This window comes from Marinobacter flavimaris (assembly GCF_045057155.1).
GTDB lineage: Bacteria > Pseudomonadota > Gammaproteobacteria > Pseudomonadales > Oleiphilaceae > Marinobacter > Marinobacter manganoxydans.
The window spans coordinates 168,312-224,043 of record NZ_CP171359.1 but is presented as its reverse complement, the minus strand read 5'-3'; the positions used below and the strand labels follow the sequence as shown (position 1 = coordinate 224,043).

The 55,732-nt window shown below is 56.3% G+C and carries 61 protein-coding genes and 1 pseudogene (1 of these 62 running past the window's edge); 24 read left to right on the top strand and 38 right to left on the bottom strand.

The window, feature by feature from the left end:
* The 6 genes from ACGK9W_RS01225 to rpoE form a co-directional block, all read right to left on the bottom strand.
* Positions 1–1,416, bottom strand: partial view of an EAL domain-containing protein gene (locus ACGK9W_RS01225; RefSeq protein WP_405418812.1) — the 5' portion only. Its footprint begins 1,311 nt before the window's first position; only the first 1,416 of its 2,727 coding nucleotides appear in the window; it begins with the start codon at positions 1,414–1,416; the stop codon falls past the left edge of the window.
* 126 nt (positions 1,417–1,542) lie between these two features.
* Positions 1,543–2,967 carry a DegQ family serine endoprotease gene (locus tag ACGK9W_RS01220; protein ID WP_014576283.1) on the bottom strand — a complete coding sequence of 475 codons (1,425 nt, stop codon included), beginning with the start codon at positions 2,965–2,967 and terminating at the stop codon, positions 1,543–1,545.
* Positions 2,968–3,101: 134 nt separating this feature from the next.
* Entirely contained in the window at positions 3,102–3,551 is a 450-nt protein-coding gene (locus ACGK9W_RS01215) for a SoxR reducing system RseC family protein (protein ID WP_092030279.1), read from the bottom strand.
* Positions 3,548–4,522 (bottom strand): MucB/RseB C-terminal domain-containing protein, encoded by a 975-nt coding sequence (locus ACGK9W_RS01210; RefSeq protein WP_273045818.1) that lies wholly within the window; start codon positions 4,520–4,522, stop codon positions 3,548–3,550. The genes ACGK9W_RS01215 and ACGK9W_RS01210 overlap by 4 nt, the downstream gene beginning before the upstream one ends.
* 67 nt (positions 4,523–4,589) lie before the next feature.
* On the bottom strand, positions 4,590–5,150 hold the full coding sequence (locus ACGK9W_RS01205; protein WP_008176205.1) for a sigma-E factor negative regulatory protein: 561 nt from the start codon (positions 5,148–5,150) through the stop codon (positions 4,590–4,592).
* A 15-nt stretch (positions 5,151–5,165) separates the two neighbouring features.
* Positions 5,166–5,852: an RNA polymerase sigma factor RpoE gene (gene rpoE, locus ACGK9W_RS01200; RefSeq protein ID WP_008176207.1), complete on the bottom strand. Its 687-nt coding sequence runs from the start codon at positions 5,850–5,852 to the stop codon at positions 5,166–5,168.
* Between the two features lie 134 nt (positions 5,853–5,986).
* Between rpoE and nadB the strand changes: the two genes are divergently transcribed.
* From nadB to ACGK9W_RS01175, 5 genes are all read left to right on the top strand, one after another.
* Complete coding sequence (nadB, locus tag ACGK9W_RS01195) at positions 5,987–7,591, top strand: L-aspartate oxidase (RefSeq protein WP_008176209.1); 1,605 nt, start codon at positions 5,987–5,989, stop codon at positions 7,589–7,591.
* Between the two features lie 39 nt (positions 7,592–7,630).
* Complete coding sequence (locus ACGK9W_RS01190; RefSeq protein ID WP_014576278.1) at positions 7,631–7,903, top strand: succinate dehydrogenase assembly factor 2; 273 nt, start codon at positions 7,631–7,633, stop codon at positions 7,901–7,903.
* The gene (locus tag ACGK9W_RS01185) at positions 7,887–8,351 is read left to right on the top strand and encodes a hypothetical protein (protein ID WP_008176215.1); all 465 of its coding nucleotides are present in this window, start codon (positions 7,887–7,889) and stop codon (positions 8,349–8,351) included. Before ACGK9W_RS01190 ends, ACGK9W_RS01185 begins: the two co-directional genes overlap by 17 nt.
* A gap of 21 nt (positions 8,352–8,372) precedes the next feature.
* Positions 8,373–9,368 (top strand): YgfZ/GcvT domain-containing protein, encoded by a 996-nt coding sequence (locus ACGK9W_RS01180; RefSeq protein WP_405418809.1) that lies wholly within the window; start codon positions 8,373–8,375, stop codon positions 9,366–9,368.
* 125 nt (positions 9,369–9,493) lie between these two features.
* A complete protein-coding gene (locus ACGK9W_RS01175) occupies positions 9,494–10,327 on the top strand; it encodes an HDOD domain-containing protein (RefSeq protein WP_014576275.1) in 834 nt (277 codons plus the stop codon).
* A gap of 158 nt (positions 10,328–10,485) precedes the next feature.
* Here ACGK9W_RS01175 and ung read toward each other — a convergent pair whose 3' ends face one another.
* From ung to ACGK9W_RS01110, 13 genes are all read right to left on the bottom strand, one after another.
* Complete coding sequence (gene ung, locus ACGK9W_RS01170; protein WP_405418807.1) at positions 10,486–11,220, bottom strand: uracil-DNA glycosylase; 735 nt, start codon at positions 11,218–11,220, stop codon at positions 10,486–10,488.
* 3 nt (positions 11,221–11,223) lie between these two features.
* On the bottom strand, positions 11,224–12,759 hold the full coding sequence (gene lysS / locus ACGK9W_RS01165) for a lysine--tRNA ligase (RefSeq protein ID WP_405418805.1): 1,536 nt from the start codon (positions 12,757–12,759) through the stop codon (positions 11,224–11,226).
* Positions 12,760–12,810: 51 nt separating this feature from the next.
* A protein-coding gene (gene prfB, locus ACGK9W_RS01160; protein WP_405418803.1) for a peptide chain release factor 2 occupies positions 12,811–13,906 on the bottom strand; the annotation gives its coding sequence in 2 pieces (ribosomal slippage) (positions 12,811–13,833 and positions 13,835–13,906; 1,095 coding nt in all).
* Positions 13,907–14,198: 292 nt separating this feature from the next.
* A complete protein-coding gene (gene recJ / locus ACGK9W_RS01155) occupies positions 14,199–15,932 on the bottom strand; it encodes a single-stranded-DNA-specific exonuclease RecJ (protein ID WP_405418801.1) in 1,734 nt (577 codons plus the stop codon).
* A gap of 6 nt (positions 15,933–15,938) precedes the next feature.
* Complete coding sequence (thrC, locus tag ACGK9W_RS01150) at positions 15,939–17,339, bottom strand: threonine synthase (protein WP_405418799.1); 1,401 nt, start codon at positions 17,337–17,339, stop codon at positions 15,939–15,941.
* A gap of 11 nt (positions 17,340–17,350) precedes the next feature.
* Complete coding sequence (locus ACGK9W_RS01145) at positions 17,351–18,652, bottom strand: homoserine dehydrogenase (RefSeq protein ID WP_405418797.1); 1,302 nt, start codon at positions 18,650–18,652, stop codon at positions 17,351–17,353.
* 145 nt (positions 18,653–18,797) lie between these two features.
* The gene (locus ACGK9W_RS01140) at positions 18,798–19,529 is read right to left on the bottom strand and encodes a DsbC family protein (RefSeq protein ID WP_405418795.1); all 732 of its coding nucleotides are present in this window, start codon (positions 19,527–19,529) and stop codon (positions 18,798–18,800) included.
* A gap of 128 nt (positions 19,530–19,657) precedes the next feature.
* Positions 19,658–20,560 (bottom strand): site-specific tyrosine recombinase XerD, encoded by a 903-nt coding sequence (gene xerD / locus ACGK9W_RS01135; protein WP_288366333.1) that lies wholly within the window; start codon positions 20,558–20,560, stop codon positions 19,658–19,660.
* Between the two features lie 114 nt (positions 20,561–20,674).
* Positions 20,675–21,031, bottom strand: coding sequence for a 50S ribosomal protein L19 (rplS, locus tag ACGK9W_RS01130; protein ID WP_008176237.1), 357 nt, complete (start codon positions 21,029–21,031; stop codon positions 20,675–20,677).
* Between the two features lie 37 nt (positions 21,032–21,068).
* Positions 21,069–21,815, bottom strand: a complete 747-nt coding sequence (gene trmD / locus ACGK9W_RS01125; protein ID WP_008176240.1) for a tRNA (guanosine(37)-N1)-methyltransferase TrmD — start codon at positions 21,813–21,815, stop codon at positions 21,069–21,071.
* A gap of 3 nt (positions 21,816–21,818) precedes the next feature.
* Positions 21,819–22,346: a ribosome maturation factor RimM gene (gene rimM / locus ACGK9W_RS01120; protein ID WP_008176242.1), complete on the bottom strand. Its 528-nt coding sequence runs from the start codon at positions 22,344–22,346 to the stop codon at positions 21,819–21,821.
* 27 nt (positions 22,347–22,373) lie between these two features.
* Positions 22,374–22,613 (bottom strand): 30S ribosomal protein S16, encoded by a 240-nt coding sequence (rpsP, locus tag ACGK9W_RS01115; protein ID WP_008176245.1) that lies wholly within the window; start codon positions 22,611–22,613, stop codon positions 22,374–22,376.
* A 531-nt stretch (positions 22,614–23,144) separates the two neighbouring features.
* Positions 23,145–23,369, bottom strand: coding sequence for a helix-turn-helix domain-containing protein (locus tag ACGK9W_RS01110; protein ID WP_011785746.1), 225 nt, complete (start codon positions 23,367–23,369; stop codon positions 23,145–23,147).
* Between the two features lie 117 nt (positions 23,370–23,486).
* Here ACGK9W_RS01110 and ACGK9W_RS01105 point away from each other — a divergent pair, with 117 nt between their 5' ends.
* From ACGK9W_RS01105 to ACGK9W_RS01085, 5 genes are all read left to right on the top strand, one after another.
* Positions 23,487–24,038 (top strand): hypothetical protein, encoded by a 552-nt coding sequence (locus tag ACGK9W_RS01105; protein ID WP_011785747.1) that lies wholly within the window; start codon positions 23,487–23,489, stop codon positions 24,036–24,038.
* A complete protein-coding gene (locus ACGK9W_RS01100; protein WP_405418791.1) occupies positions 24,035–25,432 on the top strand; it encodes a DEAD/DEAH box helicase in 1,398 nt (465 codons plus the stop codon). The genes ACGK9W_RS01105 and ACGK9W_RS01100 overlap by 4 nt, the downstream gene beginning before the upstream one ends.
* Before the next feature lie 556 nt (positions 25,433–25,988).
* Entirely contained in the window at positions 25,989–26,360 is a 372-nt protein-coding gene (locus tag ACGK9W_RS01095) for a HipA N-terminal domain-containing protein (protein ID WP_049756882.1), read from the top strand.
* 59 nt (positions 26,361–26,419) lie between these two features.
* Positions 26,420–26,638 carry an MbcA/ParS/Xre antitoxin family protein gene (locus ACGK9W_RS01090; protein ID WP_081432081.1) on the top strand — a complete coding sequence of 73 codons (219 nt, stop codon included), beginning with the start codon at positions 26,420–26,422 and terminating at the stop codon, positions 26,636–26,638.
* A gap of 393 nt (positions 26,639–27,031) precedes the next feature.
* Entirely contained in the window at positions 27,032–27,409 is a 378-nt protein-coding gene (locus ACGK9W_RS01085; RefSeq protein ID WP_069184690.1) for a multicopper oxidase domain-containing protein, read from the top strand.
* A 55-nt stretch (positions 27,410–27,464) separates the two neighbouring features.
* On the opposite strand, the gene ACGK9W_RS01080 is transcribed toward ACGK9W_RS01085, so the two are convergent.
* The 6 genes from ACGK9W_RS01080 to ACGK9W_RS01055 all read right to left on the bottom strand — a co-directional run bounded on the left by ACGK9W_RS01080 (position 27,465) and on the right by ACGK9W_RS01055 (position 33,891).
* On the bottom strand, positions 27,465–27,779 hold the full coding sequence (locus ACGK9W_RS01080) for a cytochrome c (protein WP_069184689.1): 315 nt from the start codon (positions 27,777–27,779) through the stop codon (positions 27,465–27,467).
* A gap of 66 nt (positions 27,780–27,845) precedes the next feature.
* Complete coding sequence (locus tag ACGK9W_RS01075) at positions 27,846–29,075, bottom strand: sulfite oxidase (RefSeq protein WP_083231865.1); 1,230 nt, start codon at positions 29,073–29,075, stop codon at positions 27,846–27,848.
* 114 nt (positions 29,076–29,189) lie between these two features.
* Positions 29,190–30,035 (bottom strand): anti-sigma factor family protein, encoded by an 846-nt coding sequence (locus tag ACGK9W_RS01070; RefSeq protein WP_405418787.1) that lies wholly within the window; start codon positions 30,033–30,035, stop codon positions 29,190–29,192.
* Positions 30,028–30,612 (bottom strand): RNA polymerase sigma factor, encoded by a 585-nt coding sequence (locus ACGK9W_RS01065; RefSeq protein WP_141697240.1) that lies wholly within the window; start codon positions 30,610–30,612, stop codon positions 30,028–30,030. Before ACGK9W_RS01065 ends, ACGK9W_RS01070 begins: the two co-directional genes overlap by 8 nt.
* Positions 30,613–30,694: 82 nt before the next feature.
* Positions 30,695–32,152, bottom strand: a complete 1,458-nt coding sequence (locus tag ACGK9W_RS01060) for a cytochrome D1 domain-containing protein (protein ID WP_205632675.1) — start codon at positions 32,150–32,152, stop codon at positions 30,695–30,697.
* Positions 32,153–32,898: 746 nt separating this feature from the next.
* A complete protein-coding gene (locus tag ACGK9W_RS01055; RefSeq protein ID WP_069184684.1) occupies positions 32,899–33,891 on the bottom strand; it encodes a YeiH family protein in 993 nt (330 codons plus the stop codon).
* 745 nt (positions 33,892–34,636) lie between these two features.
* On the opposite strand from ACGK9W_RS01055, the gene ACGK9W_RS01050 reads away from it, so the two are divergent.
* On the top strand, positions 34,637–34,888 hold the full coding sequence (locus ACGK9W_RS01050) for a methyl-accepting chemotaxis protein (RefSeq protein ID WP_069184683.1): 252 nt from the start codon (positions 34,637–34,639) through the stop codon (positions 34,886–34,888).
* 291 nt (positions 34,889–35,179) lie between these two features.
* Here ACGK9W_RS01050 and ACGK9W_RS01045 read toward each other — a convergent pair whose 3' ends face one another.
* Positions 35,180–35,605, bottom strand: coding sequence for a MerR family DNA-binding protein (locus ACGK9W_RS01045; RefSeq protein ID WP_008175593.1), 426 nt, complete (start codon positions 35,603–35,605; stop codon positions 35,180–35,182).
* A 74-nt stretch (positions 35,606–35,679) separates the two neighbouring features.
* Between ACGK9W_RS01045 and merT the strand changes: the two genes are divergently transcribed.
* From merT to merB, 5 genes are read left to right on the top strand one after another with little or no spacing between them, the layout of a single operon-like run.
* On the top strand, positions 35,680–36,030 hold the full coding sequence (gene merT / locus ACGK9W_RS01040; protein WP_008175596.1) for a mercuric ion transporter MerT: 351 nt from the start codon (positions 35,680–35,682) through the stop codon (positions 36,028–36,030).
* Positions 36,031–36,043: 13 nt separating this feature from the next.
* Positions 36,044–36,340, top strand: coding sequence for a mercury resistance system periplasmic binding protein MerP (gene merP / locus ACGK9W_RS01035; protein WP_008175598.1), 297 nt, complete (start codon positions 36,044–36,046; stop codon positions 36,338–36,340).
* Between the two features lie 2 nt (positions 36,341–36,342).
* Positions 36,343–36,582: a mercury resistance system transport protein MerF gene (merF, locus tag ACGK9W_RS01030; RefSeq protein ID WP_008175600.1), complete on the top strand. Its 240-nt coding sequence runs from the start codon at positions 36,343–36,345 to the stop codon at positions 36,580–36,582.
* Positions 36,583–36,587: 5 nt separating this feature from the next.
* The gene (gene merA / locus ACGK9W_RS01025; protein ID WP_008175602.1) at positions 36,588–37,991 is read left to right on the top strand and encodes a mercury(II) reductase; all 1,404 of its coding nucleotides are present in this window, start codon (positions 36,588–36,590) and stop codon (positions 37,989–37,991) included.
* A gap of 13 nt (positions 37,992–38,004) precedes the next feature.
* A complete protein-coding gene (gene merB, locus ACGK9W_RS01020) occupies positions 38,005–38,640 on the top strand; it encodes an organomercurial lyase MerB (protein WP_008175605.1) in 636 nt (211 codons plus the stop codon).
* Between the two features lie 409 nt (positions 38,641–39,049).
* On the opposite strand, the gene ACGK9W_RS01015 is transcribed toward merB, so the two are convergent.
* On the bottom strand, positions 39,050–39,745 hold the full coding sequence (locus ACGK9W_RS01015; RefSeq protein ID WP_153740613.1) for a hypothetical protein: 696 nt from the start codon (positions 39,743–39,745) through the stop codon (positions 39,050–39,052).
* 15 nt (positions 39,746–39,760) lie between these two features.
* Entirely contained in the window at positions 39,761–40,495 is a 735-nt protein-coding gene (locus tag ACGK9W_RS01010) for a HupE/UreJ family protein (protein ID WP_248237236.1), read from the bottom strand.
* A gap of 512 nt (positions 40,496–41,007) precedes the next feature.
* Here ACGK9W_RS01010 and ACGK9W_RS01005 point away from each other — a divergent pair.
* Positions 41,008–41,286 (top strand): metal-sensing transcriptional repressor, encoded by a 279-nt coding sequence (locus ACGK9W_RS01005; RefSeq protein ID WP_153740610.1) that lies wholly within the window; start codon positions 41,008–41,010, stop codon positions 41,284–41,286.
* A 31-nt stretch (positions 41,287–41,317) separates the two neighbouring features.
* Here ACGK9W_RS01005 and dmeF read toward each other — a convergent pair whose 3' ends face one another.
* Complete coding sequence (dmeF, locus tag ACGK9W_RS01000) at positions 41,318–42,247, bottom strand: CDF family Co(II)/Ni(II) efflux transporter DmeF (RefSeq protein ID WP_153740609.1); 930 nt, start codon at positions 42,245–42,247, stop codon at positions 41,318–41,320.
* Between the two features lie 150 nt (positions 42,248–42,397).
* Here dmeF and ACGK9W_RS00995 point away from each other — a divergent pair.
* A pseudogene (locus tag ACGK9W_RS00995) lies at positions 42,398–43,339 on the top strand (MFS transporter); the annotation flags it as partial.
* Between the two features lie 189 nt (positions 43,340–43,528).
* On the opposite strand, the gene ACGK9W_RS00990 reads toward ACGK9W_RS00995, so the two are convergent.
* Positions 43,529–44,854: an IS1182 family transposase gene (locus ACGK9W_RS00990; protein WP_053112091.1), complete on the bottom strand. Its 1,326-nt coding sequence runs from the start codon at positions 44,852–44,854 to the stop codon at positions 43,529–43,531.
* A gap of 51 nt (positions 44,855–44,905) precedes the next feature.
* On the opposite strand from ACGK9W_RS00990, the gene ACGK9W_RS00985 reads away from it, so the two are divergent.
* From ACGK9W_RS00985 to ACGK9W_RS00960, 6 genes are all read left to right on the top strand, one after another.
* Positions 44,906–45,295 (top strand): MFS transporter, encoded by a 390-nt coding sequence (locus ACGK9W_RS00985; protein WP_405421137.1) that lies wholly within the window; start codon positions 44,906–44,908, stop codon positions 45,293–45,295.
* Positions 45,296–45,856: 561 nt separating this feature from the next.
* Positions 45,857–46,459, top strand: a complete 603-nt coding sequence (locus ACGK9W_RS00980; protein ID WP_405418781.1) for a TerB family tellurite resistance protein — start codon at positions 45,857–45,859, stop codon at positions 46,457–46,459.
* 130 nt (positions 46,460–46,589) lie between these two features.
* Entirely contained in the window at positions 46,590–48,095 is a 1,506-nt protein-coding gene (gene istA, locus ACGK9W_RS00975; protein ID WP_082640780.1) for an IS21 family transposase, read from the top strand.
* Positions 48,082–48,822: an IS21-like element helper ATPase IstB gene (istB, locus tag ACGK9W_RS00970; protein ID WP_053112996.1), complete on the top strand. Its 741-nt coding sequence runs from the start codon at positions 48,082–48,084 to the stop codon at positions 48,820–48,822. The genes istA and istB overlap by 14 nt, the downstream gene beginning before the upstream one ends.
* A 48-nt stretch (positions 48,823–48,870) precedes the next feature.
* On the top strand, positions 48,871–49,014 hold the full coding sequence (locus ACGK9W_RS00965; protein WP_405418779.1) for a hypothetical protein: 144 nt from the start codon (positions 48,871–48,873) through the stop codon (positions 49,012–49,014).
* Entirely contained in the window at positions 49,007–49,939 is a 933-nt protein-coding gene (locus ACGK9W_RS00960; protein ID WP_011785763.1) for a hypothetical protein, read from the top strand. The genes ACGK9W_RS00965 and ACGK9W_RS00960 overlap by 8 nt, the downstream gene beginning before the upstream one ends.
* Before the next feature lie 147 nt (positions 49,940–50,086).
* Here ACGK9W_RS00960 and ACGK9W_RS00955 read toward each other — a convergent pair whose 3' ends face one another.
* From ACGK9W_RS00955 to ACGK9W_RS00920, 8 genes are all read right to left on the bottom strand, one after another.
* A complete protein-coding gene (locus tag ACGK9W_RS00955; protein ID WP_236078912.1) occupies positions 50,087–50,434 on the bottom strand; it encodes a hypothetical protein in 348 nt (115 codons plus the stop codon).
* Between the two features lie 179 nt (positions 50,435–50,613).
* On the bottom strand, positions 50,614–51,183 hold the full coding sequence (locus ACGK9W_RS00950) for a hypothetical protein (RefSeq protein WP_405418777.1): 570 nt from the start codon (positions 51,181–51,183) through the stop codon (positions 50,614–50,616).
* Positions 51,184–51,439: 256 nt separating this feature from the next.
* A complete protein-coding gene (locus tag ACGK9W_RS00945) occupies positions 51,440–51,634 on the bottom strand; it encodes a hypothetical protein (protein WP_081432082.1) in 195 nt (64 codons plus the stop codon).
* Positions 51,635–52,032: 398 nt separating this feature from the next.
* Positions 52,033–53,676 (bottom strand): IS66 family transposase, encoded by a 1,644-nt coding sequence (gene tnpC / locus ACGK9W_RS00940; RefSeq protein ID WP_008169627.1) that lies wholly within the window; start codon positions 53,674–53,676, stop codon positions 52,033–52,035.
* Positions 53,677–53,733: 57 nt separating this feature from the next.
* Complete coding sequence (gene tnpB / locus ACGK9W_RS00935) at positions 53,734–54,102, bottom strand: IS66 family insertion sequence element accessory protein TnpB (RefSeq protein ID WP_008169629.1); 369 nt, start codon at positions 54,100–54,102, stop codon at positions 53,734–53,736.
* Entirely contained in the window at positions 54,102–54,410 is a 309-nt protein-coding gene (tnpA, locus tag ACGK9W_RS00930; protein WP_008169631.1) for an IS66 family insertion sequence element accessory protein TnpA, read from the bottom strand. Before tnpA ends, tnpB begins: the two co-directional genes overlap by 1 nt.
* Positions 54,411–54,479: 69 nt before the next feature.
* Positions 54,480–54,656 carry a hypothetical protein gene (locus ACGK9W_RS00925; protein ID WP_405418774.1) on the bottom strand — a complete coding sequence of 59 codons (177 nt, stop codon included), beginning with the start codon at positions 54,654–54,656 and terminating at the stop codon, positions 54,480–54,482.
* 284 nt (positions 54,657–54,940) lie between these two features.
* Positions 54,941–55,471, bottom strand: a complete 531-nt coding sequence (locus ACGK9W_RS00920; RefSeq protein ID WP_041656391.1) for a hypothetical protein — start codon at positions 55,469–55,471, stop codon at positions 54,941–54,943.
* Between the last annotated feature and the right edge of the window lie 261 nt (positions 55,472–55,732).

The window sequence follows — 55,732 nt, the reverse complement described above, 5'->3', positions numbered from 1 at the left end:
CAGCTCGGATTGGGCGGCCTTGAGCTGGGTCAGATCTCGCAGGCTAAGCACAACGCCATTGACGCCTGGCACCGACAACATGGCTGTAAAGGTGCCCTCCATATCCCGCCACTGCCCCTTGGCATCACGGATACGGACCCGGATGACCGGCATCTGTTTGCCCGGCGACTGAACGGAATCGTCAAAGCCTCGCTGCAGCTGGGGCCAGTCGTCACCATGAACGAGCTCCTCAAAGTTCAGGGCCTGAACCTGATCCGGCTCGAAGCCAAGGATATCCAGGCTGGACGGGCTCGCGTACAGGGGCTGCCCGGCACGGTCCATCACCAGGGTGACATTGGCTGCGCCTTCGGTAATCGCCCGATAGCGGCCGGCACTGATCTGCGCCATCAGCCGTGAACGGATCAAGGCAAGCACGAAGAGGAACAACAGGGCACTGATCACCAGGCCACTGCCGAGGACGATCGGAGGCCGCGGATCCGAGGCCAGGAAATCAAATGCGGGCGTGGAGCGCGTCTGCAACAGCCAGTCTCGACCACCATGGCTGATGGTCTGACTCATCTGGAAACTGAATTCGTTGTCCAGGGACCCCAGATTGGAGCCATACATGAGGTTCTGCCGTTCCACGACTCCGGCATCGTAGATCCGGACATCAAGAAACGGCGAGATCAGGCCAACGATGCCGTCGATAAGATTGTTCATCCGGAAGGCACTGAACACATAGCCCGCCAGCATCATGCGACGCTCGGCCCGGATCTCGGGCACTTCTCCCCCCTGGTAGACGGGGTAATACATCAGAAAACTGGCCTGGTCTTCGCCGAGCTCTTCCTGAACCAGCACCACCTTGGCAGTCACCGTGGGGATCGCATCATCCCGGGCCTGCTCCATGGCCTGGCGATGGATGGGATCACTGAAGGCATCGTAGCCGAGGGCCCGTCGGTTCCGTTCCGTGCCAGGCTCCAGGTAGACCATGGGGTAGTAGTAGGGACCGCTACCCAGCGGGTTCACCAGGTAATTATGCACCCCTTCCGCGCGGACAGAGGCAATATGGTCGGCCATCTGGCGTACACCGATACGGCGAACATAGCCAATACCCTGAATGCCCGGGTAGTAGCGGTTGATATCAACCTTGTCCACGTATTCGCGCCATTGATCACGGGAAACGTCTCCGGCCACCGCAAACAGACCGGCACTGCCGGCCAGCACCTGCTCGTAATTCAGCAAGCGCTCTTCGATGGCGGATTTAAGCTGGAGCGATTGGGTGCGAAAACGGGCTTCCGTGCGGTCTTCCACCAGCCGGATGGACACCTGCCAAAGCGATAGGGTGACGGCAACGGCTACCGCGAAGACCAGCCAGGCGACCCAGGCATTGCGGAATTCCAGTAGCTTACGGAGAGAGAGTTCCTGTCTGTTCATCATGGGGCTGGTCCGTTCCATGGCCGCTCATTTTTATTGATCCGCCGAGTATAACAAAAGCCCCCGCAAGTGTCGTTTCCAACACCTGCGGGGGCTCCATGTCAGGTAATCCGGATCAGCAGAAGGGTATCAGGGCTTCATCACCAGATACAGCGCCCGGCCCTGGCGCACCACCCGGACCGATACCGCCTTGCCCTCGGGCAGCGACTGAACAGCCTCGCGGAATTCCTGCACCGATGTCACCTTCTGGCGATTCATTTCCGTGATCACATCGCCCGCACGGATGCCCGCTTCGGAAGCCGCACCCCGCGCAACATTATTGACCACAACGCCGCCTTCAATACCCATGGAGTCGGCCATGTCCGTAGGCAGCGGTTCGACCATCATGCCCAGGGGCGCAGAGCCGGGACCATCACTGTCACTGGCCGGTGCGGAAGCCTGCTGGCTTCCCTCCTCCGGAAGGCGACCGATTTCAACCTGAAGCTCGATTTCCTCGCCACCGCGAAGCACTCTCAGCTCGGCAGTTTCACCAACCGGCGTGCGGCCAACCATGGGCGGCAAGTCGGAGGAAAGCTGCACCTCGTCGCCGTCATAGCTGAGGACGATATCCCCTGCCTGCAGGCCGGCTGCCTGCGCCGGCGAACCGGACATCACTTCGGCAATCAGTGCACCGCGGGGCCGCTTGAGGCCAAAGGATTCGGCCAGATCACGGTTCACTTCCTGAATCAGCACCCCGAGCCAGCCACGGGAGACAGAGCCGTTGTCGCGCAACTGACGGAAGACGTTCATCGCATCGTCAATCGGAATGGCAAAGGAGACCCCCATGAAACCGCCAGAGCGAGTGTAGATCTGGGAGTTGATACCGACCACTTCGCCCTCCAGGTTAAACAGAGGGCCACCGGAGTTGCCCGGGTTGATCGCTACGTCTGTCTGAATGAAGGGCACGTAGTTTTCCGATGGCAGTGAGCGACCCAGGGCGCTGACGATTCCGGCCGTTACCGTGTAATCGAATCCAAACGGCGAGCCAATCGCAAACACCCACTCACCGACTTTCAGATCCCGGGACCGACCTACCTGAACGACAGGCAGATCATCGCCGTTTTCAATTTTCAGCACGGCCATATCGGAACGAGGGTCTGTTCCAACCAGCGTCGCGGGCAGCTCGCGCCGGTCATTCAGCCGCACGATGATCTCATCAGCTCCCTCGACCACGTGATTATTGGTCAAGACATAACCGTCCGAGGAGACAATGAACCCGGAGCCCATGGAGCGGCGTGGCTGGGAGTTGCCAGGCCCACCTCCAAACGGAGACTGGGGGCCGCGGAAGAAATCCTGGAAAAACTCGGGAAGCTGTTCGAGCTGACGCTCATCAAACGGCATCCCGGGAGCGCCGGAATTGCGGCGCGTGGGCTCGGTGGTTGTACTGATGTTCACCACCGCACCGGCGTTATCTTCAACCAGCTCGGTAAAATCAGGCAGGCTTCGGGCTGAACTCGCCTGACTCCAGCCCGCCAACACCATGGCAGACAGCAAAATCAGCAAAGCGGCCGGCATCCTTCCGGGTATGAAATTACGTGACGACTGGGCAACTGCTGTTGCACTCGACATGTTGTACCCCCTGTTGTGCTTACACCTAGGCGTAGTTTTGGGTTCGGCCCACCGATTTTCAACTTACAAAACCGTAGGGTTTACAGACAGTTTTCAGAGGCTATCCGGCTTACCCGGACCAGGCGGGGCTCATACTCCTTGCCGCCCGCGTCTTGCAGTTTGCGTCCTGCGAAAAAACCCAGAGCCAGGCCAGCGACAGCGGCCAGCATCGCAGCGCCGTCGCTACCACCGGACATCTGGTGCCCGAGGATACTTGCGACAACCATCAGGATCAGTGGGATGGCATAGACCAGAATGGAAGCACCCAGCAACGCCTGCTCATCAATTCCGATGGTTACTTCATCTCCCACCCTGGCATTGACCGAGTTGGTCACCAGAATCTGGTTGGCGCGCCCGCCCGAGGCAGCCGCCAGGACTTTCTGACCACAACCATTGCGGGCAGCACAACTCTGACAGGCGCTGGTTCGGATCGTCTGGACCCAGACCTTGTCGCCCTTGAGCGCGACCACTTTTCCAGTTTCAGTAATCACGGCTCACCCGCACCCAGGGCCACCGAGTCTTCAATACGCACCGATTCGGCAACCTGGCGCGCAGTCTGCGGAGGCAGCTCACCCACGACGGTAACCAGAAAAGCGCTATCCCCTTCCGTCACCTGATGCATATAAACGGTGGTGGCGCCAATCAGGGAGGCGCCCGTCGGCATGCTAACCGGGCCAGCCGGCTCAACGAAGACCGAAAAAGCGGCCAGGCCATCGGAGAAGGCAACGGCCTGGCCCTTGCCGGAGCGGGGCGCCGCCGCAGGGACAAACCCTTCCGGGCGCCAGCCAAGCTGCCACCCATCCATACGCTGGACCACCGATGCCGTAACAGCGGGCTCATCCAGCGTTCTGGAAATTTCCCGGCCCTCGGTGCGGATCTCGAATTCGCTATCGGGAATGTCCTCGCCGATGTGCAGGCTGGTGAACTGAAACTGCTCGAGCACTTCCCCCTCGGCATTACGAACGTGACTCTTGACCAGAAGACCGGTGGATTTCTCCAGCCAAAGCCGATGACTGTAGCGGTAGGAATCCTTGGCGCTTAGCGCCACTGAAACCACGTCATACCCTGCAACCCGGTCCTCACCTTTCATTTCCGCCCGATACCAGTGGCTGACCGGCATCAGCTGACTGGTGAACGCTTCGGCGAACGGGCCTGAAGGAATCACCTGGTCAAGCTTGACGCGGCCTGTCTCAGGGAGCACGCAGACCACATTCATGCCTTTGCGAACAATTTCTCCACTGCCGCCGTCCTGCAGAACCAGCCGCTCCTCTACAACGCCATCATTGTAACGATGGGCAATCTGCATTGAGTGTACGCTCTCGCCCCGGGCGTATACGAACACACCGCGGTAGGACGTCATGTTCAGGGCCGGACCCAGCCTTTCAAGCCAGGCGGATGCCTCGTCTTCGTCCGCGGCAGCCGGCAGCGACCCAGCAAGCGCGAGCAAAAAACCCACGAGCATGGACAACGCACGGCTTGGGACAACATTAATTAAGACTCGAGGCATGATTAAACTCTCGCTCCGGGGTTCAGTAGCCGGCACCATTGGCACTGACCAGACGGGCATAGCCGACGGCGCCCCGCCCGGCGCCAACACTGTTGTGCTGTGCGTGTTCCAGCAGGTAGCGACTCATATACTCCCACTGTTCCTCATCAAGACCCTGCAGGGCAATTTCCCTGACCGGCTGGTCCTGCACAGGCGTTTCTGGTGCAGCTGCGGTCACCGGCTGAACCGGCCCGGTCGCGGATGAATCCCAACCGGCACCCGCACCGAACCCGACCAGCAGCGCCATGGCAACCATGGCGGCAGCCGGCCAGTGCCAGCGGCCGGACCTGGTGGCCTGTACGGCAGCTTCAGGCCTGACCGCGGTGGTGCCCCGCCCGTCAAGCCGTTCACGGACGCCCACACTGACGTCCATACCGTGGGCCGGCGAGTGGCCGTCATGCATAAGGTCGCGAACATCCTGCCAACGCTGCCACTGCGCCCGAACCTCGTCCTGGCGATCGTGGGAAAGCAGGCGACGTACCGAAAGTTCGTCAGCTTCGTCGTCCATCATGGCGGACAGTGTTTCTCTGAGACGATCATCCATGGGATGCAACCTCAATTACGTCACCGAGTGATTGAGTAAAGGCCCGAGATGCCGATCAACCGCATCCCGGGCCCTGAATATTCTTGAACGGACAGTACCGATCGGGCACTCGAGGATACCCGCGATATCCTCATAGCTCAGCCCATCGTATTCCCTGAGCAGAAAGGCAGAGCGCAACTCCTCAGGAAGCTGGGCGATCGCCTTGTTCAATTCTTTCTGGAGCTGTTCCCGTTGCAGGAGCCGTTCAGGCGAAGCGGTGTCACGCAGCCGTGAACCGTCATCGAAATTCTCCGCTTCCGCCGAGTCGGCACTGCCCTGCGGCCGCCGGCCGCGGGATTCCAGGTAATTCTTCGCGGTATTGACGGCAATCCGGTACAGCCATGTATAGAAGGCGCTGTCCCCGCGGAAGCGCTCGATCGCCCTGAACGCCTTTACGAAGGTCTCCTGGGTCAGATCCATGACTTCCTGACTGTCGTAGACGTACCGACTGATAATTGATGCGACTCTGGATTGGTACTTGACCACCAGAAGATCGAAGGCGGCGCGATCACCATTACGGACCTTGCGCACCAGCTGCAGATCCGTCTGGCTGTCCGGGTGATCGCCCTGTTGTTTCTCTGTATCAGGAGTCATGGACTGGTTGCCGGGGTTCCCTGATTTGATGGCCAGCTGTCCGGCCTGTACCAAGTTTCGCTGCGTCATTGATGCTATCCGGCGTCCGTTCATGAAACGGGCTAGACCACCGGTCAGGCGGCTCACCCTGTCAGGCCAAATAGACAGCAAGCGTAAAGTTTAGTTCAATACACGTCCACATTATGGCCTGCGATAACGACCCGATGCCACAGTCCTTCGAATACGATGTTCTCATTATCGGCAGTGGTGCTGCCGGCCTCACCGTCGCGCTCAATCTGCCGGAGCACCTGAAGGTCTGCGTGGTGAGCAAGGCCCAGATCAGCAGCGGCGCCACGCTCTGGGCACAAGGCGGTATCGCCGCAGTTCTGGATGATCAGGATTCCACCGAAAACCACATCTCCGACACCCTCAATGCTGGCGCAGGCCTGTGCCATGAGGACGCCGTGCGGTTCACGGTCGAACATGGCAGGGAAAGCATCAACTGGCTGATCGATTCCGGTGTCGATTTTACGCGGGATCAGGACGCCCACTACCACCTGACCCGTGAGGGCGGCCACAGTCATCGGCGCATCATTCATGCAGCCGATGCCACGGGGCATGCGGTCTCAACCACCCTCACCTCCCAGGCAGAGGCACGACCTAACATAGAACTCATGTCTGGTAGGGTGGCTGTGGATCTGATCACCAATCGCAAACTGTCCCTGCCGGGAAACCGATGCGTCGGTGCCTACATCCTGAACCTTGAAGACAACCATGTAGAGCTGTTCCGGGCACGATTCACAGTGATTGCCACCGGCGGCGCCTCCAAGGCCTACCGCTACACAACCAATCCGGACGGCGCTTCCGGAGACGGGATTGCGATGGCCTGGCGGGCCGGCTGCAGGGTGGCAAACATGGAGTTCAACCAGTTTCACCCTACATGCCTTTATCACCCCCACGCCAAATCCTTCCTGATCACGGAAGCCGTGAGGGGCGAGGGCGGCCTGCTGAAACTGCCGGATGGTTCCCGGTTTATGGATCGCTTTGACGAGCGTGGCGAGTTGGCGCCCCGTGATATCGTTGCCCGGGCCATTGACCACGAAATGAAACGACTGGGTGCTGATCATCTCTACCTGGACATCAGCCACAAACCCGCCGACTTTATAAAGCACCACTTCCCCACCATCTACGAGAAGTGTCTGGGCTTCGGTATCGATATTACCCGGGAGCCCATTCCCGTGGTTCCAGCCGCTCACTACACCTGTGGCGGAATCATGAGCGATGAACGTGCCCGAACCGATGTTAACCAGCTCTACGTGGTCGGCGAGGCTGCCTTCACCGGGCTCCATGGGGCCAACCGAATGGCCAGCAACTCCCTGCTGGAATGCCTGGTTTATGGCCGTGCGGCTGCGGCGGATATTGCCCGCCGGGAAGCCGACATTCCACCACCGCCAGAGGCACCAGACTGGGATGAAAGCCAGGTGCGGGACTCTGACGAAGACGTGGTAATCTCCCACAACTGGGACGAGCTTCGCCATTTCATGTGGGACTACGTCGGCATTGTGCGAACCACCAAGCGGCTGCAGCGGGCCAAGCACCGGGTGGATCTTTTGTCTGCGGAAATCGGCGAGTTCTACAGCAACTACCGTGTCACCAATGACCTGCTGGAACTTCGTAACCTGGTCACCGTGTCTGATCTCATCATATGTTCGGCACTGCAGCGCAGGGAAAGCCGAGGGCTGCACTACACTCTCGATTATCCGGGACTGATCAATGAGGTGCGTGATACCGTGCTGGTTCCCACCACCTACCGTACACTCGCGCCCTGAACGAACACCGTTTTTACACAGGATTCAATGGTAAACACTATGTCAGAGACACCTGCATCGTCTGAAAAAGCAGAATTCAACCGCCTCTGGTGGCATAGCCGTAGAGGCATGCTGGAGCTGGACAACCTTTTGATTCCCTTCATGGAAGAGGCCTTCCGCGATCTGGACGCTGAAGACCAGGCCCGCTACAAGAAACTGCTCACCTGCGAAGATAACGACATGTTTGAGTGGTTCATGCAACGCAGCCGCCCGGCCGATCCCGATCTTCAACGCATGGTCGACATCATTCTCAAACGTGTCCAGCCGGATTGAACTAACGCTCACGCCCTCGCTGCTGGTTGGCCTGCTTGCGGTGCTGCCATGGGTTTTGCTGCTGGCTTTCCTGTTGATGGCGCTACTGGCAGACAAATTCTGGCTTCTCGTTGCAATCCCCATTGCACTGTGGGGCGCCGCCCTGCAGTATCGGTCAAACGGGTTACTTATGGGCTGTGGTTCCGTGAGTGGTCTCCTGATCGAACACGATAAAATGTATGCCAGAATCGGAGACAAGCAGAGGGTAGAGGTTATTCCACTTGCCTCCAGCCGGATCTGGTCAGGCCTGGCACTCTTGAAACTTCGGCCTGCCGGCACCAGATTCCGGTCATACACTTCACTCCTGCTGGCACCAGTACCCGGAAGCCCGGGCAATGTTCCGGCGGAGGATTTCCGTCGTCTCAGGGTCTGGCTCAGACTGGGCCGCCCCCGGCGATCATCTCACTGATTCAATAACCTGGAGTACGCCATGACCGACACAGACGCTTCTGTATCTGCCGTTGCAGAGTATCCCCTGCCGGACAACGGTTGGGCGGATCTCGACAACCGCGTGGTTGTATGCGTCAGCGGCCCGGGCACCGACAAGTTTCTTCAGGGCCAGTTCAGCCAGAACCTCGATGAGGTAATCCCGGAGTATTCGCCGCGCGCGGCCGCAGCAACGCCCAAGGGTCGCGCCTACTGCCTCACACGTATGGTCCGTTCAGGCGACGATATCCTGATGGACTTTCCCGCCGAACTCGCTGACGACATCATCAGCCACTTGCGCAAATATCTGATGCTGTTTCGTGGAACCACCATGGAGGTGGTTCAGGAAACGAAGATTATAGGGATTCTGGGCGACGGCCTGGCAGAAACGCTCGCCGGAAAGCCACTGGATTCTCTGAAAGAGCCCGGGGACGCCTGCACACTCCCTGACGGCATCCTCGTGAAGACGCAATCGACAGCCGAGGGCACGCCCCGCTTCGAGTTCTGGCACACTGAAGAGGGCGAAGCAGCACTTCCCGCCAGCGCCCGTATGTCGGCGGCCGACTGGCAGGCCTCCGAAATCGCAGCGGGCGTCGCCTCCCTGACTACCGCCACACAAGAGTCCTTCGTGCCTCAGATGCTGAACTGGCAGCATGTGGGCGGCGTGCATTTCAAGAAAGGCTGCTACACGGGTCAGGAAGTGATTGCCCGCATGCACTTCCTTGGGCAATTGAAAAAGAGCCTTTTCCGCTTCCGTATTGAACAGTCAGAAGACTTGCCAACCCCCGGAACCGCATTATTTGCTGGCGAGCGGTCAGTCGGAGAAGTGGTCAATGCGATCAAATACCGCGACGGCAGCGTTGAATTACTTGCGGTGGTTCGCCACGATGCCGCTGAAAACGCCTTGCATCCGGAGGGCCTGTCACAGGTGACGCTGGAGCCAGCGCCACTGCCCTACCCGGTGCCCGAAAGGGAAAAAAGCGCACAATCAGATACATAAGTTGACAGGCAAACGCGCCAGAATTTGCTATTTTGCTATGCAGCAGCTCACATATTTGATTGTTCGGACAGTGGCCCAGGCATTCTGGCCATTCTTCGAAATCTTTAAGCGGACCTTTACTGACCATGTCGAATATTGTTGAAACCATCAAAGCCGATCTCAACGCAGCCATCGAAAATGACAAGCTGGTGCTTCCCACCCTTCCGGAGGTAGCCCTTCAGGTCAGAGACATTGCGCAATCCGAGGATTCTTCAATAGCCGACCTGGTAAAGGTCATCAGCAATGACACGGCCCTGTCCGCACGCATCATCCGGGTGACCAACAGCCCGCTGTTCCGGGGCAGCCGAGCCATTGAGAACCTGAACATGGCGGTAAGTCGCCTCGGTATGGCCTACACCAGCAACCTGGCCATGGGCCTGGCCATGGAGCAGATGTTCCAGGCCACGTCCGACATGATCGACAAGCGCATGCGGGCCACCTGGCAGACCAGTACCGAAGTGGCCGGCGTCTGCCACGTTCTGGCGCAACACTACACCAAACTCAAGCCGGACCAGGCTACCCTTGCAGGCCTTGTGCATCTGATCGGCGTACTGCCCATCCTGCGCTATGTGGAAGATCAGGATATCCAGATCAGCAGTATCATGCTGGACAACGTGGTCGATGAGCTGCATCCCAAGATCGGGGCGACCATCCTCAAGAAGTGGGATTTCCCGAAAGAGCTCCAGAACGTTCCCCTGGAATACGCCAACTTCAACCGGGAAGTGCCGACGGCCGACTATGCGGATCTGGTGATGGTGGCCAATCTGCAGCTGGTTGCGGGGTCAGAGCACCCCTGGAATGAAATGGACTGGACGAAGATTTCGGCGTTTGATCGTCTTGGGTTGGATCCGAATATCGACATGAGCGAGGAAGAGGATCTGAACGCCCAGATGGAAGCGGCTATGGCGCTGCTTCAGTAATTTTTTGCCTCTGGGAGTTTGGCCGCCCGTCTTCAGGATGGGGTCAGGCTCCCAAAACACGCTGTGAATACTTCCCTGTACGCTCGGCTCCGCCATCCATGGCTCCGCACGGTTTTGGGAGCCTGACCCCATCCCGAAGACTACTTGCGGACATGCCCTCAGCTCTTCTTGTATCTCTCGATCAGCTCAGCTTTGCTTGGCAACGCCCAGTTAACGGTGGGCTTTCCCTGCTGCTCCAGCCAGTCGTTGGCCTTTGAGAAGTGCTTGCAACCGAAGAAGCCCCGGTAAGCACTCAGGGGTGACGGGTGTGGGCCGTCTAGGACCAGATGTTTGTTGCGGTCGATGTGCTGGCATTTCTTTTTGGCGTAGCTGCCCCAGAGCAGGAATACCACGCCTTCCCGCTCGCGGTTGATGGTTTCGATGACTTTGTCGGTGAAGGTTTCCCAGCCTTTGCCCTGGTGGGCGCCGGCCTGGCCCTGAACGACGGTGAGGACACTGTTGAGCAGCAATACGCCCTGCTCTGCCCAGGGCTGCAGGCAGCCGTGGTCGGGGGGAGCTATACCCAGGTCGTCCTGTATTTCCTTGAAGATGTTCACCAGTGAGGGCGGGATGGCCACGTTCGGGCGCACGGAGAAGCACAGGCCGTGGGCCTGGCCTGGACCGTGGTAGGGGTCTTGGCCGAGAATGACCACTCTCACGTTATCCAGTGGCGTGCTGTTGAGGGCGTTGAAGCAGTGTTGGCTGGCGGGGAACAGGACTTTGCCGGCCTGTTCCTCGGCGGCGAGGAACTCCGCCAGGCCCTGCATGTAGGGCCGGCGGAATTCTTCCGCGAGATGCTCTTTCCAGCCCCGGTCGGGCCTGAGCTGGCTGGCCAGTACCTCAACCGGGCTCATGGATCACTCCTCGTCTTTACGGCTGTCGGCCTTGTGCTCGGGGCGCATGGCCGGGAACAGGATAACGTCGCGGATTGATGCCGAGTTGGTCAGCAGCATGGCCAGCCGGTCGATTCCGATACCTTCACCGGCGGTGGGCGGCAGGCCGTATTCCAGGGCCATCACGTAGTCTTCATCGTAGAACATGGCTTCGTCGTCACCGGCCTCTTTCTCGGCCACCTGGGCCTGGAAGCGCTCCGCCTGATCTTCGGCGTCGTTCAGCTCCGAGAAGCCGTTGGCGATTTCGCGACCGCCCACGAAGAACTCGAAACGTTCGGTGACGAACGGGTTGCTGTCTTTGCAGCGGGCCAGGGGCGACACTTCTTTCGGGTACTCGGTGATAAATGTCGGCTGCATCAGGCGATGCTCCGCCGTCGCCTCGAAGATCTCGATCTGGACTTTGCCCAGGCCCCAACCATCCTTGAGATGAATACCAAGGTTTTTCGCCACCTGGCGGGCACTGGCGTCGTCCGCCAGCTGTTCCGGCTTGATGTCCGGGTTGTAGCGCAGGATGGCGTCGACCACGGTCAGGCGCTCGAAGGCTTTACCAAAATCGTACTCGACGGTTTCTTCGCTGCCATCCGCCAGGGTGCGGGTGTTCACGACGGTCGTCGTACCCAGCACTTTCTGCGTAATGCTGCGCAGCATGTCTTCGGTCAGATCCATCAGGTCGTTGTAGTCCGCGTAGGCCTGATAGAACTCGACCATGGTGAATTCCGGATTATGACGGGTGGAAAGACCCTCATTGCGGAAGTTCCGGTTGATCTCGAATACTCGCTCAAAGCCGCCAACCACCAGGCGCTTCAGGAACAGCTCCGGCGCAATGCGCAGGTACATGTCGATACCCAGGGCGTTGTGATGAGTCACGAAGGGACGCGCTGTGGCACCGCCGGGAATCACCTGCAACATCGGGGTTTCCACTTCCATGAAGTCCCGCTCAGTGAAGTACTGACGCATGGCGCTGATGATCTTCGAGCGCGCATAGAACACCCGACGGCTGTCCTCGTTGACCATCAGGTCGACGTAGCGGTGGCGGTAACGGGCTTCCGTGTCGGTCAGGCCCTTGTGTTTTTCAGGGAGCGGGCGCAGGGACTTGGTGAGCAGCACATACTCATCCATGGTCACGTACAGGTCGCCCTTGCCCGACTTGGACAGAGTGCCACGAACACCCACGATGTCCCCCAGATCCCAGTGTTTGGTGTCTTTCTGGACATCCTTGGACGCGTAGATCTGGATCCGGCCGGTCATGTCCTGAACCACCTTGAATGCCTTGCGATCAAGCATCATGCGGCCGGCAATGGCCACCTTGATACCGAGGGACTCCAGCTCTTCCTTGGATTTATCACCATATTTCGCCTGCAGTTCCGCGGCGGTGGCGTCACGACGGAAGTCGTTCGGGAAGGCATTGCCCTGGTCGCGCATCTCGGACAGTTTGGCGCGGCGCTCGGCAATCAGCTTGTTGTCCTCATGCTGTGCGGCATTCTGAGTTTGATCAGTCATTTTGGCTCACTAGGAATCGGGTTGTCCGGGTTAGCGTGGCAAAGGCGCTGGTTACAGCGCCATCTTCAGGCTGGCTTCGATGAACTTGTCAATGTCACCGTCCAGCACCGACTGGGTATTACTGGTTTCAACTTTGGTGCGCAGGTCCTTGATACGGCTGTCATCCAGAACATAGGAGCGGATCTGGCTGCCCCAACCGATATCGGCCTTGGCGTCCTCGGCCTTCTGTTTCTCGGCGTTACGCTCCTGCATCTCACGCTCAAACAGCTTCGCCTTGAGCTGCTTCATGGCCTGGTCCTTGTTCTGGTGCTGGCTTCGGCCAGCCTGACAGGCCACAACAATACCGGTGGGATTGTGAGTCAGACGTACCGCCGACTCGGTCCGGTTAACGTGCTGACCACCGGCGCCGGAGGCACGGTAGACATCCACTCGCAGATCCGCCGGATTGATTTCAATTTCGAAGCTGTCATCAACTTCCGGTGACACAAACACGGAAGAAAACGAAGTATGCCGACGGTTGCCGGAATCGAACGGCGATTTACGCACCAGCCGGTGCACGCCGGTTTCGGTACGCAGCCAGCCATAGGCATAGTCGCCCTGGATGTGAATGGTGGCGCTCTTGATACCCGCCACATCGCCTTCCATCAGCTCGACAATTTCGGCCTTGAAGCCCCGACGCTCTGCCCAGCGCAGGTACATGCGCAGGAGCATGTTGGCCCAGTCCTGGGCTTCGGTGCCACCGGAGCCGGCCTGAATATCCAGGTAGGCGTTGTTGGCGTCCATTTCGCCGGAGAACATGCGGCGGAATTCGAGCTTCTCGAGCTCTTTATCAAGGCCCTCAAGATCTGATTCGATCTCGGCAACGGTGCCCGCATCCTCTTCTTCTGCGGCAATGTCCAGCAGACCTTCGGCGTCTTCCAGGCCGGAGGTGAGGTTGTCGATGGTCTTGACGATCAGTTCAAGATCCGCGCGCTCTTTGCCCAGAGCCTGAGCCCGCTCGGGGTCGTCCCAGACACTCGGCTGCTCCAGTTCGCGCTCAACTTCGGTCAGTCGCTCACTACGCTGATCGTAGTCAAAGATACCCCCTGAGCGCTTCAGTGCGCTCACGAAGCTCTTTAATCTTCGTCACAATGGGATTAATTTCCATGAAACCCTTACTCGCTTTAGAAAATGGAGAGTAAAAACAGAGGGCGGATTCTACCCGAAATTGCTTTCTAAATCAGCCGTGGTTTTTCGGCCTTGAGGAGCAAACAGCCGATGTGGATTCCAGAGACCGGTGCAAGCAGGAGGCAGGCAAGGCTTTCCGGGAGACGCTGTGAATACGTCCCTGTACGCTTGACGAAAACATCCCTGTTTTCGACACTCCCGGAAAGCCTTGCCTGCCTCCTGCCCATGATTTTGGCTTCATTCTTCAGCCTGATCGGCCGGGGGCCGGGGAATTAAGAGAGCGGCTCCAGGTAATCCACCAGCAACTGCAGATTGGTCCGCCCCCGAAAGGTGTTTGCATCCGGCTTGTAAACAACCCGGGCCCCGGTGCGGGTGTAGTCGGGCACTTCCGGGCCGGTATTGAACGCTATGCCGTCGATAATTCCGCCGCCCTCGGCTGGTTGCAGCACCAGTTTCAGGTGATTCTCCCCAACGATTCGCTGGCTCACCACCCGGAATTCGCCGTCGAACAACGGCTCCGGGAAATGCTGCCCCCAGGGGCCGGCCCGCTTGAGCAGTGCCGCGGTGTCCAGTGACAGCTCGTTTTGCCCAAGCGGCCCGTCGGTGGTGATCGCGGCTTCCAGATCTTCCGCCGACAGCGTGTCGCGAACGGCGTGATCGAAGGCTTCGGAGAAAGCATCCAGATCGGCTTTGGCGAGGGTCATGCCGGCGGCCATGGCGTGACCCCCAAACTTTTTCATCATGCCGGGGTGGCGGGAGTCGACCACCGCGAGCACATCCCGGATATGCAAACCCGGGATGGACCGGGCGGATCCCTTGATGTCTTCGCCATTGTCATCCGGGGCAAAGGCAATGGTTGGTCTGTGGGTCTGCTCTCGAATTCGGGCCGCGAGGATGCCGATAACCCCCTGATGCCATTCAGGATCAAACAGGGCGAGGCCCCAGGGCAGTTCCTCAAGATCAAGAGACATGGAAGCCAGCAGATCCTGTGCCTGGGCCTTCATGTCTTTCTCGATGGTCCGGCGTTCACGGTTGAAGGTGTCCAGCTCCCGCGCCAGTCGACGCGCCTCGTCCGGACTGTCTGCCAGCAGGCAGGCAATACCGATACTCATGTCGTCAAGCCTGCCCGCCGCATTCAGACGGGGGCCAACCACAAATCCAAGGTCGGTTGAGCTGATCGCGGTATGGTCGCGGCCCGCAATTTCCAGCAGGGCAAGGATTCCCGGCCGGGCCTCGCCCTGACGTATCCGGCGCAGGCCCTGCTCCACGAAGATCCGATTGTTATGGTCCAGGGGCACGACATCAGCCACCGTACCCAGGGCCACCAGATCAAGCAGGCTCCCCAGGTTCGGCTCGGGATCAGGCAGGCGTTGGGTTTCCCGGAGCTGCTTGCGCAACGCCGTAAGGACGTAAAACATCACGCCCACACCGGCGGCGTTCTTGCTCAGGAAGGGGCAGCCCGGCTGGTTGGGATTGACGATGGCATCGGCGTCCGGGAGCTCTTCACCGGCCAGGTGGTGATCCGTCACCACCACCTTCACGCCAAGCTCTTTGGCCGCTCGAACACCCTCAACGGCGGCTATGCCGTTATCGACGGTAACCATCAGGTCGGGAAGCTGACCTTCATCGCGCAAGCGCTCAATAATACCCGGCGTCAGGCCATAGCCATCGGCAAACCGGCTCGGGACGCGAAAATCGATGCTCTGCAGACCCAGCATTGAAAGGCCAAGCATGGCGACGGCCGTGCTGGTGGCGCCATCGGCGTCAAAATCCCCGAGCACCAGAACCCGCTGTTGCTGTTCGATGGCTTCGGCAAGAAGTTCGACGGCCCGGTCGATGCCCCGAAGTGACATGGGCGAGGCCAAGTGTTTCAGCGTGTAGCTGAGCTGTTCATCGGAAGTAACGCCACGGGCCGCGTAAAGACGGCGAAGCAAGGGAGGCAGGTTTTGCCCCCAGTCCGGGAATGTCTCGGGCTGGGGGCGACGCAGGATCTTTTTTGGTGTCATACCCGGTCAGGCGTTTTTCCAGTGCTTGGCAATAAACTCCTGCACACCGGCGATATTGTTATCCAGCACCGTGTAGCGCTCTTCCCGCTCGAACAGGTCGGCCATATGGGCCGGCAGAGGCGGCTTCACAATTACGCCGGATTCGGCCACGGCATCCGGGAACTTGGCCGGGTGCGCGGTACCCAGGGTGATCATCGGTACCGCCTGATCACGGCGACAGTTGCGCGCAGCGCGAACCCCGATGGCGGTGTGAGGATCCAGAAGATACTCGTTCTGTTCGTAAATCTCACGAATCGTATCGCAGGTGGCTTTGTCATCCACCGCGTCACTGTCGAACAACTTGCGCGCATGCTTCCAGCGGTAATCCTCGATGCTGACCGGCCCTTTGGCGGCATTTTCCAGCAGGGTCTTCACTGCCAGCCCGTCACGGCCGTGCAGATCAAACAGCAGGCGCTCGAAATTGCTCGACACCATGATATCCATGCTCGGAGACAGGGTGTGCTCCAGCTGGTGCTGTTCGTATTTGTTGCCACTCATGAAACGATGCAGGATGTCGTTTCGGTTGGTGGCAATGACCAGCTGTGAGATTGGCAGCCCCATCTTCTTGGCCAGGTAGCCGGCAAAGATATCGCCGAAGTTCCCTGTGGGTACCGAAAACGCCATGCTCCGGTCCGGGCCACCCAACGCCAGGGAAGCGTGGAAGTAGTAAACAATCTGGGCCATGATCCGCGCCCAGTTGATGGAGTTCACGGCGGCCAGCTGGGTTTTGCCACCCAGGAATGACTGGTTGCCGAAGCTCTCCTTCACCATGCGCTGACAGTCGTCGAAGTTGCCACGCACCGCAATATTGTGGATGTTGTCACCCTGAACGGTGGTCATCTGGCGGCGCTGGACCTCTGACACCCGCTGGTAAGGATGCAGAATGAAAATATCCACGTGCTCGCACTTGCGACAGCCTTCGATGGCAGCCGAACCGGTATCACCGGAAGTTGCCCCCATGATAACCACGTGCTGCTTGCGCTTCTCCAGGACATAGTCCAGAAGGCGGCCCAACAGCTGCAGGGCGAAATCCTTGAACGCCAGGGTCGGGCCCCGAAACAGCTCCATCACCCATTCGTTGGTATCCAGCTGAACCAGCGGAGCCACGGCCTGGTGGGCGAAGACCGAGTAGGTCTCGTCCAGCATCTTGCGGAAATCATCCGCAGGCACAGCGTCGTCCACGAACGGGTGCATGACGTTGAAAGCCAGCTCGCTGTAGGAAAGTCCGCGCCAGCTACGGATTTCTTCCAGACTGAAATGAGGCAGGGATTCGGGAACGTAGAGACCGCCGTCTGTCGCCAGTCCGGTCAGCAAAACATCCTCAAACCCCAGTGCGGGCGCTTCACCCCGCGTACTGATGTATCTCACGTTCGTACCTGTCAGTTGAAGTTTTCAGCGCGGATGCGGACAACCTGGCCATCGGTATCGGACAGGGCTTCCAGCTCTTCAATCGCACGGTTGATCTGCCGTTCCTGAACGGTGTGGGTCAGGATGATCACCGGAATACGACCGTCTTTCAGCTCGGATTCCTTCTGCATGATCGACTCAATATTGATGCCATGCTCGCTCAGGATGGAGGCAATCTTGGCCAGTACACCCGGACGGTCCAGTGCGGTAATGCGCAGGTAGTAGGCAGACTGGATGTCTTCCATGGACAGCACATCCAGGTCTTCCATGGCATCTGGTGAGAAGCCAAGGTAAGGCACACGGAGGTTGCTTTCTGTCGCCACGGCACGGGCCACATCGACGATATCGGCAATAACAGCCGACCCGGTTGCCTCATCCCCTGCTCCGGGACCATAATACATGGTCTGGCCAACGGCATCGCCATCCACCAGGACCGCGTTCAGGACACCATCAACCTGGGCAATCAGATGACTCTGGGGCACCAGGGTCGGATGCACACGCAGCTCGATGCCATCATCGCGGCGACGGGCAATGCCGAGGTGCTTGATGCGATAACCCAGCAATTCGGCGTGAGCAATGTCATAAGGCGTAATCTTCGAAATGCCTTCGGTGAAGCCTTTCTCGAACTGGAGAGGCACGCCAAACCCGGCCGATGCCAGTATGGTCAGCTTGTGGGCGGCATCAATGCCTTCCACATCAAAGGTAGGGTCTGCTTCAGCGTACCCAAGATCCTGGGCTTCTTTGAGAACCTCGGAAAATTCCCGACCGGCACGCATTTCGGTCAGGATGTAGTTCCCGGTGCCGTTGATGATGCCGGCAATCCAGTCAATGCGGTTTGCCGCCATACCCTCACGAACAGCCTTGATGACCGGGATACCGCCGGCGACACCCGCCTCGTAAGCCACCACAACACCAGCCTTCTCGGCCGCCTCGAAGATTTCGTTGCCGTGGACGGCAATCAGGGCCTTGTTCGCGGTAACCACGTGCTTGCCGTTGCGGATTGCCGCCAGCACCAGCTCTTTAGCCGCATCGTAACCACCGATGAGCTCGACCACGATATCCACGTCGGGATCGTTCACCACGTCGTAAATGTCGGTACTGAAGGGCACATCGCCGAGGTCCATATCCTCGCGGGCCCGGCGACTGGCAACCCGGGTAATCCGGATATTGCATCCGGCCCGACCGGCAATCAGCCTGGCGTTGCGGGTCAAGACATTAAAGGTACCGCCGCCGACGGTTCCCAATCCGCAGATTCCGACACTGACGTCTTTCAAACTCTCACCTCTGATCCCGAAGGGGTGCTGATGAATTATATTAGGCGGGCATAGTATACCGATTCAGGCCTCACTGAATAAGCCCTGAATCGGATCCTTCGAAAATACCGTGTAACGCATCCCGTACGATAGGTGCGCCAGGATTTCAGAGTAGCCCGAGGCCTTCCGCCAGACGCTGGGCCGGGACATAGCCACGAACCATGTTGCCATCTTCCAAAACAATGGCAGGTGTCCCTGTGACCCCTACCCGGCCACCAAGCTCATACTGCTCGCCCACCGGATTTTCGCAACTGGCGTCGGGTACTGAGCGGCCGGCCTTGGCTGCGTCCATGGCCGCCTGCTGATCGTCAGCACACCAGACCGACTCATACTTCTTGAAAGACGCTGTATTGGGGCCGGACCGTGGAAACGCGTAGTAATTGACGGTAATGCCATAGTCATTCAACTGCGGCACCTCGTCATGCAGCTTCCGGCAGTAAGGGCAGTCGATATCAGTAAACACGTTTACCACGGCCTTTTCGTTTTTCGCCGGGAAGCTGATAACTCCCTTGTTACCATAGTCCGCAATCATTTCGCGACGGGCCTCCGTGCGGGCGGCTTCGGTGACATTGGCAATGCCCTGATCGGTAATCTTGAGAAGATCTCCCGTCATCAGGTACTGGCCATCCTCGGTCGCGTAGATGGTGTCGCCATTGTTGCTCTGAACCTCATAGAGGCCCTTGGCTTCGGATTCTTTTACCGACACCACCTTGAGGCCGGGGACAGCCTGGGTCAGACGCTCGGAAATCCGGTCTTCCACTTCACCGGCACTGACGCTGGCCGCGCCAAAGGCACCCAGGACAACTCCAAGCGCCACAACCACATGTTTCATATTCATTCTGGCAAACAACCTTTTCCAGTAAGCAGTTAAACAACCCGGGCAGTATTGGCACAGGCCGGGAATCAATTCAATGCGACAAATACACAAAAAGAAAGTTCACCCCCAATCGCGGAACCGCCCCACGGCTAGCCCCTGGGATGGTGAGCCTGGTGCAGCGACTGCAGTCGCTGACGAGCCACATGGGTGTATATCTGTGTTGTCGACAGGTCAGAGTGGCCTAGCAGCATCTGCACCACACGCAGGTCCGCTCCATGATTAAGTAGGTGCGTGGCAAAGGCATGCCTGAGTGTATGAGGCGACAGGTGTTTGCGAATACCCACTCGAACCGCGTAGTGCTTGATACGATGCCAGAAAGTCTGACGAGTCATCGCCGCAGCACGGTTGCCCGGGAACAGCGCATCGCAGGATCGCCCTTTAAGGAGTTCCGGCCGCCCTTCCTTCATATACTGCAGCAACCAGTCCACTGCCTCTTCACCCAGGGGGACCAATCTCTCCTTGTCGCCCTTGCCAGTGATCCGAACCACGCCCTGACGAAGGTTTACCTGATCAACCCGCAACTCGGTCAGCTCCGAGACCCGCAGACCGCAACCGTAGAGTATTTCCAGCATGGCCTTGTCCCTGAGCTCGATGGCAATTCCGGGGTCCGGCTCGGAAAGCAGCGCATCCACCTCGCCCTCGGTCAGCGAGTCGGGGAGACGCCGAGGCAGCCTGGGGCTGTCAATCCGAAGGGTCGGGTCTTCAGTAATCAGGCCTTCTCGCAGCAGAAACCGATAAAACCGCCGCAGCCCGGACAACCGCCTGGCCGCCGTGGTGCTCTTGACGCCCTGCGCGAGGCCACTGGACATCCACGCCAGTAAGTCGGTTCTGCGAACATCCTTGAGCAGCGGCTTGCCAGGCTGATTTTCGAGCCATTCCGACAACCGCAACAGATCGCTCCGGTAAGCCTGGCGGGTTTTTTCGCCCAGTCCGTCCTCCAGCCAGATGGCATCAACAAACCTGACGATCACCGATTCATCTTCTGCTCTCATGGCAAGTTCCCAGACTGCATAGGTCCCACAACACACCAAGCATACCGAAACCTCAGACACAAAAAAGGCAGCCCTCGGCTGCCTTTTCCTGACTGCTGTTCAGCGCACTGCTGATCAGCCCAGCTTTTCCTTGATACGAGCCGCCTTGCCAGACAGGTCGCGCAGGTAGTAAAGCTTGGCCTGGCGAACATCGCCACGACGCTTCACGCTGATGCTTTCGATCAGCTTGGAGAAGCTCTGGAAAGTACGCTCAACACCAACACCGTAGGAGATCTTACGTACGGTGAAAGAGGAGTTCATGCCGCGGTTACGCTTGCCGATGACGACACCTTCGAACGCCTGAAGACGCTCACGGTTACCCTCGGTTACGCGAACCTGAACGACCACGGTGTCACCCGGCGCAAACGCGGGGATTTCCTTGGTCATCTGTTCTGCTTCAAGTTGACTGATGATGTTGTTCTTGCCGCTCATCGTAATGCTCCTGATACCCAATCTGTTAATGCCCTGATTATTCAGAGGCACCCGGTTCGTTCAAAATCTCTTCCAGCAGCTCACGCTCTTCGTCCGTAAACACCCGCTTTTCCAGCAGGTCGGGGCGTCGCTCCCGGGTTCGCCTCAGCGACTGCTTGAGCCGCCAACGCCGGATCTGATCATGGTGACCGCCCAATAAAACATCCGGCACCGCCTGACCTTCGTAAACCTCGGGCCGGGTGTAGTGCGGACAATCCAGCAAACCGTCGGCGAAAGAATCCTGCTCTGCCGACTGCGCATGACCCAGCGCTCCGGGGATGAGGCGTGTAACCGCATCGATAACAGCCATCGCTGCCAGTTCGCCACCGGACAGCACAAAATCGCCCAGTGACACTTCCCGATCGACTTCCGTCGCTATCAGGCGCTCATCAACACCCTCGTACCGGCCCGCCACCAGAATCAGTTGCTGTTCTGCCGCGAGCGACTCGACAACAGACTGGTTCAGCGTCTCACCCTGGGGCGACAGGTAAACCACACAAGGGTTTCCGGGTGCCGATTCCCGTGCCGCATGGATTGCGTCCCTCAGGGGCTGAATTTTCATCAGCATGCCCGGGCCGCCACCATAGGGCCGGTCATCTACCGTTCGATGCCGGTCCTGGGTAAATTCACGGGGATTCCAGGTCCGAAAGGTCAGCAGACCATCCCGAACCGCACGCCCTGTGATCCCGTAATCCGTCACCGCACCGAACATCTCCGGGAACAGACTGACTGCGCCAATCCACACCCGTCAGAACTCCGGATCCCAGTCCACCACCATTTGCTTTGCGGCGAGATCAACACTCTGCACCACTTCGCCCGGCAGATAGGGGATCAGACGCTCACGTTGATCAATGGAGCCTGCTGTTGCCTGCACCACCAGAACATCGTTGGATCCGGTTTCCATCAGATGGTGCACTTTACCAAGGCACTCATCATCCACCGTGAACACATCAAGACCTTCCAACTGAAACCAGTAGTACTCCCCATCGGGAAGCGGCGGCAATTCAGCAGTGGAAACCCTGACTTCGGCACCACAATACGTGCGGGCCAGATCACGGTCGTTAATACCTTTCAGCCTGACGACGATCCCCTGCCCCTGGCGGCGGCCTTCCTCAAGCTTGGCCGGAATACGCTTGCCATCCAGATCAAGAGTCCAATCGGGATAGTTCAGTATTCCTTCCTTGGGGTCTGTGTAGGAAAAGACTTTAAGCCATCCTTTGACCCCAAACACCGAGGTAATCCGGCCGATCACAGTTTCCTGCGAATTCTGTGTCATGCCATAAACCCCGGTGTCAGTACTGTCTTACCCAGCAGCCTTCAGCAGCTGTGCAACGCGCTCGCTGGTCTGCGCGCCCTGACCGAGCCAGAAATTGACACGATCACGATCAACGCGAAGACTCTCTTCCTGACCACGGGCTACCGGGTTGAAGAAACCTACACGCTCAATAAAACGACCGTCGCGGGATTTGCGGCTGTCGGTGACTGTCAGATGGTAGAACGGGCGCTTCTTGGAGCCGCCACGAGCCAAACGGATAATTACCATTTAACCAATATCCTGTTCTGTTGAACGAACTTTGTACGATTCACGCCTGCTGAATACCAGCTGACGCGAAGACCCATACTCGAAAGGGGCGCCATTCTATGCTAAAAAAGCGCCAAAGAAAACAGCAAAACCAGTTGTTTCCCCGTTTTCCATGTAAGGCTTTTTACATACGGCCAAACGGGGGCATTCCGCCTCCCCCACCGCCGCCAGGGGGCATCATGCCGCCCATGCCGCGCATCATATTCGCCATACCGCCTTTCTTGCTGAATTTCTAAGACCCTTATGGAAAACCTGCGCGAGTGAGTAAACCTCTAACTATCTGTAATTACTATTTTTATGAGGAAATGAAAAAGATTTTGGGTCACTAAAATTCTCGTTTTGGTGCCATATGAGGCGAAACAAGCACGCATTATTGCAGTTTAGGGCACTTTTTATAAGAGGCCTCGCCGGCCCTCCTTGAGCATAAAATGATCAATTCGCCCCGAGGCATTCGAAGACTATCAATGTATTCACGAAACCATAAAATTTCTTTCAGTGCTGGTTAAGATCTGGCATCAGATCTTTTGGCGAGCATTCAAGTAATTCAGCGAATACATAAATTTTTTCGAGCGTAATGTTGACCTCCCCTCTCTCAATCTTGCCAACATAGCTTCTATCTATCCCAGCATCGTGCGCTAAGCGCTCTTGGGAGAATCCTTTTGATTTTCGAATTGCTCGAAGATTCCGCCCGAAAGCTTCACAAACAATAGAACCCATTTCTTGCCCTCATAAAGAGCAAGACTATGGTTTCTTGAGGCATATGGAGCCACGGCATATACTACCCATTTTCAAAGGTCGGCCCGATCGACTGTCAGACAAACCTAGGACTCTTCCATGAACGAATCGAAGCGAATTCGCGTTGACCAAATTTTGCTTCATCTGATTAAGCAGCTCGGGAATAGTCCTTTTTCAACGACAGAGATTCGGGATCTATACGCAGCCCAAATATCCTGCCCTCAGAATCTGGACCGCGGCTCGCTTCGCAAACACATATACAAGCAACTGCTCCGCCTGGAGTCTGCGGGCCTTTTGAAAAGGCATCACGGCGAGACGGGACGAGGCTGCAAATTCATCTATCGCGGTGTGCCGAAAGGAATATCTGTTCAAGTTAAACCTTCACCCTATGGACACTCAGTGGAGGACACCGAGTTTCTAATGGACCCAAACACGGTCAGAGATTTAAGAGAGGAGCTTTCAACGCGAAAAGTCGAATTGATGGCGAGTATCGGAGAGGCAGAGGAGTATCAGCGTCTCTACAACAAATTTCCAGCGCTCCAGGACATCGTCAGAACACAATATTTAGAGTCACGCGACCGGAGTACGAAACTACTAGGTCAGCTTCGTGCCGTGGAAGCCGTTCTGGCGGATATTGGGCTCCATGCATGATCCAACTCCGCGCCTGGCAAGCTGAATGTATTGAGAAAGCTCTTGCGACCTTTCAGAGGCAAACGCACTTTTTCTGCCACGCAACACCGGGCGCTGGTAAGACTGTAATGGTGGCATTGGTTGCCAAGGCACTTTTCCAGCAAGACAAAATCGATTTTGTCCTTTGCTTCTCGCCATCGCGTGCCATTGCTGAAGGTGTGGCTTCAGCATTTAGTCAAATTCTTGGGCGTAGCTTCAATGGGCAAATCGGGGCGGCAGGCGGCTCCTACACTTACCAATCCATGCACACTCTGCCCGAGGAATTATGGCAAGTATTACGCGAACACCGCGTACTCGTGGTTCTTGACGAAATACATCATTGCTCAGGGATCGTTTGGGGCAACTCTCCCACTGGCAACCGTTGGGGACGGACCATTTTAGATAAGGTCCAGGGAAAGGCGAGCTATACCATGGCGCTCTCCGGCACTCCCTGGCGAACCGATGACAGCCCTATCGTTCTCTCTCAGTACACGAAATCAACTGGCCAGATTCACTGCGACTATGAATACGGTTTGCAAAAAGCGATTTCTGACAGCGTATGCCGGGCACCAAAAATCGTTCTCACGGACAATCGTGAAATCAGCCTGAGCTCGGCAGACTTCGGCCTTAAAACGTTCGCCAGCATTAGCGACTCTCTCAAAAACGAGCACATAACCTATCCGGATTTCTTGTTCAGAGATGCAGTCATTGACCAGCTTCTCTCTGAGGCATCAGCAAGGTTGACAAGCATACGCAAACATACGCCTTTGGCAGGGGGGCTAGTTGTCGCAGCATCTGTGAGCCACGCTGAACAAATAGCAAGGCGCCTTGCGCTTGCTGGGGAGCATCCGATCATCGTCACCTATCAGACGCCTGAAGCGCAGCGCATGATTTCCAATTTCAAGACGTCGTCCGATCGTTGGATCGTCTCGGTTGGAATGATCAGCGAAGGCACCGACATTCCCAGGCTTCAGGTTTGCTGTCATCTGAGCAGAATCCGAACCGAGCTGCACTTCCGGCAGGTGCTCGGCCGAATTCTCAGGCGACAGCCAACTGATCCCGCAGATACCAGTGCTTGGCTTTACATGTTGGCTGAACCAAATTTAGCGGAATTTGCTCGTAAAATTGGAGAAGATCTTCCCGGGAAAAAGGTTGTTTCATTCATCCCGGATTTGAAGACTAGAGGTACTCAGGAATCGAAAGCAATGAAATGCGACCACGACGACAAATTCGTCTTCACCTTGGATCCCGACGAGCAGGTGTCAGTTGAATATTCTGGTCTATCCAGCGAAACACCGAAAGAAGAGGAAATCGACCTGCGTATTAGTAACCAGTACTGGAATGAGGTTCTCGCCCTTTTTGCTACTAGTACTTGAGATTTCCGTAGGTTCTAGCCCTTTTTACGCATAGTTCGCCTAACTATGCGTAAAAAGAAAAAGATCGCCTACCAAACCACAAATCGATTAATAATGGAACACGCTAACAGCGGCTGTCACGCTTGATATTGGAAAAGGCGGTCATTTAGATAAGTACAGGCTTTTCGCCAGCTCAGCCCCAGCCAAGTCTGCGGTGGTCACTTTGTACTTTACTGCAGTTGTGTATAGATATGTTTGTGGCATCGATCATAGTGGGCACTGATATTTGAAAATTTGGGCGAACAATGACAGGCAGCGCCAGAAACTTGGTTCCGAGAGCTGTGCAAACCATATAGCATTTTTCTGGAACGACTTGGTTCAGGGAAATGTGGTTGCAAATCGAGAGGTAATTGGAGCAAATCGTCATTTAGCCTTTAAAGTGGTCTGGAAACTGATCATCCATGGTCAACTGGTCAGTAAACAAAGCTGAAAACGATTGAGCTGGGAAGAGCGAGTCAGAGAAGCGTGTTAAAACACTTTCCGGGATTAGTCGACCACTAAGGGAGAGGCACAACGAATGGGCCGCGTCAGCACCAAAGCGAACATCTTTATGCATGGGACGCTCGCAGGACGCTTGGAGCGTATCGGGAGCCGTGTTCGATTTCAGTATGACGCCCAATATCTAAAAATCGGTAGTGCCCTGAGCATGAGCTTGCCTCTTCGTCCAGAGCCATATGAGTCCGAGGGGTTGCCTCCCTATTTCAGCGGTCTTTGCTCAGAAGGATGGCTGAAGCGAGTGCAGGCCTTCGAGCAGCGCATTGACCCTGACGATAGTTTTACGTTGCTAATCAATAACGGGAGAGATTTGGCTGGTGCTGTGACGATTGAGCCAATTGATGAGCACCACAGCCGATGGCCAGAATCCCGCATTGGACCAAATACCCGGTAAAACAATATCTGCCGCAGTTATTCCCGGACACCTCGGTCATTTGAAATAGGTGCAAGTTTATGTCCGAAAGAGAAGCCGCCATACCCAACGTTTCGCCGGAATCGGTGCAACAGAGGGCCGAGACAATATTTGAGTCTCGACAGATCGCTCTGAAGTGGTTAGAAAGTCCGGTCAGGGCGCTAGGTGGAGCCGTCCCCAGCGAGCTGCTCAGAACACCTGAAGGATGCAGTCGAGTTTATCAGCTGCTATCTAAGATTGAAGCTGGAGAATTTAGCTGAGGACAAGCTCAGGCTGGGCTGAGCGTATTATTCGAGTTAAAGACTGGAGGCAGGTCACTATGACAACAAAGCAGACCTTTTCAGATAGAGACCTACTAAATCCGCTATTCAGAAACAACGCACGCTAAGGTCGCAAAGCGAACATTCGGAATGGCCTTCAATGCCGCCCAATTTGCCTCCGTTTGAGGCTCGGGGTTGTCGTGTTTAGTGGGGGAAGTCCAGACTGGATGGTGGGTCAAGGTTTGTTGAAGGATTTATCAAGGAAATGTCAAATCCCAAACTTAGGCTTTGACATGGGGTAAATATCCACACACCCTGAACGGCTGAGCAATGAACTGGCCGACCTGCCACGCCCGGACACGATCACAGCCCCCCCGATTGTTCCGGCTTGGCATGAAATTGATGCAAGGCTTTACCATCAAAGGTCGTCAGTTTGAAGGTGCGACGGTGGCCGATGGCGAAGTTGTTTTGTTGGGCGAAAGCGAGGTTTGTGAGTTCTTCAACAACACCATGATACCGAATCCCATGCATGTCCGTGGATTGCAGTTCAGGGTGCTAAGCCGACGCTACGCCGATGCACTAGCTGCCGGGCAGTTGGCGGCCGGCATCGTGGATTCAGGGCTGCACGACACCGTGCTGGTGCTGCCCGGAGAGAGGGTCCGGATTGCGCTGACCTTCACCGACTTCCCGGGACTCTATCCTTACCATTGTCACAATATGGAGCACGAGGACAATGGCATGATGCGCTATTACGAGGTGCACAAGGTCTAGGCAACTCAGCAGGGTTGGGTGAACTCCGGGACCGGCACGGCGGTCCCTCCTGCGTTTATTTCCCGGTTACGGATTCAACGTAGTGAGCAACGGCCTCGATCTGTTGCTCCGACAGCGAATCACCGAACGCTGGCATGATCCCCACGCCACTCTTTACCGCATTGCGGACCTGCTCCGCAGAGGGTTTGAGCTCGTCCAGATTGGGGCCAATTTCGCCAACCGATCCTGCATCGTTCAGTGCGTGACAGATGGTGCAGGAGGGTTGAGCCTGCTCGGTGAACACCTTCTTGCCCAGTTCGAGTTGTTCATCCGCCATCACGGTGGCAGACGCAGAGACAAGTACAGCGAATAACAGTGTACGTAGTGACATGGAAAATCCTGGTTCGGTCAAAGAAACGGGCGGCCCGGCGGGCGAACCGCCACAAGGTTCATGCATTTATGAAACGGTGACGGTCACGCCATGGTCTTTCCAACTGGTGTTGCCGTATCCGCGCTCGTTTTCCGTGCGTGTGGGCGGCTGGGTATTGCCCTCGGTGTCGGTTGCGCGGCTGACAATCCGGTGATCGCCGGCGCTCAGATCCATCGACACCACAAACGGCCGCCAGGCATAACGCCCCATGTCGGGCCCAAGGAAGCGGGCGGTCTTCCAGGTTTCGCCACCGTCGGCTGACACCTCCACCTTGCTGACAGCATTCATGCCGCCGAAGGCAACGCCGTACACCAGGTTTTTGCCCTGGCTGGCGGTGGTCAGGGGGGCGGTAACCCAGGATTTGACCGGCATCTCCCACATGGACGGCTGATCGGGTGCTCCTTTCTCGCCAATGGGACGAATGCGATAGCCGGAGGCCTGAATCTTGGCGTCCGACTGGCCCTCGGTGAACGCCACCCGATCCACGTATTTCACGTTGTTGACCCCGAAATAGCCGGGCACAACCATGCGCAAAGGGCCGCCGTGGGCCAGGGGCATGGGCTCATCATTCATGTCCCAGGCCAGCAGGGCCTGATCCAGAGCCTTCAGGGGAATGGACCGTTCCACCATAATGGTTTTCGGGTCCAGCCCGGCAGGCAGGCTCTCGCCGCCCGTGCTGGTGATGTAATTCATCCCGGGTTTCACGCCGCCCAGTTTTGCGACAACCTCCCGTAATGGCACACCGGTCCAGATCAGGCAACCGGCCGCACCTGTGCCCCACTGGGTGCCCCCCGGCCCGTGCTGATAGTAGGCCCGCCCGTTTCCTGAACACTGAAGCACCGTGGTCACAGTTTCCACGCCGATTTTTTTAAGGTCGCCAAGGGTCAGGGACTGGGGGCCATTCACGCCTTCAAAAGTCACTTTCCAGGCATCGCGGTCAGCAACGATATCGGCATTCGGGGCTGGCAGATTGTTGCGCACGTACAATTTGTCACTGTCAGTGACCACACCACTGCCAATCGCTCCCCGTTCGGTTTCGATGGTGTTGGCACTGTGAACGATGACGTCATTGGCGTTTTTCCAGCGAACGTAGTCCGGCAGCGTTTTGGGCTCTGCGGCTTTGGCCAGCGGGCTGAGCCCCAGCAGACTGACGGACGCCATGGCACCGGCGGAGCCCAATAAAAGGCGCCGACGGCTCATTTGGATTGACTCTGCCGGAGACTGGGAGGCAATGGCGGGCGAATCATTGATCGACATGGTATTTCCCTCATTGTTGATCACTCCGGACTGGTTCCGGTTTTGTTGTTGGGCTGATTGCGAATGCATGAGTTAAGTGTAGGGATTGATTAGAAAATAACCACCGAGGTCGGTTCAGGAAGCACTCATCGCTGACTTGTCGATGGGTGGCACATTGCCCGATGGCGCCACAACCAGTAAGCCCGATGCCCGCATCGGCAACCCAATAACTTCCAGCTCGTTGTCACGGGTTCGAAAATCACCGGCACGGGCCACGGCCTGTCGCACGTCCGGATTCCGGAAAAACACGCGCTCCGATATTTGGTACTGAACGATCAGGCTGTTGCCCAGCCGCACGGCGTAGGCCTCGGCGGGCTCGCCACCTACTCTGGTTGTCCAACGGGCCAGAACGCGGCCATTGGCCCACTGCATGGGCGGCGACAGGTCGGCGTCGTCAGACGGCGTGCGCAGATCGTTGCCCACCACCCGCTGATAATCGGCCAGCACGTCGATGACCATGGGAATCTGACTGGCCACCGCCATCTGATTGGGATCTTCGGGCGTCAGGCTGGGTACCAGAAGCATCGCCGCCAGCACCATGGCCACCGCCCAGCCGCCGCCTCCGATGACAGCCGATGGGCTCAGGCGGGTCAACCAGTGTTTCAGGCCTTCCAGAGGCTTCTGACCGACCGGGCGCCTGTCGCTGGTCTGGACGCTGGCAAGGGTATCGTCGAGGCGCTTGGCAAATGCGGGGGACAATCTGGGCGCGGGTATCTCTTGTAGTCGTTCAGAAAGCATCCGCTGGCGTTCGGCATCGTGTCGGCAGGCCTCACAGCCAGCAAGGTGAGCTTCAACCAGAGTGATGTGATGCTCATCCAGCTCGCCATCGGCATAGCCCGCCAGCCAGTCCTGAATCTGGTGGTGCAGGTCAGACCACTGATGGGATTCCGAAGAGGGGGTGATAGAGGGCTTATCACTCATGGGGGGTCACCCTTGTGTGCGTGTTGTCACTGGCAGCCGGATTGTCGGATGCCACCTTGATCAATCGCTCGGCCAGCAGGCGACGGCCTCGTGACAGGCGGCTCATCACCGTGCCTGGCGCCAGGTCCAGAATCTGCGCAATGTCCTGATAGCTCAGATCTTCAAAGTCCCTCAACAGAACCACCTGCCGGAAGTTGTCCGGCAGGTCGCGAACGGCGGCCATCACCTGCGCATCGGTCTGATGTTTCAGTGCCTGCTCGAACGGGCCGGGAGCGGCGCAGGGGTGTTCGCTCAGCACGGCGTCTTCGGTTGTGAGTACCGGGGCCAGTTGCCGCCGCCGATTGTCCCGGCGGTAGCCATCGGCAACCACACGGTTGAGAATTCTGAGCAGCCAGGCATAGATTGCTACCTGGTCGTCCAACTGGCCAAAATCCCGCCAGGCCCGAAGCAGGGTTTCCTGAGTATAGTCTTCCGCTATTTCAGTCGAGGCGGACTGGCGTTGCGCAACACCGTACAGCCGGTAACGCCAGGGGCGTACTAGGGTGTCAAACTGCTGCTTGCTTCCGGTGCTGCGCATTTTGTGTGCCCGTTTGGAATCGGTGGACTTGTTAACCAAAGACGTCGCCTGTGTTCAGTTTATTCCCTGTCGCCACATTTTTTTACGGGTTGCCGGGAACCGCAATCCAGAACGGGAACTTGCCGTCCACGGGTTGCCGGCGAACGACCTTCAAGGATTGGCTGTCAATCACGGCAATCTGGTTATCCGCCGTGACAGAGGCGTATATGAACCGGCCGTCACGGCTGGCGCGAACGCCATGGGGGCCGACGCCCACATCGACGTTCTTGACAATTTCCAGGCTTTCGGGGTCGATCAGGGTCACGGCGGACGCGGAAATCGCCCCGGTCGCGATGTATTTCCCGCCGGGCACCACGTCGATGCCGCCATGCCCACTGCCCACCTTGAAGGTTTTCAGCATGGTTTCACTGGCCAGGTCCATCACGCCCACGTTGCCCGTAAAGTCGCGCAGCCACAGCCGTTGGCCGTTGGCGCTGATGTCAACGTTGTGAGGCGTCTCAAGCCCCGGCGTCGGAATCTGATGCTGTTTTTCCAGGGTTTGCATGTTCACGACTGCCAGAGCGCCTTCGCCCTGCAAAGTGACGTAGGCAAATTTGCCGTCGGCGCTGTAGATGAGATTGTGGGGTACCTTGCCCACCGGAATTTTCTTCACCAGTTCGAGGGTGTTCATGTCGATCACTGCAACGTCGCCCTGGGTCGGCGCAACCGCAAGGCCATAGCGGCCATCCGGTGAGATCTTGACGCCCTGGGCCACCTCGCCTATCGCCACACTGGCCATGACGTCGCCATTGGCCGTATCCAGAACATAGACATTACCGGTTTTAAAACCAGACACCATCAGGCGAGAGCCATCCGGGCTCAGAGCATCGTAGTGCGCCCCTGCCACGCCAGGCCAGGCCTGTTTTGACGGTAAGGCTCTTACAATACCGCTGTTCTGGACGGCCACATAAAGCGGATCGCGGATGGCGTTCTCCAGGCTCAGCTCTGGGGCCGACCGGGCGGTTGGACCTTCCCGGGATGGCGCTACTGACTGACCCAGCACCGCCTGTCGCAACTGGTACACGTCCTTGCCGGACAGGTTCTGGCCCGCAATCGCCTTGATCTCCTCAGCGGTGTAGGGCTGAAACTCTCCCGCAAGACGCTGCTCGTTACCAAAGGCTGTCAACACGTAGTTCAGCACATCCGCGATCTGCTGGTTCGTGAGGGCACCGCCCCAGGCGGGCATGTTGCCGTTGTACGCCGTGCCCCCCACTTCGATGGACCCCGTCAAACCGTATTGCAGCACGTGGCCAAGATACTGGCGGCCACCAATGCCGTCGGTGGCGTTGTACAGTTCAGCGGTGTGGTTTTTCTGGGGCGGAAACGAGCCCGGTATGCCCTGGCCCTGTGCCTGATGGCAGGCCGCACACTGCTGGCTGTAAACCTTGGCCCCGCGCTCGAAGCGGGTGGATTCAGCCGCATTGGCAGACAAGCTGATACCGATTGCCGTTCCGGCAACAGCGATGAAGGATAGAACGTATTGGCCGATGGTTGGATGCATGCTGAAAGCCCCGAACGCTGAATGAAAGCCGACCGCCTCCATGCTGTGGCAACGCGATGCCAAGATCGAGCCGGTCGGATAAGAACTCAGGGGCCAAGGGCGTTGCCGGGCCGGAATTTATTCCCGACGTAGGTTTGGAACCTGTTCAGATCATGGGCCCCTGCAGACCGTTACGGGCAAGATGCAGTGCGATGGCAGCCATCATGGCACCGAACCAAATCACGGACGCAGTGCTGGCACCTGCAAAAAAGCCACCAGGCTGCCACGAATCACATTGAAAAAGGCTACAACGGCCAACCCCGACGGGCCAGAAACTGTTGAATCATTTACATTAGGTTCAGTCAGGAAGATGTGCTGATGGATCTGGTGATTGAGGATCAGGACGTGGGCCTTCGCCGGAGTTTCGGGACCACTTCTTCGCAGACGGTATCAGCCTGGACTCGCTGAGCCGCGCACCCGCCATCGTTTACGGCCCAAACGACCAGTTACAGCATCGGTTCATGGACAGCTTTGGGTATCACGGCGGTTTTCGCTATCACCTGTGCCCGTCCTCGCAGGGATTTGTCCAGTTTGCACTGGCCGGAGTGGGTTACGGCATGATTGCAGAAAATCAGGCCCTGAGTGTTCCGCTGTATTGGCATTTCTGGCGACACAGCGGCCACACCATTCAGTTTCTGACAACCCGGCTTGAGCGATTTTTTAACAGAGCGTCGTAATACCCACCCCGGGCGATTGCGTCCAGCATTTCAGGCCAGTGCAATCATCGGAGTCACCGCAAGCCCGCCACCGATCAGCAGTACAAACAACATCAGTGCCAGAGCAAAAGGCTTGATCCCCAGGGCGCGAAGCTTCGACATGCGCGTTTCATAACCCAGCGCTGCCATAGCCATGGTAAGTGCGATCTGGCCCGTCAGCGTCAGGCTTTCGTGCAAGGCTTCCGGCAGCGTGACAACGCTGTTAAACAGCGCCACCGCCACAAAACCGAACGCGAACCAGGGAACGGTCAGTTTACCGACGGATTGGGTGCCATCCTGTCTGGTTGCGTGGCGATTGAGCCACCATCTGCCCACCAGCAGCAGGAACGGTACCAACAGCATCACGCGTACCAGCTTGACGACAACCGCGTTCGCCAGCGCCTCTGGGCCAATTGCATTGCCGGCCGCAACCACTTGAGCGACCTCGTGCACGGTGGCACCGATGTAAATGCCATACAGGCCCTGATCCCAGCCGATCATCGAAAACAACACGGGCTCCACCACCATGGCCAGGCTACCGAACAATACAACCGTTGCCACTGCCATGGACGTAGTGGCAGGCCGCGCCCGAATCGTGGCTTCCGTTGCCAGAATGGCCGCCGCCCCGCATATGGCGCTTCCCGCACTGGTCAGCAGGGCAGTCTCCGGGTCCAGCTTGAACCAGCGGGTGCCCAGTTGGTAGCCAACAAACAAAACAGTGACAATGACCAACAGATCCAGAACCACAATGCGCGGCCCCAACGCAAAGACCTGCTGCATGGTGACGGAAAATCCGAACAGCACAATGCCTGTGCGCAACAGCCAGCGGGTCGAAAATTTCAGTCCGGCCTCAACGGATTGGCTTTTCCATGGCATGGGAAGATTCCCGACGATGACCCCCAGCACCAGAGCAAACACCAGCGGGCTGACGCGGTCGCCTGTCAGCGCGGTGAGCAAAAAACCACCGATGGTGAATAGAACACATAACCCAAGACCTTTGTACATAACGCTTTCCTTTATTATCTAATGGAATTACGTTATGCCTTAAATTGTTATCTGTAAAATGAATAAAAAAGGAGATATAAATCGAATATGTAGATTAGTGGTGTTTAATCCGCTGCTATTGTCTCGTGCGCCTTACCTTTTAACCTGTAGTTTGATAAGCTCCGCGCCCGCTGTCGGTGGGCAATTCCGACCCGTTTTCCCGCGTTTTACTCTCGTTGTCACCGCAAGTTGTGTTCGTAACCTGCCTTTTCGTTGATAAAGAGAACCCGCTGACACCCTTCCTGTTTTGACGAGTGCACTGGAAACTCAACTATGGTTAACAAACTCAAAGCCGACTGGCTTTCCAACATCCGAGGCGATTTACTGGCCGGCATCGTGGTTGCACTGGTTCTGGAGCGCTAAACAGCAACTTCTGGGGCTGGTTCAGCCTGGACATCAGGGCCGAGTTTTTGATCGAGACTTTCTGCGGGTCTGGGACACACGTTCTGCATTGAGTAACGGTTAAGGACTTTATGTTGCGACGGTTGGCCAGCAAGCAAGAAATCGCTAGCAGCTCGTGCCGGAATCCCTGCCGCGTTTTAATCAGACCCGCGAGAGCCTCGTTCGAACTCTTGAAGTAGCGCGTTGGGCCATCAAAGTTTCAGAGGTGTATTATCCAGACGCGTTAAGTGGTTCCTTGAGGACAAACGATGTGTCTTATGATGGAGCTATAAACGTCGTTGCACTTTCCACCGAGTGTCATTGAATGGGGTGGAGTCCGATCATAGCCGAGCAGACAAACCTTCTTGTCCTTAATGCCTCCATCGAAGCACTCCGCGCTGGCGAGCAGCGCCGAGGCTTTTCCGTCATTGCCGATGAGGTTCGAACCCCGGCCCAGCGCAATCAGAGATCTACTGAAGAATTGGCATTGACTGCTGAAGCCGAGATCCATGGAGTAGTCGAGGCGACAACAAACATTGTCGACGGCATCCGCAATTCATTTAAAGGTTTTCGCTGAGATCTCAAGAACCATGCAGGAAAGTTCAAGGTCTGGAGCCGCTTTTGAATATACGTTCTGATTGACGAGAGCAAAACTTCCTCCAGCGATACCAATGATTGTTGCGTATTCGTCTATCTTTAATGTTCGCTTTTGTTTAGCTGGGTCTAGAGTAAGCCCTGGTCGCAAAGCGAACGTTTAGATTTGGCGTAGGCTCGGGGATAAGCGGCGACGTATGATGCCGACCGGATCGGCCCCCTTGCTGGTTGCCATAACCGACCCCGGCAGAGAAGTTGGCTCTCGTAGATAAGCTCACGACGTGTTTTCCTCTACGCCCTTATAAAGAGACGTAATGAGCGGGCACTTCACGTCACCCTGCTCAGTGCAACATGCCTGCACCAGCCCCTCCAGCGTTCGCTCGATACGCCGCAGACTTGAAATTTTCTCACGCACCTTGGCGAGCTTCTGTCCGCCCAGTACCCGTGCTTCATCGCAATGGGTGCCGTCTTGCAGTGTTAGCAGTCCTCCGATTTCATCCAGGCTGAAGCCCAACCATTGGGCCGTTCGAATGAACTGAAGACGCGCCAACGCCTGATCGTCGTAATGGCGGATGCTTCCATAGGGTTTGTCAGGCTCTGCCACCAGTCCCCGGCGCTGGTAATAGCGGATGGTTTCCACTCCAATATTGGCGGCCTTGGCCAGGGCGCCAATGGTCATTGAACGTGGTTTCTTGGACATAGGGGGTTGATTCCGTAGCTGACTACGGGAGTAACCTTATCTCAGTCATCCATCTCATGAAAGGAGCCAACGTAATGTCTGAGCCCAAATCCGGTCGCGGTTCGCTGATCGCAGGGGGCGTTGCCGCCGTCCTGGCATCCGCCTGCTGTCTTGGTCCCCTGGTTTTAATCGCGTTAGGAGTTTCAGGCGCCTGGATCGGCAATCTGGCCGCCCTGGAACCCTATCGGCCCTGGTTCATCGGTGCGGCACTGGTGGCCATGGTGTTTGCCTGGCGCCGGATATACCGGCCTGCACAGGATTGCCAGCCGGGCGATGTTTGCGCGGTGCCGCAAGTACGCACAACCTACAAGGTTGTTTTCTGGATTGTCGCGCTGCTCATTCTGACTGCGCTGGCGTTCCCTTATGTTTTACCCCTATTTTACTGAGAGGCATAGCACCATGAAAAAATCACTGATCGCCACAGCGTTATTCCTGTTCGTTAGCCTGCCGGCCCTGGCAGCACCACAAACCGTCACCCTGTCAGTCCCTGGCATGACCTGTTCGGCCTGCCCGATCACCGTCAAGGCCGCTCTCAACCGGGTGGAGGGCGTGACCTCTGTGGATGTTCGTTATGAAGAACGCGATGCGACGGTCACCTTCGACGACGAGAAAACGACCGTTGAGGCACTGACGCAAGCCACCACCAACGCCGGCTATCCGTCCACGCTGAAACAATCTCAGGCAAAACAGGAGTAACCATGGCAAACCCCAAAACCCTGTTGCGGGTGAGCGTCATCGGCACGGTGCTGGTCGCCCTGTGCTGCTTTACCCCAATACTGGTGGTTTTGCTGGGAACCTTAGGCCTGGCAGCCCTCACCGGCTATCTCGACTACGTGCTTTTGCCCGCACTGGTCTTTTTTATTGGCCTGACCTGCTATGCCGTCTGGCGTAAAAAGAAACACGACGCCTGCTGCGACAGCCCTTCAACCAAGGAGTAACGTTTATGAGTGACAACAACCTGCACATTGCGGTGATTGGCAGCGGTGGCAGTGCCATGGCTGCGGCCCTGAAAGCGACGGAGCGCGGTGCCCGGGTGACGCTGATTGAGCGCGGCACCATCGGCGGAACCTGCGTCAACATTGGTTGCGTACCGTCCAAAATCATGATCCGGTCGGCGCATATCGCCCACCTTCGCCGGGAAAGCCCGTTTGACGACGGACTGAGTGCCCAGGCACCGGTGGTGGATCGTTCAGCCCTTCTGGCTCAGCAACAGGCCCGGGTGGAGGAGCTGCGCGAGTCCAAGTACCAGAGCATTCTCAATGACAATGCCGCGATTACCGTCCTCAAGGGCGAGGCGCGGTTCGTGGACGAGCGCACACTGACGGTTACGCTCAACGACGGCGGCGAGCAGACGGTGCACTTCGACCGGGCCTTTATCGGCACCGGTGCCCGGCCCGCCGAACCGCCTGTTCCGGGGCTATCCGAGACGCCCTATCTCACGTCCACCAGTGCGCTGGAGCTGGATCACATTCCCGAGCGCCTCGTTGTGATTGGTGCCTCGGTGGTGGCCATCGAGCTGGCTCAGGCCTTTGCCCGCCTTGGCAGTCGGGTCACCATTCTGGCCCGCAGCCGGGTGCTGTCTCAGGAAGACCCGGCGGTGGGTGAAGCCGTGGAAGCGGCCTTCCGTCGCGAGGGCATCGAGGTGCTCAAGCAGACCCAGGCCAGTGAGATTACCCACAATGGCCGGGTGTTCACCCTCCAAACCAACGCCGGCACCCTGGAGGCGGAGCAACTGCTGGTGGCCAGTGGCCGCACACCCAATACCGAGAACCTGAACCTGGAGGCCGTCGGCGTGGCTACCGAGCGCGGCGCGATCCGGATCGACAACCACCTGCAAACGACCGCGTCCGGCATTTATGCAGCCGGGGACTGCACCGATCAACCCCAGTTCGTCTACGTGGCTGCCGCCGGTGGTAGTCGGGCCGCCATTAACATGACCGGCGGTGACGCCAGCCTCGACCTCAGCGCCATGCCCGAGGTGATCTTTACCGATCCACAAGTGGCCACCGTCGGTCTGTCCGAGGCGGAGGCCCAGGCTCAGGGATACGACACCGACAGCCGCACCCTGACCCTCGATAACGTGCCCCGGGCCCTGGTTAACTTCGATACCGGGGGCTTCATCAAGATGGTCGCTGAGCGTGGCAGCGGACGATTGCTGGGTGTCCAGTCCGTCGCGGGCGAAGCCGGTGAGCTGATCCAGACGGCCGTCATGGCGCTGCGTGCGCGTATGACCGTGAACGACATTGCCGATGAGCTGTTCCCGTACCTGACCATGGTGGAGGGGCTCAAGCTCTGTGCCCAAACCTTCACCAAGGACGTGAAGCAATTGTCGTGCTGTGCGGGATAAGACGGTGCCGCCAATGTATAACATGGATGAGATCGTGGAACGGCTGGGTCTGACCGGCGAAAGGGAAGCCGCGCTTCATGTGACGCTGTTGCGCGAGCTTGCCCTGGGACAACCGGTCACTGTTGAGCGGCTCGCGAAGTCGCTCAACTGGACGACTGATGAGGCAGAGTTGGTGCTGGAAAAACTGCCCTGCGGGACCATCGAGTACGACGGCCAGGGACGGCTGATCGGCTCCGGCATCACACTGCGAGAAACCCCGCATGCATTTGTCATCAACGATCGGCCCCTTTACACCTGGTGTGCACTGGATGCCTTGATGTTTCCAACCGTTATTGGCGAACGGGCGCAGGTGCAATCGCGTTGCCCGCAGACGAACAACCCGATCAACATGACGATTACGCCACAGAGAGTGGTTTCGCTTGAGCCGGAGGACGCGGTCGTCTCTTTAGTGTCGGTGGCCGCATCGGGAGACATTCGAAGTGCGTTTTGTTGCGATGTCCTTTTCTTTGCCTCTCGACAGGCCGGGGAGGCCTGGGGGCGAGATAAACCAAGCGCGCAGCTGGTGACTGTGCAGGAAGGTTTCGAACTGGGACAGCGGATTGCGCACCTTATGCTCGACAGAGCAAGGCGTTACCAACATGACCTTTAATACCTGAATGTTCGATACCAATCTTGAACGTAGGTCAGCACCCAGGAGCTAGGCCATGTCATTTCCAAAGCGTTCCGTCGCTGCACCCTGTCTGTGCATCAAATCAGGAATTATCTGGACATGCGATTGGTGTATTCCTGTGGTGCCTCACCCGAACAACCGGACATGCACCCATTACACTGGCGATCGACGTGCATCGAATGTTCGCTTCTGTTTAGGTGCTTCTGGTCGCAAAGCGAACATTCAGACGCACCTTATTGCGACCACATTCCTAGCCTCCCACGGCGCTCGGTACAAGCTTGGAAGTTAACCCTGCGGATGAGTCCCCAAGCACCATTTAGCTGCTGAAAAGACATCCAGCCCCGTGAGCACGCGGGGCTGGATGTTGCTACGTTTATCTAATGGTTAATCACAACATTTTCTTCAACTGACCGTAGTCTCCTCCAGTACGCAGTACCAGAGTGATGTCGTTGTCGTTCCGATTTCTGAAGAACCAGCCGTGATTGCCGGTAAAGGCTGCTTCCAACTCGCCCTCGTCTTCAGGCACGCCCCGGCCTTTTTCGTAGGAAATTGACTGACCACTTCCATCACCATGGGTATCGAAGTTGATCGGGCCACCCTCTGATACCCAGGAGAATCGGGCTGTAGCGCCTTCCTCCATAGTAAGTTTGAACTCTGTGCCTTCTCCCGGTGTGAGAACCACGCGCACTTCATCCTGCCACTGCGGTTCCACAACTTCTGGTGCAGGCGCAGGTTCTGGCTCGGCAGGTGCAACCTCTGCTTCAGGTGAGGGAGCTGGCTCCTCAACGGCTTCAGCCACGACAGGCTCTTTGACTTCCGGGGCCTCTCGCTCAGTTGAGGATTGAACAGCAACCATCTGAGCAGCCTCGTCAGCAGCAGCCTCTTCGGCGAGCTGCTCCTTGATTTCGCCCATTTCAGTCAGGCCCAAAAGGCGACCTGCGCCGGTTGGGTCCAGGGCATACTCGGCGGGCATGACCACGGTTACAAGCAGAACCAACGCCACAATTGCCGCAATGATGGTTGATCGAACCAGCTTGGCAGTGCTGGGCAGTTCTTCACGGTTGGGAATATCGGTGTTGTACATAAAAAATCTCCAGAATCAGGCGACGAAGTAACCGGTGAGCTGATAGGCAAAGAGCAGAAAACCTGCACTCATCATGGCCACGTTGGCGGTGTAGGCATGGCGGAAAAATCCGTCGGTTTTTCGCCAGAAGCTGATGACAATCAGGATCATGGCCAGGGCGATCAATTGTCCGATTTCCACGCCCACATTGAAGGCGAGGAGGTTCGGAATCAGGCCGTCCTGTGAGATGTCGTATTCGATGATCTTGGTGGACAGACCAAAGCCATGGAAGAACCCGAAAATCAACGTGGCGGCTTTGGTGTTGGGCTGGAAACCAAACCACCGCTGATAGGCACCGATGTTGTCCAGTGCCTTGTAGACGATGGACAGACCGATAATCGCATCAATGATGTAACTATTGATGCCCACGTTGAAGTAAACCCCCAGCAGCATCGTGGTGGAATGCCCCAAGGCAAACAGGCTCACGTAGATCGCGATGTGCTTCATCTGGTAGAGGAAGAAAATGACACCCAGCAGGAACAGCAGGTGGTCATATCCGGTGACCATGTGTTTGGCCCCCAGATAGATGAACGAAATAAGGTTTATCCCGGTAATTTCCTGGATGTACCCCTTGTCGCCCTGGGCGACGGCATGAGCGAGTACATCGGTACTCAGACCCAGCAAGCCCAAAGTTAGAAATATCCAGAGTAGACGATTGCCTGTGCCCGTTGAGGACACACCACGGCATCGGCCAGGCAAGCTTGACAACATAAAGACTCCAATCGAATTTGTTTTCTCGGGCCGCGTAAGCGGCAAGAATCAAGTGGAAAGGGAGGCTTTTGGAGGGCGTTCAAGCCGATAACGCAAACTGCGGGGAGAACCTCCGGCAAAGGGTACGGGCTGCCGGAGAACGGTCAGGCTTTGGGAAACAAACGGAACCCTGAGGTGGTCCACGGTCTCGTGGGTATGATTGCCAGCATCATGATGCATTGATGATGTCTCTGGCTCTTTGTCAAAATCGTGGGTGTGTCCATGCGCACCATGATTGGCTGGATGGCCGTCAGACTGCGATTCCCACTCGCCTGCCAAGTTGGCCACACCGTGAGAGAATGACTCGCCAATCACCGACAGTGACAGGCCCGCCAATGCCAAGAGCATGACGAGCGTCGGAAGCAGTTTTCTCTGGTGAATGGCCGAAATCATCAATCTAATGCGTCGAGTCTGTGGTTGGATTTCAACGAAAACAGAGGATACCATCCCCCCATGGGGGATAGGAATTAAACATGGTAAATGATCACACGCATCAATCTCACCCGAACATTATCAAACGTCTTAAGCGGGCTAACGGCCATCTGGAAAGCGTGATTGGCATGATTGATCAGGGAAAACCCTGCCTGGAACTGGCCCAGCAACTTCACGCCGTGGAAAAGGCCATTCAACAGGCCAAACGCGTGCTAGTACAGGACCACATTGAGCATTGCCTCGACGATGCTATCGGGCCGCTGGAGCCAGACCAGCAGCGGCGTGTCGATGAATTCAAGGCAATTGCCCGGTATCTCTGACCTGATTGCTTTTCAACCTGCGCTCTCCCCGTTAATCACACCGGAGAGGCTCCACCGTCACGTGAACCAGGGACTGGCAGTGTGCCTGAATGCGCTCCTTATAGACTGTAGGCGACTCGGGCTGATGCGAGACCACTGAGACAATAGCCGCATGAATGTTTGGGCCTATCGCCCACACATGCAGATCACTGACTTTGGCATCGTCGTCTTCGACGGCCTGTTTAACAGCTTCCTCCATGTCCTGATGTTGCTCGTCGAGGAGGACCTTTGAGGTGTCTTTCAGCAGATGCCAGGACCAACGGGTTACCAGAATCGCACCGATAATCCCCATCATCGGGTCCATCCAGTTCCACCCGGCATATTTACCCGCCAGAAGAGCAACAATAGCAAGGACTGACGTCAGCGCATCCGCAAGTACATGCAGGTAAGCGGCCCGGCGGTTGTGGTCATGGTGATGATGGTGGTGACCGTGATCATGGCCGTGACTGTGACCATGATCATGGCCTGCATCCCCCAGTATCCAAGCTGACACCCCGTTGACCACCAGGCCAATTATGGCCACAAAAATAGCCCCATCGAAAGAAATGGCGACGGGCTGGATAAAACGCCCCACGCTCTCGATGACCATGTAGAGCGCAAAGGCAGCCAGCAGGATTGCACCGGTAAAGCCACCCAGCGCGTTGACCTTTCCTGTTCCGAAAGAGAAACGGTCGTTGCCCGCGTTTTTCCTGGCATACGCGTAGGCGAAGGCCGCAATGCCCAGAGCCACTGCGTGGGACCCCATATGCAGGCCATCGGCCAGCAACGCCATGGAGCCATAAACGATTCCGGCCAGAATTTCCCAGACCATCATCGCCAGTGTCAGGCCCACCACGATGAGTGTGCGGGTTTCGCCAGAGCGCTTCTGATCCTGACCAAACACGTGATTATGTTGCCAATGGTCGAGTCGTTCATGGTGCATAACAGTGTTCCCGGCAAGACTGATGGTTGGTAGACCTGTAGGCAAAATCTCACTTTTGACCTATCCCCCCTGGGGGGATAGCATGGAATGCTACTGGAGTCAGATTTCTACCACAACCTTTCTGCTTCTTATGCTGTCACTGGTGAAGCCATGCTTGAGATTCTGAAGCACCGAACCTATCGCCATTTGTTTCTGGCCCAGGTCGTTGCATTGCTGGGTACGGGGCTGGCTACGGTGGCCTTGAGTCTGCTGGCATTCGATCTGGCCGGAGACGAGGCGGGACAGGTGCTCGGCACCGCCATGGCTATCAAGATGGTCGCTTATGTCTTGCTAGCCCCCCTGGCATCAGCTCTGGCGGAGAACATACCCCGTCGTGCTCTGCTGGTCTCTCTGGATGTGATTCGAGCGGCGACGGCGCTGGCTTTGCCTTTCGTCACCGAAGTGTGGGAAGTGTACGTGCTAATCGCGGTCCTTCAGTCCGCCTCGGCGGCCTTTACACCAACCTTCCAGTCTACGATTCCGGAGACTCTTCCAAATGAAGACGATTACACCAAGGCGCTGTCGCTTTCCCGATTGGCTTACGATCTGGAAAACCTCATCAGCCCTGCGCTCGCGGCGTTGATTCTGCTTGCCACCAGCTGGCAGGCATTGTTCTCGGGCACGGTAATCGGTTTTATCGCATCAGCCTTGCTGGTGGTGTCCGTTGCTTTGCCCTCCGGGGCCAAATCAGAAAAACGTCGCGGCGTTTATGATCGCGCACGGGCCGGATTCAGAATTTTCATGGCAACTCCTCGCCTGCGCGGGGTGATGTCACTGAACCTAGTTGTCAGTCTTGCGGGAGCCATGGTGATCGTGAATACGGTTGTCCTGGTGCAGGGACAATTCGGCCTTACCGACCAGCATACGGCTATGGCTTTTGCCGCGTTTGGTGGCGGTTCCATGTTGGCGGCATTGGCGTTGCCAGCTTTATTGAAACGCTGGCAGGACCGGCAAGTCATGCTCACAGGAGGTGGGATTCTGGTTGCCGGGTTGGTTCTTGCGCTGCCGGTAGGCTCTCTGGAATGGCTGTTACCCGTTTGGGCATGGCTAGGGGTCTGCGCGGCAGAAGTATTTTGAGCAAGTGACCCCGCCGCGTCGAATCACAGTTCGGCCCGAGAACGTATCCACAATATCCAGCCGAATAGAGTCTCGATTCTCTCTATTCAGTCAGTCAAGACGGTTATCAGCGAATGCGTTATCGTAGTCCGATCACTCAGTACGCCCAAGGATCCCTCGGACCCTCTATTTCAGCCTCATCAGTGAACTCATCCGCCTGAGATTAAGCGACAGACAGACCAGATCCCATTCACCCTGCACGGCGTGAAGGCCCCGCAGACTGAACTGTCGGAAGCCCAGAACATGCTTGATCCAGCCGTTGACCGCCTCAACCAGATGCTTGCGCTGAGCGTAAACCGATCGCCCGGTTGCCGTGGCCAGCTTCCCGGCCATCCGGGCGCTGGCCGGATAACGGCTCGCGTCTATCTCTGAACTCTTCTTGCCCTCCCGGCGCAGCGAGACATAGCCGTCGATGCTTTTGTCTTCCAGGGTCTGTAGATCTTCTTCTTTACGGTAACCCGCGTCAGCCAGACACTGATCCGGATAGGTTTCCAGAGTGTCTTTTGCCTGATCCAGCAGTGGTATCAGACAGCCATTGTCACTGGGATTATTGCCCAGGTGGTTGGCGACAATCAGCTGGAATTCACCATCCACGGCCAACTGGCCGTTGTAGCATTGCTGGAACCCGTCCGCCGTTTTCATAATCCGGCTTTGCGGATCGGTAAAATTGCTCTGATCCTTGTCATCCGGAACCCCATAATCCCGCTTGAAGTTCGGGCCCCCGCGAGGTGAGCGCCGATCATCGTCCGGGGACCGACCCCGGGCCTTGTCCCGCTCTTTCTGGTCTGCTTCCAATTTCTCTTTGGCGGCACGAATCTTGTCCAGCCGCGCCTGCCGGTACTGAAGCTCTTCAGGCAGTTCATCACCCCGGTTATCCGGGCCGAACTGTCGGTCTTCCGACTGGTCTGTCTGACGCGCCTGACGACAAAGTGCATCGATCTCTTTCGATAAACGATCGTCTTCCTCGCCCATGCGGCCATAGCTCATGGCCTTGTGCTTGCTGGCATTAGCCCGAACCTTGGTGCCATCAATCGCCAGTGTTCCCAGCGTGATCAGCTCCGCTTCCCGGGCAATCCGGACCACCTGAATAAACACGGCCTTGAAGGCAACCAAATGGTGTTTGCGGAAATCACAGATCGTGCGATGCCTGGGGAAGTTGCCTGCCGCCAGAACCCGGAAGGCCACGTCTTCTTCCAGCTTCCGGGCGATCTTGCGTGAAGAGAAAACGCCGGTGGCGTAGGCGTAGATCAGAACCTTCAGCATCATTCGTGGATCGAAGGGCGAGTTGCGTCGGCCGTTGCCTTCGTAGCGGGCATAAAACGCGCTTAAATCCAGCTCCTCGACGACATCACTGACAAAATAGGCCAGATGCCCCTCAGGCAGCCACTCGTTCAGGCTCGGGGGAAGAAGCAGTTCCTGGCCAGGCGAATACGGGCGGAAAGTGGTTCCCATCAGTCATCCTGTTGCTGAAGAATTTTGATCTATTGTGCCAGAATGTAGCTTCTGCCGCGCAGACTCCTAGGCGTTGGTTTTTCCACCGTTCAAACGCCCATAGGCAGGGTCCTTACGCGGTCGTCGCATGCTGAAGATAGGCCAGCTCTGTTCGCTGCCCAGTTCTCTTTATCGCATGCCGGATGGCTGATCGCGTATCCATTAGCTGGTTGGCTGGGCTCTTCTGCGGGAATGACCATCACTCTATTGATACTTCTGGGGTTTGCTCTCGGCGGGCTGATCCTTGCCGTGAAGTTATGGCCATCTGTTGATCCGTCAGAACGTTCGCACCACCACGACGATCTTCCAAGTGACCACCCTCATATCGCAAGTGATTTCAACTCCAGTGTCCACAGTCACAACTACGTCATTGATAGCTTGCATCCCAAATGGCCAGATTGAGTTTTGCAGTCACCGCTTAGAAAACTTCAATGGCCGCCACCTCTGGAATGGGGGGGGGGAATGCAGGGGCGTTTCTTAGGCAACTCGGGGGAATTAAATCCAGAAATTTGGGATGCTGCGAACGTTCGCTTTTGTTTAAGAGCTTGGGGAGCCCGGCTTGGTCGCAAAGCGAACATTCGGGCAAGGCGGTCAAGGCCTATGCAATGGCCTCCCTTTTTATGCTCGGGCATTTAATGTGTATCGGAGTAAGTCCACCGACAGTGGTGCGTGATCCTAGAATTCAAATCGGACCTGAAGAGAGTAAGCGAACGGAAACGCTTTAATGGACCTCCAGAAAAAACAAAAAACACGAAGCAACATTTCCTCGCAAGATCATCAATGTTGATGAGGAATTGATCGGGCAGCGGTAGAGAGGCGAACATTACCATTCCCGGTCAACCCTACCGTCAAAGCACCTTTTGAAATTATCTCGAGTCGAAAAATTAGCGATACGTGCCATACTCGAAAAGACCGCGACAAACTAATGGCAGTAGTTTTCATTAGGGGCATAAGGGAATACTTGTGACGGATCACGCTTTTACGGAATTCGAACAACTGATTCTTAACAGCAAGAATCAACTCGGCACATCAATTCTATTGGTACTCGCCTGGATTGCATCCAGTGACGGGCATATTGATGCACAAGAGGCCAAACAACTATCTGAGATCTCTTCAGCATCTAAACATGGCATCTCGGTCCAGCCCATCATCCGTCGTGCCCAGAAACGTGACATCGAAGCATTACAGCTTGCATGCGAAATCGTCGCCTCAGACTTTGTTAACGAGAAAGCCCTCCGGTTTCTGGAAATGGCTATCGGTATGGCCATAGCGGATGGACGATTGCTACCCAGCGAAAACCACATTTTACGGTTCCTCGCCGATTTGCTTGGGGTGAGCAATAGTAGCTTGAATGAAATATTCATCAATGTGACTGGCCGCGCAATTCCCTTTCCATCCGATGTAAGCTCAGCTGAGTATTGGCGTGAACGCGACAATGGCAATAAAAGGTCGGACCATTCCACCAGCGATAAAGCCGACCACCCCAGTAAGGCAATTGCAGCCTATGCGACGCTCGGGCTTGAGCCTGGCGCTAGCAAAGAAGCCATAAAACAATCCTATTGTTAGTGGCCAATTAAAATGACCCACTACTGGCCATTTATTTTGACCCACCCCCGGGTGGCCGTCAGGCCACAGAACCAGCTACTGTCCCCCGCTTTTATCGATAGCCGGGGGCATGTCAGTGAAGGAGTGGGTTGTGATACACAAAATCAAGGCACTGCACGATAACGGCAAAGGGTTGTCGATCCGCGCCATCAGTCAGGAACTGGGGCTGTCCCGCAATACCGTCCGCAAGTATCTGCGGATGAATGAGAACGCGATTTCAGAACAGATTGAAGATCCCTCACGCACCAAGCGCCTCGATGATCACCGGGATTATCTGGTGCATTTGCTCAAGCAATTCCCCAAGCTCAGCGCCGTCAAGATTGCCCGTAAGCTTCAGGCAAAGGTCGGCGACTTACCGGCCTCAGACCGTTCCATTCGCCGTTATGTGCGAGTGCTCAAGGAGGAAGTGGCCTCGGCCCAGATGCGCTATTACGAGCCCATTCTGGAGGATGTGCCCGGTGTTCAGTGTCAGGTGGACCCCGGTGAGTTGCGCGGCGTGCTGATCGGTGGCGAAGAACGCACGCTGCATTTTGTGGTGTTCGTGCTGTCGTACTCGCGGTTGATGTACGTGGGCCTGGCCTTCCGCCCGCTGGATACCCAGACGTTTATCCAGCTCCATGACGAAGCCCTGCGGTACTTCGGTGGCCTGCCGGATGAGTGCGTTTACGATCAGACCAAGCTGGTGGTGATCAACGAACAGTACCGCGAACTGACGCTCAACCAACGGTTTCATGAGTATGCCACCACGGCTGGATTCCGGATCCATGCCTGCGAAGGCTATGACCCGGAGAGCAAGGGCAAGGTGGAAGCCGGTGTTAAGTACGTCAAGCAGGATTGCCTCTACGGTGAAGTCTTCCGGGATCAGGAACACGTGCGTCAGCACGTGCAGGACTGGGTTGAGAGCGTGGCCAATGTCCGCATCCACGGCACCACCGGCGAACCACCGCGGGAACGCTTCGAACGGGATGAGCGAGAACATCTGGAGGCCTACCTGTCACCGGCTTGCGTACAGCCTGTGGCCCGCGAGACACGGCAGGTGGACAAGACCGGCCTGATCGCCTGGAAGGCCAACAAGTACTCCGTGCCCATGGCCTGGCAGCAGGCCCGGGTGGGCGTTCTGGAGTCCGGCAGTCAACTCCATATCAGCGACCTGAACACGGGCGAAGTCATTGCCAGTCATGCGCTGTGCGCCGACAAGGGCAAGGTGATCAAGAACACCCATCACTACCGGGATCATGCCCAGCGCGTGAACAAGCTGGAAGCTGGTATCAACGCCCTGATCAGCGACGAGACCGGGCACCGGTTGTGTCAGCAGCTCAAGCGCTCCGAGCCCAAGATCTACAAGGATCAGTTGGTGGCTGCCCGTGACCTGCTCAAGCGCCATGCGCCGGTGGATCCAGAGTTGATCACAGCGCTGGCAGAACGCCCCGGCATGACGGCCACACGACTGCAAAACTACCTGGAAGCAGCCCAGGCGGCCGTTCTGCGGGAGCGACAGCCGGAATCGTTACCGGAACCCAAGCAGGCATTGGATCTGAGCGCCTACCAGCGTCTTGGCCGCTCCAGTGGCCAGGGGGTGACCCATGAGCCAGCTTGAACAGACTGTAGCCCGTTACCGCAGCCTGCGCCTGAGCGCAGCCGCCGATGAACTAATCAACCTGCTGGCCGAGGCAGAAGCCAACGAGATGTCCTATCTCAGCTTCGCGGATCGGCTTGCCGAACACGAACTGGTTCAACGGCAGGACAAGCGCATCCACCGGAATCGGAAGATGGCCGCGTTCCCCGCCGAGAAGCGCCTTGAGGGCTTCGACTACCGGCACCAGACCACCATTAATAAACGCCAGGTGAACGCCTTGCTGGACTTCCAGTTCCTCGACGAACGGAACAACCTGGTGTTCATTGGCCCGCCGGGTGTGGGCAAGACCCACCTGGCCATCGGTATTGGCCACAAGGCAGTGGAAGCTGGTTACCGGGTATTGTTCCGCAATGCCCTGGATCTGGTGGAAGAGCTGGAACTGGCCGAGATGAAGGGTGAGCTGAAAAAACGGGTCAGCGCCCTGGCCAAATACGACCTGCTGATCATTGATGAGCTGGGTTACCTGCCCATGACCCGGCAGGCCCGCTACAATCTGTTCCAGTTGATCAACAGCCTGTACGAATACCGGTCGATCATCTTGACCACCAACAAGGACTTCACCAGTTGGGGCGAGTTCTTCCACGACGACAACGTGGCGGTGCCGATCATTGACCGGGTCATCCACCATTCGCACATCTTTATGTTGGGAGGAGAAAGCTATCGACTGAAGCAAAAAGCCACAAGATAGACTATGAAAGGTGGGTCAATTTTATTGGCCAAAGGTGGGTCAAAATAAATGGCCATTGACACCTATCGGCGACTCGCGCAAATACATCACCCTGACCGGTTCACCGCACTTGGTGAAGAATCTGTCGCTGCTGCATCTCAAACCTTTGTTCGCATTCGCGAAGCGTATGAATATTTGGTGAAGTATGCGTGATCTCTATCGTCGACTCGGAATCAAGCCAACAGCATCATCAGATGAAATCCAAAAAGCGCTGAAATCGATCGGGGAAACAAAGCTTAAAGCCGATGTGACAGAAGTTTTGCTGAATGGAGGAAGGCGCAATACCTATGATCAGGTGCACTCTACCCTGTCAGACATTGGTAAACTCCGGGCGAAGCTCAGACTAAATAGCGGGGACAATTGGCGGGATTCCGGTAATGGAGATTTCAACAACCATGCCGAATCGCCATCCTCTGCCAGCCAGACGCTGGAGAATAAGCTCCGCGATCGTGCAATCAAAACCCAAAAGCAGTCCCTGACCCGCCGGCTCGGATCGGCGCTCGCCCCTTTCATAATTGCTCCGCTCGCTGTGGGTGTTTTTTTCATCCTTGTTTCGAATGACAACTCGCCCGGCACTGACAGATCCTATGCAGAGTCGGCGCAGCAAACCGGAAGCACCACCACAGCGTCCTATCAAAATAGTTCGAACACAAATAGCAGAAAATCATTCCCTGAGTTTAATGAGCCTGTTATGCCGCTGCCACAGACTGGTGCATTGGAAAGGCACACCGGGCAATTGGGGGAAGCCCCTCTTCAGATCAAAACCAGCTCCGGAGCGAACTATCTTGTTCGGCTTGAGGATATGAGTTCAGGGCAAAACGTGATGGATATTTTCGTGCGAGGCGGGACGACGGTAGAGGTCGAGGTTCCTCTTGGAACATTTGAACTGAAGTATGCTGCCGGCCAAAAGTGGTACGGCATGCCCCACCTATTTGGACCTGAAACGACCTACAGCAAAGCCGACACTGCTTTCCGATTCTTCATCGAAGGACAGCAAGTCAGAGGTTACACGGTCACTCTGTATCAGGTACAGGGAGGCAATCTGCAGACAAGTAAGATTAATCCAGGTCAGTTCTGATTGCTTCCAAAAGCACCCTCTCAAAGGCACAGCGTAGCTTTTCTCCAAGATAACTCCTGAATTCGAAAAAACCGAACTGCTAAAGCGGCGCCCGACTAGGGCGTCCGGTAGACGGTCGCAAGGCCGTGAATGTAGTGGAACAATTTGTTAGGACTTAATCAGATGATCGACAAAGTGTTCGTGCATTCGATACATAGGACAGTTGCCGGGCGTTATATCCGAAATGAAACCCTCTCTTTCGAGAAACAACACTGCTGGCTGCAAATTCGGAAGCTTATCCGTGTGGTATTGAAAACAAGGCTCTGTGAGAAAACCAATCGATGTCTTGCTGGATTTGACGAAAAAAGCCCGAGTGTCTCGGTGCTCAGGGTTGGAGAAATCCTCTTTCATCTCTTCGATGAGATCAGGAAACCGGGCTTCTACTTCCCGCCACAATCTTTCGTTCTCCTTGACCTGCTTTTTCTCGCGACGAGAGTCAGTGAATCGATCAGCCATGTAGTTCCCGGCTGCGCCAGTAGCAGTGCCAATTAAAAATCCAACTACTAGTGAGAAAAAATCCATATCGTCCTAACGCCCGCCATCACCGGTTAAGAAGCCGCAGCGAAACGGAGGTTTTGAAATCCAGTTCTTGGCTTGGTTAGACGTCTTCTGATCCTCTCGACTCACGCGCCTACTCATGGAGCACGAACCCCTTCGTGACATATCCGGAGCCAATCCCCAGCTACGCGGATTTTGAAATCAGTTGAGTTACCGTTCAGCTCTTCAATCTTTGATGGAGTGATAGGCACCGTCTTCGCTAATCTTTTTTTGTTGCTTAAGCGCTCAACAAGGTTTTGCGAATAATATTCGCGGAGAATCCATTGGTTTCTACCATCGATCTGGATTTCTTCCCATGTAAACAAGCCTTTGGATGCGGGACATGTGGTGCAAGCCTCGATGAATGTGGATGCGACGGTTGCAGCTTCTTTGCCCACGAACTCGTATTGCGGAATCGATGTTGGATTCTGTTGAAAGAAGTCTTGAATGGCTCTAACGGCATCACTTTCAATGGTGGCATGGCGCTTGGCATCCGACAGTCTTGAAAAGCTCGAAACTGCCACGAGAAATTGCGCCCACACCGTCTCTCCCCACTTTTTCTTGGCGGCCTGGGTAGCTTCAGAAAAGTCTTTTCCCGAGAGCAGAAAAATATACCCATTCACGTGGAGTGCCCAAAAGTCATCAAACCTAGAGATCCGTTCTTTCATCGTCCCTTCACTTCAAGAGGCCAGCCCAGACATTTGCGCCAAAACTTCTGACGCCTGCAATATGCGCGCCTAAGAAATGGAGCCGAAGGCGCTGTGGGATGGCCGTTACCGATCAACGCCAGCAATCAACGGCGGCCCGACAGGGGCATCCGCTGCGCGCCGTAGCGCCGGAATGGTATGGCCCCAGATGGTTATATGGAAATTGGTATTCAATAGCAATTGATCATTTGCACTGCACTTCATTGCCATTCTTCGCTCAACTTTTCTTAATTGGCGCAAGTAGCCAATAAAATATCCATGCAAGCCACGATACAAATACTATGAGCAGGACCCAGGCCAACTTTTCCCCACCGCTCGTCTTACTCGACCTCAGAACAATTATTATCGGCAGCAGCCAGCCAATAGCTACAATGAGAAATGCGATTCCTATGCTGGGATCTGAACCTTCCATACCCTTTAATACCCTCGACTATATAGAGACATGTAACACCTTGGATTAGCCGCAAAATTAAGGGCGAAGTGCGGCAATTTTATCGGACAGCATCCGCTTGTTAGTTTTTGCTAATTTGGCTCTTCCCATCTCTGAACCGAACCTCTATAAAAAATAACTCGTCCGCCATTTTCGTAATACCAATTTGCAACTATGCCTCCGTCAATTCTATGAGCCGGTCCAAGGATTCTCTCCACCGATTCATAGTCCATTTCTGCTTCCAGCGTTCTCCAATTTTCGATTCTCTTCCACCCGTCATTGAGTGTGACAGGACCACCTGTACCCTTTATTGAAGATAATCTTTCTTCTAGTTGCGAAATTCGATTCTTTGTAAGCGCCGTTAAATCGACCCACTTGCCCTAATCGTATTGAGCCACTTTTTTCAAAGCCAACAACTCGGCATTCCAGGGCAGCAAGGCTTCAAGCTTCTCCAGCGTGTCGGCCTTAGCAATTCGTTCCAGCACATGGTGGATATAAGCGGAAGGCTCCAGGCCATTGGCCTTGGCGGTTTCGATGAGCGAATAGCAGGTGGCGCTGGCTTTCGCCCCTTGTGAGGTATCGGCGAAGAGCCAGGCCTTTCTGCCGAGGGCAAACGGGCGAATAGCGTTCTCGGCACCGGCATTGCTGATGTTCAGGTCACCGCGTTCGCAGTAACCAACCAGATAGTCCCACTGGTTCAGGGTGTAATCCATGGCCTTACGGGTGAGCAGGCCTTTCATCACCTTGGCGGCATTTTTCTCCAGCCAGGCTTTGAAGGTGTTGAGCAATGGCAGACTCTTTTCCTGACGTAACTGATAGCGCTCTTCATCGCTCAGATCTCGGGCGGCCTTTTCAATGGCGTACAGTTTGCGGATGTGGCTCAGGGCCACATCCGCTTTTGAGGGCTGGCCCTTTTTGCCTTTGGCCGGCGCAGCCCGGGACGCTTCCACGAACTTACGTCTCGCGTGGTCCCAACATCCGATTCGGGTCAGCTTGTTCGCGGCACAGACCTGACCGTAGCCGGAATAGCCATCGGCTTGCAGAATGCCCTGGAAGTCATCCAGCAGGCGCACCGGCACTTTGCCACCTCGCGATGGGTCGTACTCGAACAGAACCGAGGGTTGTCCCGGTGGGCCACCCCGGGTGACCCACATCCATTTGTCGGAGTGGACCGATTTGCCGTCTTCCTTGAGCACCTGGATCCGGGTTTCATCGGCTTGCAGGTAATCACTGCCGTTCTGGGTTTCCCGCATCAGGTTGATCAGCGGTTGGAAGACGTCATTCAACCGGATGATCCAGTGAGCCATGCTGGTGCGACTCACTTCATGCCCCAGGCGCTGGAACATCTGTTCCTGCCGGTACAACGGCAGGCCGTCGGCATACTTGGAGGTAATGAGGCAGGCCAGCAGTGATGGGGTGGCGATGCACTTACCCAGCGGGTGTGCTGGCCGAGCAGCCGCAACAATCCGTTCTTCGCCGTCCTGCTCGAACACCGCCTTTTCCTGCCAGTACTCCAGCACTTTCAGTTGGGCCGGGATATATTCAAGCTCTTCTTTCACCTTGGTGAAGAAGGTCTTGGTGGCACCGGCTTTCTCTTCGTCGCTGAGGGTCAGTTCAATGCGCTCGCGCAGTAGCGTATCAGAGAAGCCACGCTGACGACGCTTGCGGGAACGACGAGGAGCGTCGGCCTCTTCGACATCCTCGGGCAGCTCCTCGCGCAGTTCATCAATCTCGATTTCCAGCTCCGCTTCATCGAACAGCAGGATCTGGTTGGGCTGCTTTTCACTGCTGGCCGCGAACTGCTGGATCTTCTTGTGACGCAGCAGTTCTTCGAGGATGGCGATATAGTTGTCGCGACGCTGGAGGGTCTCGTCGTGCTGTTTCAGTTGAACTTGTTGGTTCTGGAGGGCGTCTTCTTTAGCGGCCAGCTGTGCTTGCAGATTGCTGATAACAGACATCATTTCAGCGGTGGAGAGACCGCTGAAATCGGGAGTTGAAGAGGCGTTATCAGGCGTTGATTTCATGGCGAAATTATAGCAAAAACAACGTCCTGGCACACCAAAAAAGTGCTACTAAAAGCACTATCCAACGCTCTCATAATGCAGGGTTTTATGGCCTCTCAACAGCGTGATGTCGTAGCCGTCCAGCAGCCAGTTGATCTGCTCACCGGTCAGCGACATCAAGTCATCCGCGGGTCCTGGCCATTTGAACTTTTCTTCAGCCAGAGCTTTGTAATAGAGCACAAAGCCGTTGTCTTCCCACATCAGGCATTTGATCTTGTTCCGCTGCCGGTTGGTGAAGGCATAAAGCGCTCCAGAGAACGGGCTGTGCCCCAGTTCCTGTTCCACCAGCAGGGCTAGGCCGTTGGCCTGCTTGCGGAAGTCGATCGGCTTTCGGTACAGATAGATCTCCGGCAGATCCCAGGAGGGACGCAGATAGCGGTGACGCATCACATCTGCCTCAGCACCGCGCCCAGCAACTCAATGTTGCCAGCGTGCAGGCCGGTGATTGATACGCCGCCGGGCAGTGACACGGTCAGACCGGCTCCGGCATTCGCAACCGGTGCCACGCGGGCGAATCCGGATCGAGTTTGAACCGGCTTGCTGGGCTCCTCGCGGCCAGTCAGCTTCTGCCGCCAGTAGACAAACCGGTGGTAAACAAGGGACTCTTGTTTGCAGTAGGCGGCACCGGACAGGCCCGAGGCCTGCCAGTCCGATAGCGTCTGTTGCCAGAACTGATGTAAATCAGGGGTGGTCATCGGATTCCTCCTTCATTTGAAAGCAGGAATCAGTGTGGCGAAATTCAGTTGCCAGCCACAGGTGCGGATTTATTGGCGCTTACGATTCTTTAGCTCCCGAAGCTCGTTTTCGATACCTAAAAGTTCTCCAGTTTCGAGTTCAGTCTGGGTCGAATTGGTTTGCAAGCCTTGGCTGGTGCCGGTTGCAGAGCAGCCAGAAATAATCAAGGTTGATATAAGGAGCGATTTCAATAATTTGTTTTTCATCTTATGTCTCTGCGCCTCCCCAGGTAATTCCCCATTCTTAATCGTACTAAAGCGTAGAAGATTAGGCAGTCTTTCGTAATCGCATAGGAGATAATTTACACAGCGAAAAGGTCCGTTTTATAGTCATTCTGTCAATGATCGAACGTCCGCTTTTGTTTAGCAGGACCCGGGGTATGCCCAAGTCGCAAACGGATATTCAGGTTTGGCAATCACGCCTCCGGCATTCGCGCCTTTGGAATAGGGCCAAAGGCGCAATGCAGTAGATGTCGCCGTGCCTGCAATAGTTATGCAAGCCCATCGTCAGCCTGATAGTCCGGGAGGATTCTCCAATTATCCTCAAATTCAGCGACGTCCTTGATGTTGAGAATCGCCTGCGGAGAAGCGCCGCCTCCAGGACGGCGATAGCCGTGCCTCTCCATAAAAGCTGAGTACCTCTCGACTATTTTCTGTTGTATGTCGCGTTCGGTGCAGATAAAAAATCTTGCTCCGCTGATTCCTGAATCACCCAGCCGCACCAAGACCCAGACCAAATTCGGACGTTTAAGCGGTTTCAATGGACCGATTGTTTGGCGATTATCTCCGCAAATACTGTGTTCGCACCACTTATCGATAGAGGACTGAACCAATGCACCCTTCGTACTCGCTTTAACCTGAACAGGAAATGACTTGAGAGATTCAGAATGCACCGCTGTGACATCGAATCCGGGAACGTTTCCAGAGTAAGGAGAAGCGTAGTAGCCAAGTGTCCCCAGTACCGCCGACACTAGGTGCTCACCAACCTGTCCAGTTAATTTATTCGATACGCCCGATGCCATAATCTCAACTATTCCTTAGCGCATAACCGCCTTGGGTAAGCCGCCGGGACGAAGCGCAGCATAGTGCCGGTGGGCTTCATCAGTTAGTTAAATGACGACAAGCTCAAAGCTTAATTTATGTTTTGACTCAAGCATTGTGAGGAACATTGCATCTAAACGCCGCATCAACGAACGGATGCCGGTTTCCTCACTGATAAACACCAGCTTTGTCAGTCTATTTTTGCAATTTGGTACTCATTGTATGTGAGCACCTTTACCAGA

What these genes read in the sequence shown, in the direction of transcription:
- ACGK9W_RS01140 (WP_405418795.1), bottom strand. Translation starts at nt 19,529, where the DNA reads ATGAATATGAAACATGTGGTTGTGGCGCTTGGAGTTGTCCTGGGTGCC.
- ACGK9W_RS00960 (WP_011785763.1), top strand. Translation starts at nt 49,007, where the DNA reads ATGCGTGATCTCTATCGTCGACTCGGAATCAAGCCAACAGCATCATCA.
- xerD (WP_288366333.1), bottom strand. Translation starts at nt 20,560, where the DNA reads ATGAGAGCAGAAGATGAATCGGTGATCGTCAGGTTTGTTGATGCCATC.
- ACGK9W_RS00990 (WP_053112091.1), bottom strand. Translation starts at nt 44,854, where the DNA reads ATGGGAACCACTTTCCGCCCGTATTCGCCTGGCCAGGAACTGCTTCTT.
- ACGK9W_RS01045 (WP_008175593.1), bottom strand. Translation starts at nt 35,605, where the DNA reads ATGTCCAAGAAACCACGTTCAATGACCATTGGCGCCCTGGCCAAGGCC.
- ACGK9W_RS01220 (WP_014576283.1), bottom strand. Translation starts at nt 2,967, where the DNA reads ATGCCGGCCGCTTTGCTGATTTTGCTGTCTGCCATGGTGTTGGCGGGC.
- ACGK9W_RS01110 (WP_011785746.1), bottom strand. Translation starts at nt 23,369, where the DNA reads ATGGGTTCTATTGTTTGTGAAGCTTTCGGGCGGAATCTTCGAGCAATT.
- ACGK9W_RS00945 (WP_081432082.1), bottom strand. Translation starts at nt 51,634, where the DNA reads ATGGAAGGTTCAGATCCCAGCATAGGAATCGCATTTCTCATTGTAGCT.
- ACGK9W_RS01065 (WP_141697240.1), bottom strand. Translation starts at nt 30,612, where the DNA reads ATGCGCAGCACCGGAAGCAAGCAGCAGTTTGACACCCTAGTACGCCCC.
- rpoE (WP_008176207.1), bottom strand. Translation starts at nt 5,852, where the DNA reads ATGACGCAGCGAAACTTGGTACAGGCCGGACAGCTGGCCATCAAATCA.
- merF (WP_008175600.1), top strand. Translation starts at nt 36,343, where the DNA reads ATGGCAAACCCCAAAACCCTGTTGCGGGTGAGCGTCATCGGCACGGTG.
- ACGK9W_RS01050 (WP_069184683.1), top strand. Translation starts at nt 34,637, where the DNA reads ATGGGGTGGAGTCCGATCATAGCCGAGCAGACAAACCTTCTTGTCCTT.
- ACGK9W_RS01005 (WP_153740610.1), top strand. Translation starts at nt 41,008, where the DNA reads ATGGTAAATGATCACACGCATCAATCTCACCCGAACATTATCAAACGT.
- ACGK9W_RS01095 (WP_049756882.1), top strand. Translation starts at nt 25,989, where the DNA reads ATGGGCCGCGTCAGCACCAAAGCGAACATCTTTATGCATGGGACGCTC.
- merP (WP_008175598.1), top strand. Translation starts at nt 36,044, where the DNA reads ATGAAAAAATCACTGATCGCCACAGCGTTATTCCTGTTCGTTAGCCTG.
- tnpC (WP_008169627.1), bottom strand. Translation starts at nt 53,676, where the DNA reads ATGAAATCAACGCCTGATAACGCCTCTTCAACTCCCGATTTCAGCGGT.
- istB (WP_053112996.1), top strand. Translation starts at nt 48,082, where the DNA reads ATGAGCCAGCTTGAACAGACTGTAGCCCGTTACCGCAGCCTGCGCCTG.
- ACGK9W_RS01070 (WP_405418787.1), bottom strand. Translation starts at nt 30,035, where the DNA reads ATGAGTGATAAGCCCTCTATCACCCCCTCTTCGGAATCCCATCAGTGG.
- ACGK9W_RS01180 (WP_405418809.1), top strand. Translation starts at nt 8,373, where the DNA reads ATGACCGACACAGACGCTTCTGTATCTGCCGTTGCAGAGTATCCCCTG.
- nadB (WP_008176209.1), top strand. Translation starts at nt 5,987, where the DNA reads ATGCCACAGTCCTTCGAATACGATGTTCTCATTATCGGCAGTGGTGCT.
- ACGK9W_RS00920 (WP_041656391.1), bottom strand. Translation starts at nt 55,471, where the DNA reads ATGGCATCGGGCGTATCGAATAAATTAACTGGACAGGTTGGTGAGCAC.
- ACGK9W_RS01105 (WP_011785747.1), top strand. Translation starts at nt 23,487, where the DNA reads ATGAACGAATCGAAGCGAATTCGCGTTGACCAAATTTTGCTTCATCTG.
- ACGK9W_RS01175 (WP_014576275.1), top strand. Translation starts at nt 9,494, where the DNA reads ATGTCGAATATTGTTGAAACCATCAAAGCCGATCTCAACGCAGCCATC.
- rpsP (WP_008176245.1), bottom strand. Translation starts at nt 22,613, where the DNA reads ATGGTAATTATCCGTTTGGCTCGTGGCGGCTCCAAGAAGCGCCCGTTC.
- ACGK9W_RS01075 (WP_083231865.1), bottom strand. Translation starts at nt 29,075, where the DNA reads ATGTCGATCAATGATTCGCCCGCCATTGCCTCCCAGTCTCCGGCAGAG.
- ACGK9W_RS01080 (WP_069184689.1), bottom strand. Translation starts at nt 27,779, where the DNA reads ATGTCACTACGTACACTGTTATTCGCTGTACTTGTCTCTGCGTCTGCC.
- merB (WP_008175605.1), top strand. Translation starts at nt 38,005, where the DNA reads ATGTATAACATGGATGAGATCGTGGAACGGCTGGGTCTGACCGGCGAA.
- ACGK9W_RS01060 (WP_205632675.1), bottom strand. Translation starts at nt 32,152, where the DNA reads ATGCATCCAACCATCGGCCAATACGTTCTATCCTTCATCGCTGTTGCC.
- rplS (WP_008176237.1), bottom strand. Translation starts at nt 21,031, where the DNA reads ATGAGCGGCAAGAACAACATCATCAGTCAACTTGAAGCAGAACAGATG.
- ACGK9W_RS00955 (WP_236078912.1), bottom strand. Translation starts at nt 50,434, where the DNA reads ATGGCTGATCGATTCACTGACTCTCGTCGCGAGAAAAAGCAGGTCAAG.
- ACGK9W_RS01205 (WP_008176205.1), bottom strand. Translation starts at nt 5,150, where the DNA reads ATGGATGATCGTCTCAGAGAAACACTGTCCGCCATGATGGACGACGAA.
- recJ (WP_405418801.1), bottom strand. Translation starts at nt 15,932, where the DNA reads ATGACACCAAAAAAGATCCTGCGTCGCCCCCAGCCCGAGACATTCCCG.
- dmeF (WP_153740609.1), bottom strand. Translation starts at nt 42,247, where the DNA reads ATGCACCATGAACGACTCGACCATTGGCAACATAATCACGTGTTTGGT.
- ACGK9W_RS01210 (WP_273045818.1), bottom strand. Translation starts at nt 4,522, where the DNA reads ATGCTCGTGGGTTTTTTGCTCGCGCTTGCTGGGTCGCTGCCGGCTGCC.
- merA (WP_008175602.1), top strand. Translation starts at nt 36,588, where the DNA reads ATGAGTGACAACAACCTGCACATTGCGGTGATTGGCAGCGGTGGCAGT.
- rimM (WP_008176242.1), bottom strand. Translation starts at nt 22,346, where the DNA reads ATGACACAGAATTCGCAGGAAACTGTGATCGGCCGGATTACCTCGGTG.
- merT (WP_008175596.1), top strand. Translation starts at nt 35,680, where the DNA reads ATGTCTGAGCCCAAATCCGGTCGCGGTTCGCTGATCGCAGGGGGCGTT.
- ACGK9W_RS01190 (WP_014576278.1), top strand. Translation starts at nt 7,631, where the DNA reads ATGTCAGAGACACCTGCATCGTCTGAAAAAGCAGAATTCAACCGCCTC.
- ACGK9W_RS00965 (WP_405418779.1), top strand. Translation starts at nt 48,871, where the DNA reads ATGGCCATTGACACCTATCGGCGACTCGCGCAAATACATCACCCTGAC.
- ung (WP_405418807.1), bottom strand. Translation starts at nt 11,220, where the DNA reads ATGAGCCCGGTTGAGGTACTGGCCAGCCAGCTCAGGCCCGACCGGGGC.
- ACGK9W_RS01100 (WP_405418791.1), top strand. Translation starts at nt 24,035, where the DNA reads ATGATCCAACTCCGCGCCTGGCAAGCTGAATGTATTGAGAAAGCTCTT.
- tnpA (WP_008169631.1), bottom strand. Translation starts at nt 54,410, where the DNA reads ATGACCACCCCTGATTTACATCAGTTCTGGCAACAGACGCTATCGGAC.
- ACGK9W_RS01085 (WP_069184690.1), top strand. Translation starts at nt 27,032, where the DNA reads ATGAAATTGATGCAAGGCTTTACCATCAAAGGTCGTCAGTTTGAAGGT.
- lysS (WP_405418805.1), bottom strand. Translation starts at nt 12,759, where the DNA reads ATGACTGATCAAACTCAGAATGCCGCACAGCATGAGGACAACAAGCTG.
- ACGK9W_RS00950 (WP_405418777.1), bottom strand. Translation starts at nt 51,183, where the DNA reads ATGAAAGAACGGATCTCTAGGTTTGATGACTTTTGGGCACTCCACGTG.
- tnpB (WP_008169629.1), bottom strand. Translation starts at nt 54,102, where the DNA reads ATGCGTCACCGCTATCTGCGTCCCTCCTGGGATCTGCCGGAGATCTAT.
- ACGK9W_RS01090 (WP_081432081.1), top strand. Translation starts at nt 26,420, where the DNA reads ATGTCCGAAAGAGAAGCCGCCATACCCAACGTTTCGCCGGAATCGGTG.
- ACGK9W_RS01010 (WP_248237236.1), bottom strand. Translation starts at nt 40,495, where the DNA reads ATGTTGTCAAGCTTGCCTGGCCGATGCCGTGGTGTGTCCTCAACGGGC.
- ACGK9W_RS01055 (WP_069184684.1), bottom strand. Translation starts at nt 33,891, where the DNA reads ATGTACAAAGGTCTTGGGTTATGTGTTCTATTCACCATCGGTGGTTTT.
- ACGK9W_RS00925 (WP_405418774.1), bottom strand. Translation starts at nt 54,656, where the DNA reads ATGAAAAACAAATTATTGAAATCGCTCCTTATATCAACCTTGATTATT.
- ACGK9W_RS01015 (WP_153740613.1), bottom strand. Translation starts at nt 39,745, where the DNA reads ATGTACAACACCGATATTCCCAACCGTGAAGAACTGCCCAGCACTGCC.